A 57671-nucleotide genomic window follows, 5' to 3' on the forward strand; every position below is an offset into this window, starting at 1 on the left:
CCTACTAAAATTGCGTTAATAATAATTAGACCTATTATAATTCTTGTAAATAGCACATGATTAGCTATGTATGCACATCTTTTTTTTATGAAATTCAACTATTTATCCCTCCCCAAAATATAGTTTACTTTACGTAAAAGGTTCTGTCACTTTTCATAAATCTTTCATTTAAAAAACTGATTAGGAATAACCCAATCAGTTTTTGGATAAAAATATTAACCGCCAATAACCTTCGTTGCTACTTCAACTGTCCGCTTCGCTTGATGTTTAACAGCAGCTTCGACATCTTCTACCATGGACCCATCTTCTTGTGATTGTGTAACACTTGTACCATATGGATTTCCTCCTGCTCCAAATAATGCTTGATCTGTATAGCCTGGTGGGACGATGATTGCACCCCAATGCATCATGGATGTGTAAAGAGAAAGAATGGTTGCTTCTTGGCCTCCGTGTGGATTGGATGCAGAAGACATAGCACTAACTACTTTATTGACCGTTTTACCTGAACCCCACAGTCCACCTTGTAAATCTAAAAACTGTTTCATTTGTGACGCCACATTACCAAAGCGTGTTGGTGTACTGAAAATAATCGCATCTGCCCATTCAATATCATCAGAAGAGGCTTCTTGAATATCTTTTGCTTCGTTATAATGCGCTTGCCATGCTGGGTTGGAAGCAATAGCAGATTCCGGTGCTAATTCTGGCACCTTTCTTACACGAACTTCTGCACCAGCTTGGGAAGCCCCTTCTTCCGCCCATTTTGCCATTTGAAAGTTAGTACCGGTAGAACTGTAATAAATTATCACTAACTTCACTGTCATAATTTCTTTATCCTCCTTAATCAAATAACCAAAATTTGTTAACATGATTAATATCTGTAGAATTTTTATTTTTATTTATGAAAAAGGACTTTTGGTATGTTTTTAGTTACAGTTAATGGCAACCACGGGATTAGATCGTAACCTAAAAAGCAAGTGAGCAGTCTATTCTACTCACTTGCTTCATTATCACTCATACATATCAGGTCTCCGACTGCTAAAAATCGGAACATCTTTTCTAATTTGAGGAACCTTTTCTAAAGAAACAGCTTGCACGAGAGTTTCTTCTTCTGTTTCGCTTCCTTCTTGTAGTGTGTTGCCCCAAGGATCAATAACCATTGATGTACCAGCAAATTCTTCCCCGTCATACTGGCCAACACGGTTACACGATACAACATAATATTGATTTTCTATCGCTCGAGCAATTTGCAGTGCTTTCCAGTGTTCTTTTCTTGCTGTCGGCCATTCCGCAACAACATATAAAATCTGTGCGCCCTTAAGTGCGAGACTTCTTGCTAATTCCGGAAAACGGAGATCATAACAAATAATTAATCCCATCTTTATCCCATCTAATTCAAAGATTTCAGTTCTCTCTTCACCAGCAGCTAAGTATTTAGGCTCATCTAGCATTGGGACAAGATGGATTTTATCATATTTGTAGACGACTTCTCCCTCACGATTAATCACTAGACTTGAATTATAAAATTTTCCGTTCTTTTTATTAGCTATGGAACCTCCAACAACATTAATATGATAGGCCTTTGCTAGGTCTTTTAAAAAAGATGTTGTTGGTTCTCCATTTGTATCCGCGATTCCTTCCAACTGCGGCAAGGTATAAGCAGTCGTCCACATTTCTGGAAATACAACCATATCAGGATTTTCTTTCTCAACCATTTCCTTTACCCATACCTCCATCTTCTTCCGGTTTTGTTCCGGCTTTCCTGCAATTATATCCATTTGAAAAATAGCATGTTTCATTCACAAACAACCTCCCCCAAGATTTATTCATATGCTATTTAAACCATCCCTTCTCCCTAATTCGAGAGATAGCTTCAATACGATTGCTGACATTCAACTTATCCATGATCACAGAAACATAATTCCGAACGGTTCCATTTGTAAGAAAAAGCTGACTGGCTATTTCCTTGGTTGTTTTTCCATCTGCAATTAATTTGATCACTTGCTCTTCTCGATCAGTAAGTGGGTTATCCTCCTCGTATGCTAAATCTATTAATTCAGGGGCATACACTTTTCGACCATCCATAATTACTCGAATGGAATTGGCAAGTTCTTCACTAGGACCATCCTTTAGTAGATAACCGCTAATTCCTGCTTTCCTAGCACGTTCAAAATAACCTGACCGAGCAAACGTTGTTAGAATAATTACTCTACAAGATGTGTCTCTTAATTCTTCTGCTGCATCTAGCCCAGTCTTTATCGGCATTTCAATGTCCATAATGCAGATATCAGGCTGAAGTTGTTTTACGAGCATAATGGCTTCTTCCCCATTACTGGCTTTTCCAACAACCTCCATGTCATCTTCCAAATCAAGAAGCGCTCCTAGTGCTCCAAGTAACATTCCTTGGTCTTCTGCTATGACAATTCGAATCAAGACAACCCCTCCTATTTTGTTTGTCTGATTACTTCTGGAACTTGAATGGTGATAGTAGTACCTTCTTCGTGGTCGGATTCCACGTTCAAATTCCCATTTAAAAACTCTAATCTTTCTCTCATACCACGGAGTCCATTCCCTTTCAGATAATCCGATTCATTACATATTCCAATACCGTTGTCCTGAACCTTAATCACAACTTCACTGGACGACTGCATAATGGATATATGACATGCTGTTGCTTTACTATGTTTTACTATATTAGTTACCGCTTCTTTCAAGCACATACTAAGCACATTTTCCACTAGTAATGGGGCAGAAAACTTTTCAAAATCACCATTCCATGTTCCTTCTATTTGAGCAGCTTTTAATACTTGTTTAATATGTACGATTTCATCTTTTAATTTAATACTTTTCATCGTAGAGACAATTTCGCGAACTTCTTTTAGAGCGGTCCTTGCAGTTTGATGAATATCTTGTAACTCAAGTTTAGCTTTACTTGGTTCTTTCTCAACTAATTTCCCAGCTAAATCACTCTTTAAACCAATTAGAGAAAGCTTTTGACCTAACGTGTCATGTAAATCACGTGCAATTCGCTGACGCTCCTCAGCCACCAGTAACTCAGAAATCCGCTCATTTGCATCTTCTAATTTACTCTCTAACTTTTCCCGCTTATTCCGATTATACATATTAAATGGTAAAAGAATGACTCCGATAATAGTTATAAATACAAAAGGAAGCTGGGTAAGAAACACAGGATATTGATAGACAAATCCTAAACTTACAGCTGCAATTGTTGTAACAAGATGGACAACATAGAGAGTAATAAATCCAGCCTTATGTTGAATATTTCCAATAAAAAAGGCTAAAAAAAGCGAGAAATAAACATACCCGAAATACAGGGTCATTCCAATACTGATCGCTATCTCAATCCCTACGGAAACATAAACAGTCCATCCCTTTTTTATAAACGATAATCGATAAGTCACGAAAAAAAGCACTATCATTAAAAATCCTATTATAATTTCTAATACCGAAGAAGAACGAAAAATAAAATAAAAAGGAAGCAAGCAAAATGCAATCCAAGCAAATAAACTAAGTCCTGTATTCTTTGGAAAAAGATGATACCAATTCTGCATAAAGCACTCCTAAACGTAACGTTTTAAACTAGTATATCAGAAATTTAGAAAGAAAAACCCTCCAACAAAAAATTGAAGGGCCATACTAATTTATTCTTCTTGAAACTTTGCACTTGTCATTTTCAAGGATACGTTGGTTTTTTGATTTCTTTGTTTAATCAGTTGTTTGTACTCTTTAAAACTGACAAAAGAGCGTGTAGCTTGATCATATAAACGAAATCGAATGGATTCTATACTTGTCTTCAATGTAATGGTTGTCGCCTTTTGCAATGGCGGTGTGGATTCGTGTGCTTTTTCCAATTGATAATTCGGAACTCTTGGGCTTAAATGATGAACATGATGATACCCAATATTACCTGTTATCCATTGGAGTATTTTAGGTAATTGATAATAGGAACTGCCATCAACCGCAGCCTTCACATAATCCCACTCTTCTTCATTTTCAAAGTATGAATCTTCAAATGTATGTTGAACGTAAAATAGCCAAATACCTAATGAACCAGCTACGAACAAAATTGGAAGTTGCACGCTTAAGAATGCTTGCCAGCCAATTGCCCAAATTAATACAGCATAGATAGCTACAATAGAAACATTAATAAGATAGGTATTCCATCTTTCCTTTTTCTTCGCTCCTTTGCGATTGATGCGGTTTTCAAGTAAGAAAAGATAGATTGGCCCAAGCCCAAATAGTACGATTGGATTACGGTAAAGCCGATACCCTAATTTCCCCCAAAAAGATGCTTCTGTATATTCCTCTATTGTCATCACCCATATATCACCAGTTCCTCGTTTATCAAGGTTACTGCTAGTTGCATGGTGAATGGCATGATTTCGTTTCCACTTTTCAAAAGCGAAATGGGTAATGATTCCTGTTATAGTTCCTACAATTCGATTGGCTTTACTATTTTTAAAGAATGACATGTGCGTACAGTCATGAAAAATAATAAAGATACGAACGACGAATCCCGCTGCTATCACTGATAAAACAAGACTCAGCCATATAGAGATGGACAAGCTTTGATAAGCTAAAAACCAAAGCAGGAAAAATGGGACAAAGGAATTAATTATTTGCATAATACTTACCTTTAAATCTGACTTTGCAAATGGTGCAACGCTTTTACGTAATTGTGCTTGTTTTTGTTTACTCATATTTACCTCCTGATTTCTTAGCTTCGTTATTACCTAGTTTAAGAACAAAAACCACATATTATAAGTCATAAACGTCAGCAAAACCATATGACAAATGTCATATGGTGCCTGTCACTCCCCGGATTTTGTCGAATTGTTAGATGTACAAAAGGGTCCCAACCCTATATGGATTGGGACTTCTTCTTTTACTTAACTTATTTAACTGATGACGAATCTAAAAGCAGTTTCTCTAACTCTAATGGATGGATGTATTCTCCATCTTTATATACTCTCATGTTCCCGCCAGAGATTTCATCAATTAGTATTATTCGATGATCAGCATCTCTTCCGAATTCCAGTTTAATATCATATAGTTCCATGCCTTTTTTAGCTAGTTCTTCTTTAACAGTGTGTGAAATTTCTTTGGTCAGGCTCTTTAATTCTTCATACTCTTCTTGGGATAAGATTCCCAACATATCGAGTGCATCACGACTGATTGGCGGATCTCCTCGTTCATCATCTTTTAATGTTACTTCAACGAATGCATCCAGCTGCTGGCCTTCTTCCGCATATTTCCCATATCTACGTAAAAAGCTGCCAACTGCACGAAATCGGCAAATTACTTCCAGTCCTTCTCCAAAAACCGTTGCTGGCACGACGGTCATCTCTCGGCTGTCCACATTAGCATCAACATAGTGGGTTGGAATATTTTTTTCTTTGAACTTTTCAAAGAAAAACTGAGTTACCTTTAAGCCTGCTTTACCGGCACCTTCAATAGAAAGTCCAACGGTATTTGCACCTGGATCAAATACCCCATCTTCTCCTGTCACATCATCTTTGAATTTCAGTAAATAATGTCCATTTTCTAATTCATATACATCCTTCGTCTTGCCAGAGTATACTTGTTTCATCAATAAGGCACCTCTTTGGTTGGAATTTGTTAGAATTCTTTAAAATTATTATTTCATATAAAAGGTTACGTGTCACGGTGTTTTTGGACACTTCCCATGTTCTAATAAAAAATAGTGGCTTGTATCATGGGAGGAAACGATAAATTTTGGTTAGTCGACTATATGCACTTGCAATCTACTATAAAAAGAGCTTTTATAAATCCCATATAGTATTTTCCGCTTCTTTTATTCCACGACTTTGCATCCTATAGAACAAAGGGCTATTCTTTATTGTCACATTCTGTATAATAGATACTAAACACTAAATAACTGGAGGTGGCAAAAATGAATACAAACGATGTTATACAGAAATTTAAAAATCGGAAACCGTCCATTTTAGGTGAAGAAAATTATTTTAAATCTTCCGTGCTGCTTCCACTTATAGAGAAGGAGAACGAAACACACATTTTATTTGAAGTTCGATCCATGAATTTACGTCGACAACCAGGAGATATTTGTTTTCCAGGTGGAAGAATGGACAAAGAAGACCAGACTCCGCTGCACTGCGCAGTACGAGAAACTTCGGAAGAATTAGGCCTAGCAGAAGATGAGATAAATGATGTTATTCCACTCGATTATGTAGTTGCAGATATGGGACGAATTATTTACCCATTTATAGGACATATCACCAATCCGAATAATATTGTTCCAAATGAGGATGAGGTCGGGGAAATTTTTACGATACCGCTAAATTATTTACTTCAGACTGAACCGGAAGTGTATAAAATTAATGTGCAATTGAAGCCAGAGGATGATTTCCCATTTGATTTAATTATTGGCGGTGAAAATTACCAGTGGCAAATGCGGCATATTGATGAAATGTTTTATAAATATAACGGTAAAGTAGTATGGGGACTAACCGCAAAAATCTTAAACCACTTTATATCTCAATTGAAATAGGTGCCTGTCACTCCCCGGATTTTGTCGAATATAAAAACCCAAGCATCTTGGAATTTTGATGCTTGGGTTTTTTGTGTTATTTTATTTCCATTTCTACTGGCAGGTTATTAGCTATAATTTCTTTGTACTTTTCCTTTTCGTCTTCGCTCATCCATATATGAATGATTCCATGGTCTTCACTGGTTCGAATCAAACGTCCTACTCCTTGTCTTAGTCGAAGCAGCATATATGGAAGGTCCACTTCTTTTTCCGAATTCTGTGCATGCTTCCTCTTTGCTTTGAATACAGGGTCGTTGGGCGGAAATGGAAGAGATGAAATAATTACTTGGGTCAATGCCTCCCCTGGAACATCCAGTCCTTCCCATAAATGATAGGTACACAGAACTGCAGAATGATTCAATTGAAATTTCCGTACGGTTTCACTAATTTCCTGATCCCCTTCATAGAGGATTGTAAAATTCCATTCTTTACTATTTGCCCAACTTCGAAAATCTTCCATTTCTTCTTTGGATGAAAAGAGCAGTAAAGAATGACCTCTGTTTTCCTGAAGGGAATCCCCTATTTTACTCCACTTCTCACCATCATTTATGTGGCCAGATATCTTCATCTGCTCCTCATAATCAAATGGAGAGTTTACGGAGAAAGAATCATATTTTCCTATACCGAGACTTCTTGCTAAATAGGCAAAATCTCCACCCTGTGACAATGTTGCTGAGGAGAAGACAAAAGGAATTTTTTTGGAGAATACTTCCTTTTTCAAAACCTCTTCTACGAGTCTTGGCATAATTACTAAGCTCGTAGTCTCTCCGTTCTCCTCTAACCAATAGATCCCTTCATCATTTCTCAACAGAATTGATAAACCATTGGAGAAGAACTCTAAGTATTCTTCGATTATTTTTATATGATAATCATCCATTGTAAATAATTCCGAATCAAATACAAGTTCTTCCAGTAATTTATTTACTTTTCCATAAAGTTTTTCAACAACTTTCGTAATACTGGGTGTTAACAAAACTTCCTGCCGATTAGATCCTTCGACAGGATAAGCAACTTCAGCAAATAGGTCGAACAGTTCATCATTTTCCATTAAAATATCTTCTACTAATAATAGTGACTGCTCGCGAACATCTTGCCCCATATAACCTGTTAGTACTTTTGTAAGTGTATCAAGATTATAACGGTAGGTTAGGCCTTTTTGTGCAGCAAATTCCAATAGATGTCCCTCATCAAAAATAACAGAACTAGCTTCTGGAAGTAGCGGCATCTGTCCTTCTCGTTTCCGAGATTCTTTTGTCCAAATATGTTCCATGTAAAAGTCGTGCGAACATATAATAATATCTGTCGCATGTCGGTAATACTCCCTATTTAACGTTTGCCCACTTCGATGACGAAATTCACAGGTAGAGCATTGCTGAAGGGGATCCCATGCAATCTTTTCCCATGACTCATTGGATACCCATGGATACTCTTTACGGTCCCCATATCGCTCAAAGCTTTTCATGGAGGTTCCCGTATTAAATACAAATTCAGGTATCTCTTGATATACCTTGGAAATATCCTCATTATCTGTCTTGTTAACAAGTGCATCCAGTTTCCGGACACAAACATATTGCTCCCGGGACTTAGCTAAACGCACATCAATATCAAGTCCCAATGCTTTTTCAAGTTTTTCAATATCTCCGCCCTTTTTAACTAACTGTTCAATTAACGTTTCATCTGCACAAGAAATAATTGCCGGTCTTCCCTTATAACGTGCATAGCAAATGGCATATAGTAAGTAAACAAATGTTTTCCCAGTCCCTACTCCAGCTTCGGCAAAAATCGTTCGTTTATGTTTAAAGGCCTGTTCCAATTGAAATGCCATATAAATCTGTTCATCACGCAGTTCATATCCTTGTTCAGGTAATATATCGTAAAAAACATCGCCGACATAATCACCTAAGCGTTCGAAAAAGTTTTCTGTTTTGGAAACAGTAAATGGTAGTGAATGACTTCTATTCATGATAAACTCCTTCATCAACGTGCATACCACGTCATACATTACAAATTTAAAATATGTATTGCTTTCAGATTGCTTCAATCTATCCTAGTTTAGAAAAATACTAAAATCTTAAGTTGCAATACGTAACATTATACAAGAGATAGCAGAATATACATAAGGCAACAACTTATCATACAGAAAGAAGGATAGCGATGCAATACTTTTATATTGTTCAACCTGGGGATACGTTAGCTGCTATTTCTGAAAGATGGCGAGTTTCCTTAACGTCCCTTGTTGCTGCAAATCATTTAAATTCTCCAAACCTCATTTTCGTAGGTCAACAATTATCGATTCCTCCTGGCGTTTTTCGATACCGTGTCAAATCTGGAGATACAGTCTACAGCCTCTCCCAATATTTTCGTGTTCATCCGTCTATTATTATTCAAAACAATCAACTCAAACCGCCATATACAATTTATGTTGACCAGCTGCTATTTATACCACCAGGAATGCCTTATTATATCGTTCAACCTGGGGACACCTTGCATGATTTAGCTATACGATATCATGTAATAACAAACGGTAATAGAAATATAGAATTATTACAGCACGTTAATCAGCTGCCTTCCCCTTACATCTTTCCAGGAATGTGGTTGCAAATCCCCTACTCCCCTCCTGGGGGAAATGATAAGATTGCCTTTACCGCTAGTCAAAATGGGAATTATGATATTTGGCTTTATCATTCAAAAGACGGTACTATTATTCAGCTCACAAATGGGATAGCGGATGTTTTTTCTGTTCCGGTATTTTCCCCGGATGGTAAGAGTATTGCTTTTGTCGGAAGGGAACGTTTGCTGTATGTGATTGACTTGGAGAACGATCGTTTATCAACCATTGATCAGTTTCATATGAACGATGACCTCCATATAGCTTGGTCTCCAAATAGCTCGACACTCAGTTATACAACAAGAAACCAAATCATATTCTATCAACTTACTAGTCATGCTGCTCAGAGTATTAAACAAACGGGAGCAACCAATGTACAATGGTTTCCTAATGGGTCAGAAATTGTTTACCAAGCACCTGATGAGAATGGGATTAGTCAGGTATATCGAATTTTAGTGAATGGCACCGAGAGGCGACTTATTACCAATAATACAAATGGTCCCCTTCATGCTATTCAACTGTCCCCAGATGGTGACTTTTTGCTTTACACAACACCAGGAGCTAGCATTTCCCTTATACATACCATCGAACTTTCGACTGGAACTATTTTTGCACTAGAAGGAGGGCCTCTTGCCAAAAACTATTATCCTAGATGGAATCCCCATTCACAGACAATAGCTTTCAGTGCTACAGCATATGAGGAGTTAGGGTATTTTAATCAGATTAGAACAGCAGAAAAGAATGGGGAGCAAGAGACCATCCATGCCTTATCCAATTGTTTTGCAAGCCCAGTTACATGGTCAGTGGATGGGGATAAAATAGTCTATTTATCTGGATGTCAAGGTCAGGAATTTGCTAGCGAAATATGGATGATTGATTTAAACGACCCAGTTCCAATAAAGCTACTAGAAAGTGACCTTACAATAATTTCGTTAAATTGGAAACCATAACAACTTTTTTGATAGAAACCTTTATACTATCCTAAATATTAAAAAACCATTGATATTTATTCATTCAACTGTACAATAACAGTTATAGTATTTCATTGTGCTATGTATTTGGATTTGGACAGAAGGAAGGAATATCAATTGGAAAAGGCAATTAGAAAAGAAAAAAACACTCAACCGGAGAATCAAACTGTTTACTCTATCTTATTTATTATAGGAATATGCCACCTCCTAAATGATTCGCTGCAAGCTGTTATTCCTGCGATGTTTCCTATTTTGGAAAAATCACTCGGATTAACTTTTACTCAACTCGGACTCATTACTTTCACATTAAATATGGTTTCCTCCGTCATGCAACCTGTCATTGGAATGTATACCGATAAGAAACCAATGCCATATGCGTTACCAATCGGTCTATCATGCAGTATGATTGGCATGCTTGGTTTAGCTTTAGCACCTAATTTCTGGATGATTCTTGTTAGTGTTCTATTCATTGGTTTTGGATCAGCTATCTTTCATCCTGAGGGATCAAGGGTTGCTTATCTGGCTGCTGGCAATCGAAGGGGATTAGCCCAATCTATTTATCAGGTTGGCGGGAATTCAGGACAAGCATTAGCACCTATCATTACCGCATTAGTACTCGTTCCTTTGGGCCAATTTGGAGCCATTTGGTTTACATTAATTGCTGGATTAGCTGTCTTTTTTCTATCTTATATTGCAAAATGGTATGCGGTTCAGATTAAGGAATTCACAAGGTCAAAGGCTAGTCGTAAAAGTAACAAAACGAGCAAAAATATGTCTAAGGCCATAAAAGGAGCACTTATTGTTCTTGTCTTTATCGTTTTTGCACGTTCTTGGTATGCAGCTGCTATCTCTAATTTCTATGCGTTTTATGCTATAGACAGTTACGGAATTACCATTGCCAAGTCACAAATATACATATTCACCTTTTTAGCCATGGGAGCTGTCGGTACTTTCTTAGGCGGGCCATTAGCTGATCGATTTGGAAAAAGAAATATTATTCTATTCTCGCTTGTTGGTACTGCACCTCTAGCATTACTACTCCCATATGTTGGACCAATCAGTGCGATTGTTTTACTTGCAGTCATTGGGATTATTTTAATGTCAAGCTTCTCTGTCACCGTTGTCTATGCTCAGGAGCTAATTCCAGGAAAGATTGGCACCATGTCTGGACTAATCGTTGGATTAGCATTCGGAATGGGGGCAATTGGTTCTGTGGCACTGGGGTCTTTAATCGATTTGCTTGGACTAACACCTACCATGATTGCCATATCGTTGTTACCGTTGTTGGGCTTTTTAACCTATATGCTGCCAACAGACGAGAAAGTTAGCCAATGGTATGCATAAGGATAAATAGTAAATGCCGATATACCTTCATTTATGCGAGCGGTTCCCGGAAACGCCAAAATAAAAGCAGGTTTTCTCTCCCCCAAGAGAAAACCTGCTTTATATATATAAATAACCCCTTTTTTAAATCTGAAAGTGTTACGTTGAAAGCACTCTTTTCCAGAAAGGCTACCTCCAACGTTACACGTTCATATGCTGCCCCGCATATCCTTTCAAACAAACTTCGACAAAATTCGGAAAGTGACAGGCACCCTCGACTTTGAGTGCAGTCTACAACCCCCTTTGTTCTCTACTTTCAGACATTCGACAAATCTCGGGAAGTGCCTGGCACCATTTGGCGCATGGTTCCGTGTTCTTTAAAGTTGGTGTGCCAGGAGAATGCTTTTTCTAACACATGTGGAGTCTGCCCACCCCGTTCAAGTGCTTCATTGTAGTACTCCCATAGCTGTTCACGATACATTGGATGTGCACAGTTTTCTATTATTACTGGTACACGTTCTCTTGGCGCCAATCCCCTTAAATCTGCATACCCTTGCTCCGTGACAACAACATCCACATCATGTTCTGTATGGTCTACATGGGATACAAACGGCACGATACTTGAGATGTCGCCACCTTTTGCAATAGATTTCGTTACAAAAATACCTATTCTTGAGTTTCTAGCAAAGTCTCCAGAACCACCAATCCCGTTCATCATATTTGTTCCAGTAACGTGTGTAGAATTTACGTTTCCATAAATATCAAATTCTAATGCTGTATTAATGGCAATTAAACCGAGACGACGGATAAGTTCTGGATGGTTTGAAATTTCCTGTGGTCGTAACACTAACTTATCACGGTATTTATCGAAGTTACCAAATACTTGCTCCATCTTTTCTTCGGATAATGTTAATGAGCAAGCAGAAGCAAAATCAACCTTTTCAGCATCAATCAAGTCAAATACTGCATCTTGCAACACTTCTGAGTAAACTACTAAATTCTCAAATTCAGAATTAATCATTCCATGAAGTACGGCATTTGCAACCGATCCAATACCTGATTGTAAAGGCATTAAACTTTCAGTTAATCTCCCGGACTTCACTTCAGAACGCAAGAAATCCAATAAATGGTTTGCCATCATTTCTGTTTCTTCATCTGGTGGCACAATAGTAGATGCTGAATCTACTTGATGCGTAAATACAATCCCTTTTACTTTATCCAGATCAAGTGGAATACCTTTTGTTCCAATTCTCTCATCTGGTTTGGTTAATGGGATTGGTCCTCTTTCCCCCTGTTGCTTAGGACTATATAAATCATGTACCCCTTCTAATTCCTGCGGTTGAGCTGTATTGATTTCAATAATAATATTGTCTGCAAACTCAGCAAATGCTTGTGAATTTCCTACAGAAGTACTTGGAATAAGATACCCATCCTCCGTAACAGAAATCGCTTCCAAAATAGCATAATCTACCGTATCAATTACATCTGCCCTTAGTAATTCTGAAGTATGCGATAAATGCTGGTCTACAAATAGATGTCCACCTGTGTTAATTTCTTTTCTCATAATCGGTTCTGCTTGGAATGGTAATCGTTTATTTACAATTCCAGCTTCTGCAAACATTTTATCGATGTTAGAACCTAGTGATGCTCCCGTATATACGTTGACCTTAAACTGTTCGCCTGCTTCTGCCCTTTTCACAAGCGCAGTTGGCACCGCCTTCGCATCACCTGCACGAGTAAAACCACTTAACCCTAATGTCATACCATCTTCAATCCAAGATGCTGCCTCTTCAGCTGAAATAACACGATCTCGTAACTGAGGGGCTTTTAAAAGTTCTAATTTCTCCTGCATTTGTAAATCCCCCTTATACATAGGTTAATTTTATTATAATCTATAAGAGAGAATTATCGGAAAATTTAGGGTAAAACACAAAATTATTGTTTAACACTACGAAAATAGTGATTAAACCAGAAAATTTTTGTTAAAAAATGCAATTTAGAAACCTAAAAGCTTACGAAAATAACTGGAATAAGATTGACTAACTGGGATTCTAGCACCATTATTCATTTCTAAATAAAAGGTCGAATGGGTATCTGGGTAAATTTGTTTAATATGATTTACATTTACAATAAACGACCGATGACAGCGGATAAAATATTCACGCGGAAGAATATACTCAAATTCATGCAGGGTGTTGGAATGGGTACCAGCATATTCCTCTGCAAAAATATGCGTTTTTCGTTCCTTCGTTTCTAAGTACCTTACCACCTCAAAAGGAATAGGTTTCCATCCATCGCTCACCTTGATTGTAACAACTGATTTACCCTCCGTGTACGCCGGTGAGATAGCTAAGACACAGCCTTCTAACTTATCATTATGATGAAAGGGAACAGCCATACCATGATATGGAATCCCATAAATATCACGATTAATAAACTCTGAAACTTTTTGGCCAGATGTTATGGCTTTGTATGCGATAGTACCTTCTTTAATAGGGTCCCCTGGTTTAATCTTTAAATCAATTCGTTTACTTCGTCGATAGTAAATATATTCCTCTGTATTGGCTACTGCAATGGAAATTTCATCAGAAAAAAGTTCACCAATTACATCTAAAAGAGTCGGGAAAGATAGTTTCTGCAAACACATTTCCTCCTTTTTAGTGCCTGTTACCCCAAAGTTCCATCGTAGTCTGTCGATACATGTAAAAATGAATATATACTAGTTTGATAATAGAAACGACAGATTTCCCCCATTTACTTACTTCAAATCTCCCCCATTAGTATAGCATGAATCACAAATCCGAAGAACCAATAAAATCGACAAAATTCGGGAGGTGACAGGCACCAAAAACTCTGATAATCTATAGTTGGGATATAACGTAAGCGTTTCATCATTGGGGGGTAATTACATGAAGAGGCTTGTCATTTTAGGTGGGGGATACGGCGGTATAAAAGTGCTTACTGGTTTACTAGATTATCAATTACCAGAAGATGTTCAAATTTTTGTTGTTGATCGAAATCCATTTCGTTCTCTGAAAACAGAGTTTTATACGATTGCTGCTGGAACTTCCGCAGAAACCGAAGTTCGCGTACCATTTCCTGATGATCATCGTGTCACTTATCTTTATCGGGAAGTAGCAAAAATTGATACAGACAAACAACAAATCGTATTTGATGATGCTGAGGATAATCTTCCATTTGATTATCTAGTTATTGGATTAGGGTGTGAGGACAACTACCATGGGGTTCCTGGGGCAAAAGAATTTACAGAAAGTGTCCAAACCTTTGCCAAAACACGTCATACTGGTTTGGCCGTATCCAGTTTGAAAGCCTATGGAAAAGTTTCTATTATTGGGGCTGGGCTAAGTGGAATTGAAGTAGCTTCGGAGATAAGGGAAAGTAGACCTGACTTAAACATCAGACTCCTTGACCGAGGACCAACTGTTTTGAAAGCATTTGACTCTAGAATACAAGAGTATGTAGAAAAATGGTTTATTGAAAATAACGTCGAAGTAATTCATCATTCTAATGTAGAATATGTGGAGGAAGACGGGGTTTGTAACAATGGTGTCTGCTATCTTAACGATGTCACCATTTGGACTGCAGGAGTACGACCGAATTATTTGGTAAGAGAATTACCGTTTAATAAAGACAAACATGAAAAAATTATTACAAATGATTTCTATCAAGTACCGGAACAATCAAATATTTATGTGCTAGGAGATTGCGTGTCTTCTGAATACTCTCCAAGTGCTCAGTTAGCTGGACAGCATGGAGAGCAAATTGCTGAAATCTTACTATCCATCTTCCATCATAAGGAACCGAAAAAACCAAAAGAAATTAAGTTAAAAGGAACACTAGGTTCTTTAGGAAAAACGGATGGTTTTGGAAATATGATGAAGTATCCAATGATTGGATTTTTGCCTAGATTAGCTAAATCTGGTGTCCTTTGGTTAAGTAAACGACATTAATTATGGAAATTTAATAAATATTAAGGACCTTGCAATTTTGCCCAGGTCCTTTTTAAATTGCTAGAATCCTCTTCTTCGTCACCAATTAGTACCATTTCTCAAACCTCCATAACAAATGAATCAATTACTTTTTACAAAAACTTAAAACCAAACTTGCAGGGATTTCATACTCCTTTTGTATACTGTTACCTGAACGGAAGTGAAGCAGGAGGTGTATGCGATGCGTTTTATTACCAAGGTTTGCATCAGTTTGGCAGCTGCAATGCTTTGGTTCTTTTAAACCGTTTCTAAATAATCTCTTTCAAATATCTTTCAAACTTCTCCTTTGATAAAGGTTTGCTAAAGTAAAAACCCTGTCCCTGTGGGCAAGAAACTTCACGTAATATACAAAGTTGCTCGTTTGTTTCGATTCCTTCTGCAATCACATTTAATTTTAGTTTTCCAGCAATATCTACAATTCCATTTACAATTGCTTGACTTTCCGGATTCAGATTAATATCCCGTATGAAGATTGCATCTATTTTCAATGTATTTACTGGTAAATGTTTTAAGTATCCAAACGAACTATAACCTGTTCCAAAGTCATCAATAGATATAGCTACACCTAAATCTTTTATTTTTAGCAAAATCGTCTGAGCATTACTGATATTTGCAAAAGCACTTTCCGTTATTTCTAACTCCAGCCATTGTGCTTCCAACCCTGTTTCTTCCAAAATAGCTTCTATCTTATCACTCAGATTCTTCTGGTATAGCTGTTTCGTAGAGAGATTTACAGATAACTGCTGTTTTGGATATCCTTGGTTCTGCCATTGTTTATTCTGTTTACACCCTTTACGCAAAATTAACTCCCCTAATTCCAGAATAAGTCCAGTTTCTTCTGCAATCGGTATAAACTTCCCAGGCGAAATTCTTCCCAGTTCAGGATGCACCCAACGAACCAACGCTTCCATTCCTATTATTTTTCCAGACTTAATATCAATTTTAGGTTGATAATCTAATGTAAATTGATCCGATTCAATTGCCTTTTTCAATTCATTTTCTAACAGTATTCTCTCTAGCGAATTTTCCTCCATATTTTTATTAAAAAACAAATAATTATTTCTTCCCTTTGCTTTCACTTCATCTGAAGCAATATTCGCCCGTTTTAATAACTCTTCCGGGCTCTTTGCATGGAAAGGATACATTGATATCCCAATGCTAGCAGTAATTGTATGGATCTCCTTGGCTAATGTGATTGGCTTCTGTATCTCAACCATTACCTTATCAGCAATCATAATTGCCTGTTCTTTTGATGTATTAACCATAATGATAGCGAATTCATCTCCGCCAATTCTCGCAATAAAATCCTTTGGGTTTAGCATCATTTTTAAGCGATTAGCAATCTCTATTAATGCTATATCCCCATTTTCATGCCCTAAAGAATCATTTATATTTTTAAATTTGTCTATATCCATATAAAGGACAGCTATTTTAACTTCATTGACTTTAGCATGGTAGAATTCCTTGGTTACATGATTCATAAAATAGGATCGGTTAGGCAATTCGGTTAACGTATCGTGATGGGTTAAATGATAAATCATTTTCTCTGAATATTTTCTTTTCGTAATATCGCGAATTACAAGTACTAAATGGTCAATTTCATCTGATTGGCTAAAAATTGGACTAATATTTGCCTCGACATCTAAATAAGTTCCATCCTTCTTTTCCAATTGAAACTCCATCTCTCCGGAAGGCTTTTTTGTATTAAAAATCGAATTGACCATATATTGAACAGTCTCTTGATCTTCTTTATGTATCCAGGGAATAAATTTACTATGTTCTACTTCTTCTACCTGGTAATTCAATACATGGGAACATGAAGGTGTTACGTAAATGATATCTCCTTCCTTGTTAATGACTGTGATCACATCGGATGTATTTTCTGTTATCAGACGATAAGTTTCTTCACTTTTTCTGATCTGTTCTTCCATTTGTTTTCTTTTAGTTATGTCGTCTCGTATCGAAACAAACTGAAAGGGCTTACCATTTTCATCAAGAAAAGGTACAATGGTCGTATCAAGCCATAGAATGGTGCCATCTTTTGCTATGTTGCGCAATTCACCTCTCCATACATTGCCAGAATTAACAGTGTCCCACAAATTCTTATAGTAATCTCTCGAATGATGCCCTGAATTTAACATCCGATGATTTTGGCCAATTAACTCTTCCTTCGTATATTTCGAGATTTTGCAGAATTGACTATTAACATACAGAATATTCCCCTTATCATCTGTTATGGTAACAATTGCTGCTTGATCCAAAGCGTACCTTAAATCCGCAAGCTCTTGGATAACCTCTTCTAACTTAATTGTTTTATTTTCCTTTAATTCCTCTATATAGTGACTGCGTAATTCAATAAAATTTGTTGTTGTTTTTCTCACCTGTATCACCCAAATATAGCAGATTTTATCCCAAAAATAATTCAAAATTATATAGTACCATTTTACCATGAACATGTGAGAAACTATACTAATGTTATAGAATATCCTTTAGTTACTAGGAAATTGTCAAGTATTATTCACATTAAAAAGGCTCCCGAATAAATCCGAGAGTCTTAAACTAAATCATTAGCTATGAACTTTACTTGCATGAGTCTCTACCCAGTCTTCGCTAACTTTAATAAAATCTAGTGCTTTTTCTATTTGCTCTTCTACTCTATTTTTCGCCGTTCCACCAGCTACATCCCTTGCGTTAACAACCGTCTCTGGTGTGATTGCTTCAAAAATATCTTCTTCAATTAAGTCAGAGTAGGACTGGAATTCCTCTAGTGTTAAATCTAGTAAGTATTTATTATTATTTATGCAATGGAGTACTACTTGACCAACAACAGCATGAGATTCTCTAAATGGCATTCCTTTGCCAACTAGGTAGTCCGCTAAATCCGTCGCATTGGAAAAGTCTTCTCTTACTGCACTGTACATATTTTCTTTCTTTACCTGCATTGACTCAACCATTGGAGCGAATAATGCAAGCGCACCTTTTAGCGTTTCGACCGTATCAAACATGCCTTCTTTATCTTCCTGCATATCTTTATTATAGGCTAGTGGCAAACCTTTTAGCGTAGTAAGCATTCCCATTAAATGGCCATATACACGGCCAGTCTTTCCACGAACTAGCTCTGCTACATCTGGGTTTTTCTTCTGTGGCATCATGCTACTTCCTGTCGAAAAAGCATCATCTAGTTCCACAAAATTAAACTCGGCACTAGACCATTGGACAATTTCTTCACAAAGTCGGGATAGATGTGTTGATATAAGTGAAGCGTTAGCTAAAAACTCCACGACAAAATCACGATCACTAACAGCGTCTAGGCTGTTCTCACAAATCCCATCAAATCCTAATTGTTCTGCCACAAAATCACGATCAATTGGGAAAGTTGTTCCAGCTAGCGCACCAGCTCCTAGTGGGGATTTATTCACTCGTTTCCAACTGTCTGTAATACGTTCCACATCTCGTTGGAACATAAATACATATGCCATCATATGATGTCCAAAAAGTACTGGTTGTGCCCGCTGCAAATGAGTGTATCCAGGCATCACCGTATCCAAGTTTAATTTTGCTTGATTCAATAGGGACTGTTGCACCTTTACCAGAAGCTCCGTGAGATCCAACAGAGCTTCTCGCAAGTATAGTCGCATATCCAATGCCACTTGATCATTTCTACTCCTGCCAGTATGCAGTTTCCCACCTACTGGTCCAACTTCTTCAATTAAAAGTTTCTCGACATTCATATGAATATCTTCATTTTCAGCAGATAACTCTGCTTCTCCACTTTCAATTTTAGCAGCGACTATCTTTAAACCTTCTGCGATCTTATCCGCATCCTCTGCTGGAATAATCCCGCAAACCTTCAGCATTTCTACATGGGCAAGACTACCTTGGATATCATATTTTGCTAATTTCTTATCAAAATAGATGGATGCAGTATACTCATCTACTAGTTCATTTGTTGGCTTCGTAAATCGCCCACCCCATAGTTTCACGGCTTAACAGCTTCCTTTACTTCTAGTTTTACTTTCTCAGTTGACTTGTCTTTAACATGTGTTTTATTCACGGATGCATGTACCTTTGTAGGCAATCCCCATAGTTTAATAAATCCTAATGCAGCTTCATGGTCAAACGCATCATCTTTATTATAAGTAGCCAAGTCAAAATCGTATAAAGAATTGGCAGATTCACGACCTATTACTTGAGCATGACCTTTATAAAGTTTTAATTTCACCGTACCATTCACATGTTCTTGTGTCTCCTTAATAAATGCCTGCAGCGCAGAAGTTAATGGTGAGTACCATTGACCATAATAAACGGCTTGTGCGAATTTTTGTTCTACCGTTGGCTTAAATTCTGCCACTTCTCTAGGTAATGTTAAAGCTTCTAATTCTTGGTGTGCTGCAATTAACGTCATAGCAGCTGGTGCTTCATAAATTTCACGTGATTTTATTCCTACTAGACGGTTTTCCACATGATCAATTCGCCCAACACCATGTTTCCCGGCAATTTCATTTAATTGTAAAATTAACTGATCTAATGGAAGTGCCTTTCCGTCCAGTGATACTGGTTTTCCTTTTTCAAATGTAATCTGAACCACTTGTGGTGCATCTGGTGCATCTATAGGATCTTGCGTTAGATCAAAGGCTTCTTTTGGTGCTTCCGCCCATGGGTCTTCCAAAACACCACATTCATTACTACGCCCCCATAGATTTTGGTCAATACTAAACGGATTATCTAAATCGATTGGAATCGGGATACCATTGGCTTTTGCATATTCGATTTCTTCTTCACGAGACATTGCCCATTCACGAACTGGAGCAACAATTTTCAAATCAGGATTTAATGCGGTGAAAGAAACATCAAAACGAACTTGGTCATTTCCTTTTCCTGTACACCCGTGTGCAACAGCAACCGCACCTTCTTCTTCCGCAATATCCACTAAAATCTTAGAAATCAACGGACGTGATAAGGCTGAAATTAATGGATATTTTCCTTCATATAATAAATTAGCTTGTAAAGCAGGCAATACAAAATCATCTGCATATAGTTGTTTTGCGTCTACAACGTAAGACTTAATGGCGCCTACATCAATAGCCTTTTTCTTTACAAAATCTAAATCTTTTCCTTCACCGACATCAAGTGCCACTGCGATAACATCGTAATTGTATTTATCTTGTAACCATTTAATTGCTACCGAAGTATCCAGTCCCCCAGAATATGCTAAAACAATTTTATCCTTCATCAAAAAATACCCCTCTCAAATATGTGCTGTTAATGAATTATTATGCATCATTATGCATAATAATTCAAGTGGTTTTTTAAATTTTTTATTTATTTTTTGTTTTTGGATAAAACAGGGGATTATTAACTAAACTTTCTTTATATACAAACTACCAAATGTCCATTCAAAAAGGAATAAAAAAAGCATGGATTCTTTATAGTCCATGCTTTTTAACAAATACATTAAATATTATATACTCTTCAATGCCTCTTCTACCGAGTTCTCTCCTGATATTAAATCGAAGGAACGTTTATAGGTATTTTCTTTATTTAATGCCGATACAACAACTCTTGCTACATCTTCACGTGGGATGGTTCCTGCTTCTAAGTTTTCTGCGGCTTTTACTTGGCCTGTTCCAGGTTCATTTAATAATCCTCCTGGGCGAACGATGGTGTAATTTAATTCACTAGCAACAAGCAGACGGTCTGCATAGTGCTTGGCTACCATGTATGGCTTGATTGGACTATCTTTCCAACTTTCTCTATCATGAGCTTGGAAGGCACTTACCATGACAAAGCGTTTAGCACCGGCCTTTTCAGCAGCCTCTACAGATTTCACAGCACCATCTAAGTCCACAAGTAATGTTTTGTCTGGACCAGTTTTTCCACCAGAACCTGCAGAAAATATAACTGCATCACAACCATTCATCGCTTCAGCAATTTCGGCTACACTTCCTTCTAAATTCGCCACTACCGCTTCTACACCAGATTTTTTTAGCTCCTGTGCTTGTTCTTCACTTCGAACCATAGCCCTTAATGTATGTTCTTTACTGTCTTTTAGTAATTGCACGACATGTTTTCCAATTTGTCCATTGGCACCAATTAATAATACCTTCATCTTGCAAAACGGCCCCCTTCTTACCCTTGATATAAAGTTATTGTTTCAAAAAGGTGAGCAAGTATCAAAATACTTGCTCACTAATATTATTTGTCAAAACGTTTGGAAATGACTTTTATAATCTCCATTAAGACAACGGAAGCTACAGCTATTCCCGTCGCAATCAGCCATTCATTAAATCCAAAGTCGGCTGGTATAGAGAATACATCACGTGCAAATGGAAGAATTGTCAATCCATACAGTAAGAAGCCAACCGCGACTGCACCTAATACATATTTATTTCGGAAAAACCCAGCACCAATGACTGTCTGTGAGTTCGAACGTGCAGCAAAGGTTTGCAATGTCCTTGATAAAATAAGTGTAGTAAAGGCCATTGCAACACCCATTTCGGTAGAATATCCAAAACCAATGTACATGGAAATAATAACCGCAATTCCGATTAATAATCCACGTGTGATAATGGCTCTCATCGTTCCACCGGCAAACAAGCCTTCATCAATTTTACGTGGTTTACGGGACATAATGTCTGGTTCCCGCTTTTCCATTCCTAGTGCTATAGCCGGAAGAGAATCATTCACCAAGTTAATAAAAAGCAGCTGCAAGGCTGTAAAAGGATTAGGCAAGCCAAAAATCACGGCATATAGAATGGCTATAATCGCCCCTAAATTCCCAGCAAACAAGTAGCTTATTGCTTTTTTAATATTATCGTATACCGTTCTCCCAACACCCACTGCATTAACAATAGAAACAAAATTATCATCGGTTAGAATCATCGCGGATGCATCTTTTGCCACATCTGTACCGCTACCCATAGCAACACCAATATCTGCTTGTTTTAAGGCTGGTGCATCATTGACTCCATCACCAGTCATAGAAGTTACTTTATCTTTTCGTTGCCATGCTCGGACGATGCGTATTTTATTCTCTGGTGATACACGTGCATAAACGGAGATGTGCTCTAATTTTTCAGTAAGTTCCTCGTCACTTAAATCATCCAATTCTTGACCAGTTAGTGCAATATCGCCTTCTTCCATTAATCCGATATCACGACCAATAGCTTGGGCAGTTGTTTTATGATCTCCTGTAATCATTACCGTCTTAATCCCAGCTTTTTTCGCTTCTTCAATCGATGCATACACTTCTTCGCGAGGAGGATCTATCATTGCAGTTAGTCCCACTAGTACAAGGTCTCGTTCATCTTTTTCATCAATCGTCTTTTTTTCATTAGCTAAGCGCTTATAACCGTATGCTAATACTCGTAATGCCTGTTTAGAAAACTCTTCATTGGCAGATTCAAATTTGTTTCGTAATTCATCAGTAATTGGTACTTCTTTTCCATACTGAAATACGTAACCAGCTCGATTAAACATTACATCTGGTCCACCTTTGGTAAGCATGACTCGTTCCTTATCAATGGTATGAACTGTTGACATTAGCTTACGATCGGAGTCAAATGGCAGTTCCGCTTCTCTAGGGTACATATCACGAATCTCATCGTAGTCTTTATTATTTTTATTTGCAAAATTAATTAAAGCAACCTCAGTTGGATCACCAACTTCTTTCTGTTCATTGTTAATATACGAATCATTACAAAGCACCATAATATTAACAAGCATCTTTTCGACCTTGTCCCAATCTTCCGGATTATCTGGTAATGCTTCATGATCGTCACCTGGAACGAAATAATCAGTAACCGTCATTTTATTTTGCGTTAAGGTTCCTGTTTTATCTGTACAGATGACACTTGCCGAGCCTAATGTCTCCACTGCAGGTAATTTTCGAATAATAGCATGTTCTTTAGCCATTTTATTCGTACCAACAGAAAGAACGATCGTCACAATTGCCGATAAAGCTTCCGGAATAGCTGCCACAGCTACCGCTACGGCAAACATTAATGCTTCTAATATGGCAGATGTAGTATCTACCGTTTCGTCTCCTAACCAAATACGAGCCGCTTGAATAGCAAAAATCAGTATACTAAGAATTAAGATAGCTACTCCAAGCTTTTTACTAAAGGCTTCCAATTTACGTTGGAGTGGTGTTTGTTTTTCTTCAGCAGTGGAAATAAGGTTTGCTATTTTCCCTATTTCTGTATCTTCGGCGGTTCCAGTAACGACAAATGTACCTCGTCCATAAACAACTAATGAACTACTGAAAACCATGTTAACTCGATCACCTAAAGCTTCTTCATTCTTTATGGTTTCTATGTTTTTTTCTACTGCTTCCGATTCACCGGTCAACATACCTTCATTTACTTTTAAAGAGCCACTTTCCAGCACACGACCGTCAGCCGGAATATAATCTCCCGCCTCGAGTAAAACAATATCACCTTTTACTAGTTCCCGCGCCTCTATAGTCTGGTTAGTTCCATCACGAATTACTTTTGCTTCTGGTGCAGACATATCTCGTAGCGCATCTAGAGAACTTTCTGCTTTTTTCGTTTGAACAACACTAATAACGGAATTTAATATAAGTACGATGAAGATAATAATTGACTCGACTACTTCACCTAAAATTAACTGGACACCTGCAGCAACTAATAATACGACCACCATCGGGTCTTTAAACGTTTCTAGGAAAAGCTTCCATGTAGGAACCTTCTCTTTATCTGCAATTTCGTTGTATCCATCTCTTTCCAGACGTTTTTTAGCTTCCTCTTTTGTTAATCCATTTTTTTCAGTAGATTCAACAGATTTCAGTACATCATCGGTACTTTGGCGATAGTACTCCATTAAACCACTCCTTCCATTCTGAATTTAAGGGAGATTAGACCCTTCGTTGTTGCACGAGATTGCCTTCTGGTTCTGCGATATTGTTTGCTCGATTCCCACGGTTTGTTGATCGAATTGAAGACTATCTCACTCGATTTTTGAGCTACTTCGATCGAATTAGTCATTACCTCGCTCGATATTGAGATTATTCGATCGAATTGGTAGCTATCTCGCTCGATTTTTGAGACTATGTCATGAAAAAAGCGAGACCTCTACCGCATGGGCAAAGGTCTCGCTTAACAATTTCTTGTCAATAAAGCCGATGATTTTCATCATGTAATGACGACTTTATTTTGGAGCAATTAATTCACTCCAACGCTACTCCCCTTTGACATTAGTCAAAGTTATCTTCTACATGTAGTTTATCACACCTCACCCAAACTATTCAATTTTAAATTCCATATTTTGGTACTTATTGTTCCATTCTCTACCTACTAACATTTAATTAGTATTCACACTTTTTCTCACATTATTTCTTTATATTTAAGATACTTTGTTCACTTTATTTTTTTGTTGATACTCCTACAATCATCTTGGTTACAAATGTTATTTATGATAAAGTTAAGTTAGGAATTTTCTGTCATAGGTTATATAGAATAGATGTTTGTGTATTTATTTTTTCCCTAACTCTGGATAACATAACCGTAAAGAACGATGGTAAGTTCTTTCTTGTCATAAAACAAAACATGAATTCAGGTGTTATTATTATGTCACTTGTGTTTAAAAACCGTGAAGTAGTTATTCAAGTCCTTCAATTCAGTCTTATCGGAGGATTGAATGCGTTAATTGATATTGGTTCTTTAAATTTGCTTTTGCTCTTTTGGCCAACTGAAAACAGCTTATTTTTACTTCTTTTTAATACAATTGCATATCTTTTAGCAATTACCAACAGTTATATTTGGAATTCAAATTGGACCTTTCGTAAAACATCTTCCAAAAACAGAAAGGAAGCAGTTTATTTTCTGATTCAAGCACTTGCTAGCTTGATTATTAGTAATATTGTCTTTGTAGGAGGTGCCTTCTTACTAGCAATTTTAGCAATACCTACAATTGCCGAACAAAATATTGCTAAAGGCTCCGCGATGATTATCTCATCTGCAGCCAGTTTTATATTTATGAGGTACTTTGTATTTAAAAAGCATCGAAAACCAGTAAAAATTAAAAAGGTTAGCATAAACCGGTATCACCCTGCTATTCTTCAAGTAAAAAAAGGAAAATTAGACACCTACAGAAGATAAATATTAGATAAAACAACTAGCACATTTGCTTTTCTTTGGAGCAAATGTGCTAGTTTTCCTTTCAACGTACATTAACATTTCGGCTACGTCCGAACTCCTATATGATAAACTTAATACGTCACAAGACGACAAAAAAGTTTGAGGATATCCTCAAACTTTTTGATTTTAACCAAATCTCCCTGAAATGTAGTCTTCGGTGCGACTGTCAGATGGATTGGTAAAGATAGTATCCGTTTCGTCATATTCTACCACTTCACCATTTAAGAAAAAGGCCGTTCTATCGGAAATTCGTGCAGCTTGCTGCATATTGTGTGTCACAATAATAATCGAATAATCTTTCTTTAATTCTTGAACCAATTCCTCAATTTTAAGTGTTGATTTAGGATCCAGTGCCGAAGTCGGCTCATCCATTAAGATAACATCTGGTTGTACAGCAAGAGCACGTGCAATACAAAGGCGTTGTTGCTGCCCACCTGAAAGGCCATATGCATTCTCATTTAATCGGTCCTTCACCTCATCCCAAATATAAGCACCCCGTAAACTCGTCTCCACAATTTCATCTAAGACCTTTTTATTTCGGATACCATGAATCTTTGGACCATATACGATATTTTCATAAATAGACTTAGGAAAAGGATTAGGTTTTTGAAATACCATCCCAACTTGAGTTCGTAAATCTTCTACTTTAAATGACTTATCTAAAATATTTTTATTTTTGTATGAAATGGTACCTGTCGTCTGAACTCCTGGTACCAACTCAACCATTCGATTTAGCGTTTTAATATAAGTTGACTTCCCACATCCAGAAGGGCCAATAATTGCTGTTACTTCTTTTTCATGAATAGATAAATTAATATCTTTTAAAGCATGTGTTTCTGAATACCATAAGTTTAAATCTTTTGTATCATAAACAATGCCGCTTGTTTCTACATTTGAATTTGAAGTTTCCATTTGTTCATTCGCGGTTGATTCTTTCGACTGAAGCTGTACGCTCATTTTACTATTAGCTAGAGTACTCATTTCTCCACTCCTTAATAATTTGGCTAAGGCACCTTTTCAAATTCCTTAATATCTTTGCTGAAATTTATTCCGAATAAAGATGGCTACTGAATTTAAAACAAACAATAAGACTAGCAAAACAATAATTGTCGCTGCAGCCAAGTTAGCATATTCAGCAACTAACGATGAATCCAGTGTCCAATAATAGATTTGCATTGGTAGTGCAGTGAATGTGTCAAACAAGCCTTCTGGGAAAGGAATTAGTAGAGCCGGAATACCTAGTACCGTCAATGGAGCTGTTTCTCCAATAGCACGGGATAAGGCTAAAATAGATCCCGTTAAAATACTAGGCAACGCAGCAGGAAGTACAACTCTTCTAATCGTTTGCCATTTTGTCGCTCCCATACCGTAAGACGCTTCTGATAAATGAGCTGGAACTGCTCTTATTGCCTCTTGTGCTGAAACAATTAGAATCGGTAATACAAGCAAAGCTAACGTCAGGCCACCAGCTAAGACAACATTACCTAAATCAGCTAAACGTACGAACACAGTCAGACCTAATAAACCATAGACAATCGAGGGAACACCGGCTAAATTAGAGATATTTGTTTCAATAAAGGACTGAAACTTTCCCTTTTTTGCATATAGTTCTAAATAAATAGCTGTACCTACACCAATGATTAAAGTAACAGGAATAACTACGAACATCACCCATACCGTTCCTAGCAATGCTCCCATAATCCCAGCCCGCTCTGCGTCCGTAGATAGTCTTCCAGTCAGAAAATCCATATCAATCCAGCTAGCGCCTTGTGATACAACCCTAATTATTAAAATGGCGAGGACAAATAAACCAAATAAGGTCGCTAAGAGGAAAATAGTCTTCCATACTGTATTTGCTCTGACTCTTCTATTCATTCTGCTTCTTAATTGGGAAGCGTCCATTTGTTTAATCATTAGTATTCCTCCCTAAACTTACGAGAGACATATCGTGCTAGTAAATTCATGATAAGTGTGAACACGAATAGGGTTAACGCTACAGCATATAAACTGTAATATATCGTCGATCCAGCAGGGGCTTCCCCGCCAGAGACTTCAACAATGTATGCAGTCATTGTCTGCATAGATTGTGTAATGTCAAAGGTAAAGTTTTTGGAACTTCCGCTTGCAATGGTTACAATCATCGTTTCACCAATTGCTCGAGAAATACCAAGAACGAAAGATGCAATAATTCCTGAAAATGCTGCTGGAATTACTACCTTAAAAGTTGTTTCTAATTTTGTTGCTCCCATTGCCAAAGAACCTTCCCTCATGGCATTAGGAACTGAAGTCATGGCATCCTCAGATAAAGATGCAATCATCGGGATTATCATGACCCCCATCACAAGGCCAGGACTAAGAATGTTAGTTGCACCTACATCTGGCCATATTTCACGGATTAAAGGTGTAACAAACGTAAAGGCGAAAAACCCATAAACTATTGTCGGAATACCAGCTAAAATTTCTAACATTGGTTTTAATACTCTTCTAACATTATCAGATGCATACTCACTTAAATACACAGCGGACATCAACCCTATCGGCCCAGCAACAAGCATGGCAATAAAAGTTGAAATTAATGTTCCGCTTATTAGAGGCAAGATACCAAATTCAGGATTTTGACTTAATGGCTTTAAGACCGTCCCTGTGAAAAACTCCCAAATTGGAACTTGTTTAAAAAATTCAATAGCCTGACTCAATAGCGTATATAAAATCCCTAAGGTAGTTAAGACAGTTATGAGTGCAAGGAGAAATAAGAAGGTAGGAATAAGTTTCTCTACTAAGTTGGAGATACTCTTTTTATTTTTATTTTGTGCAATCATTTCACTGACATTTAAAGATTCTCCATGCCTTACCTCGCTGTTTTTTTGCATTTCACCTGTGACTCCTTCCAGCATTTGAACCCAACATAAGATGAGAGCATACACCCGGGCCCTCATCTTATGAAAGTTTCAAAGATTCATTAGTTCCTTGTTTTTATTGAAGTGCTTGAACCTCTTCTAATTGGGCAGTTGCTTCTTCCTCAGGAATTGGAGCAAATCCTGTTTCCCCTGCAAAATCATTCATGCTTTCTAAGACATACGTTGCATAATCAAAAACTTGAGCTTTTTCTTTCGCATTATTCACGTTTAAATATGTGAATACTGGACGTGTGAAGTTTGCATATGGTCCTTCTTCGCCGATTGTGTCAAGAGATGGAATGACTGCATCCTCACCAAAATCAATTCCAACCGCCTGTACTTTTTCTTTATTGCTGTCATAGTAACCAAATCCAAAGAATCCAATGGCATTCTTATCTTCTGATACCAATTTTACAAGTGTTGAATATTCTTGTTGTAAATTAATATCACCTACTAAGTCTTGTTCTTCTAAAATAGTTTCATAGAAGAATTCGTATGTTCCATGGTTTTCGTTTGGACCATATGTTTGGATCTTTTCTTCTGGCCATTCTGGATTAATATCAGACCAGTTCGTATATTCACCTAAGAAAATATCTACTACTTGTTCTTCGGTTAATTCTGTAGCCCAGTCATTATCTGGATTAACAACGATTGTTAGCCCATCTAACGCTACTTTTAATTCCATTACATCAATTCCAAGTTCATCTGCTTTTGCTTGTTCTTCTTCTTTTATTTGACGAGATGCATCGTTAAAATCTGTGCCATCTTCTGCAAGGAATTTTTCAAAACCAGCACTTGTTCCAGCACGACTAACTTCAACAGATACATTTGGTTGCTCATTAATCATATATTCTTCAGCTAATCTGGACATTAATGGATAAACCGTACCAGATCCATCAATTAGAACTTTTCCTTCTAACTCATCTGAAGCTTCATCCGTCTCTTCTTCAGCACCTTCACCTGAAGTATTTTCTTCTGCTGACTCCTCTGTGTTCTCTTCTCCTTCTGCTCCTCCACCACAAGCTACTAAAAAGAATGCTAATGCTGCTACAATAAGGAACATGAGATACTTCTTGAAATTCATAATAAATTGTCCTCCCCGAATATGAACTTTAAATTGTTTAACGAGTTCCCCCGTCCACAATTTATAGTATAGAGGTCGAATGTAAAGAAGGTATGATGTGAGTGTAAATGTTTTGTAAATTTACAAGTTTTGTCGTAGGTATTTAGATACAACATGTCAGAAGTCTATTAAAATTGTCGAAAAGCGGTATTTCTATCGTTTCTTTTAAGATAGCAAAATTGCTATACTAATAGGTAAGGCTTTTTCTAATTATGTTGCATTTTGTATAGATTGTTGATTACTTTAATTCAGAGCAGTGTAGCTCTCGCTCACACTTTTGTTTGATATGTGCGATCATTCGCTCCGGCAGAATACTTCGCTTTCCGTGGGCACGGCCTCAGCCTCCTCGGAAGAAAACCACTTCCTGCGGGGTCTTCAGACACGTGCTATTCCCACAGGAGTCTCCGTATTCTGCCTCCGCTAGATAGGTGCTCAGATTTTTTTGAGTTTATAGCTCATAAATTACGTCTAATACCCTTATTATTCATAAAAAACAGCATATATCTTGTTTATACAAGAAGAGCAGATAACACAGCACGAAATACACGGAGACTCCTTGAAAAAAGAAAATCACTTTTTCTGCGTGCGATGTAACCCTGCCGAAGCGCTCCTTTTCCTGCGGGAAGATGAGCATCGGTGAGACTACGTAGTGAGGGAACTACTTGAATGATCTCCCTTGTTCCCTTGCACCGAGAAAGCCAACTTCGAAGCATTCATCACTGGAAGACGCAGGCGCACACGCTTTTCAGCACGGAGGAGGCTCACCAGCTCCCCGCGGAAAGCGTAGTGTATTTCCGCAGCGAGAGTTGAGCACATTACTTTGAATTCAGATTATCAAGAGTTTCTATCAACTTCGACATTGCTTAAAAACAACGAGAAAAGTGCCATAGTTCATAACGATTCAGGAGAGTAATACTATGTTAAAGATCATTAAAATTATTACACATATTATCATCTTATATAGCATCTTCTTAGTGGGGAATTGGATTCAGCAGAAATTGGATTTACTCATTCCTGGCAGTGTTATTGGTATGATTATTCTATTTCTATTGCTTTTATCTAACCTTATTAAAGTTTCATGGATAGAAGAAGGAACGAAATTTATGATTCGCCACTTAACCCTGTTTTTTATTCCAGTAACTGTAGGTGTTATCAGCTATTTTGAATTATTTCGAGGTCGAGGATTTTTATTAGTTGTTATCGTTATTTTAAGTACGTTACTGGTAATGGTTAGTTCAGGTTGGATAAGCCAATGGATTGTAACTAGAAAGGAAATCAATCATGACTGAATTTTTCATCGGTATTATCACTATATTGATTACCATACTCATTTATCATTTCTCTGTTAAGATTCATAAAAAGTGGGATTATCCTTTCACCTTACCAATCCTAATCTCCACTTTCGTTATTATTATCGGATTGCTATTTTTTGATATTCCGTATGATACCTATTTGATTGGGGGAGATTGGATTAGTCAGCTATTAGGACCAGCAGTTGTCGCATTAGCCTATCCCCTTTATAATAATCGTCATCTCCTTAAAAAATTGATGATACCTGTAATAAGTGGAACCTTTTTAGGTGCTATTGTTGGAATTACTACTGGGATTGCCCTTGCTAAATGGGCGGGTTTTGAGAATGAAATCATTTATACAATTAGTTCCAAGTCAGTAACTACACCCGTTTCAATGGCTATTACAGACTCTATAGGAGGTATTACACCACTTGCTGCTGTATTTGTCATGATTGCGGGAATTAGTGGAGCTGTTTTGAGCCAATATATATTTAAGTACGCGAAAATTAATCATTATTTAGGTAAAGGCATTGCGCTAGGAAGTGCATCTCATGCTATCGGAACAGCAACTGCTCTGGAAAACAGTGAGATAGAAGGCTCGATTAGTTCCATTGCCATGATTATTAGTGCCATTGTCGTATCCATATTGACACCATGGCTGTTACATTTATTTTTATAATAGTTGTTTGGTATAATAAAAAAGATATACACGATATCTAACTTAGAAATATAGACAACTTTTTGGAAGGATTGATTGACCAGCGTGAATATAGTAGGTGCTTTTTTATTTCTAATCTCCGTTATGCTTATCATAGGTGTTTTAGCTACGAAGTTCTCCTCTCGATTAGGTTTGCCTGCACTAGTACTTTTCTTAATAGCAGGGATGCTCCTGAATAACTTTTTATTCTTTGAGGATGTACAATTTACACAATTCATTGGTACTTTGGCTCTTATCATTATATTATTTGATGGTGGTACACAAACAAAGTGGGATAATATTCGACCTGTATTAGGACCAGCTGGCTCATTAGCAACACTTGGCGTCCTCATAACCACACTATTAACAGGATTAGCAGCCATGTATATACTTGATTTCTCTTTATTAGAAGGGATGTTACTTGGAGCCATTATTGGTTCGACAGATGCTGCAGCCGTATTTTCTGTATTAGGCAATAAAAACTTCAAGAAACGATTAACCGCAACGTTAGAAGCAGAATCTGGCTCGAATGACCCTATGGCTGTATTCTTAACGATTACCTTGATTGCCATGATTCAAATCCCCGAAATGTCTATCTGGTCTGCAATTGGAAGTTTTTTCATTCAAATGGGACTTGGGCTTTTATTAGGTCTGGCACTTGGAAAATTGACCGTACTTGTTATCAACCATATTAAACTTGATATTTCTGGTCTTTATCCAGTACTCGCATTAGGTTCAGCTGTTTTCACCTATGCTGTAACTGACTTTTTCGGTGGTAGTGGATTACTGGCTGTATACGTAATGGCCGTATTTGTTGGAAATAGCGATCTAACCTATCGTTTTTCTATTCTTCGATTTAACGAAGGGTTTGCCTGGATGATGCAAATCGTTATGTTTACACTATTAGGACTCTTAGTATTTCCAGTACAACTAATTGAAGTATTTTGGGAAGGAATTCTAATCGCTATCATATTAGTATTTGTTGCTCGTCCTGTTGCGGTATTCATCAGTACCGTGTTCTTGAAGTATTCCTTGAACGAAAAAATATTTATCTCTTGGGCAGGATTAAAGGGTGCAGTACCTATCGTACTAGCAACATATCCTATTTTGGCCGGTATAGAACATGCCCATTTAATATTTAATACGGTCTTTTTCGTTGTATTAATCTCTGCTTTGGTTCAGGGGAGTACATTATCATGGTTAGCTGAAAAGCTAAAATTAACGAGTGATGAAGATGATAGACAAGCTAGCATCGAACTCATTAACCTTGGAACGACTGATTCTGAAATCATGCGCGTTACCATGCACAAAAAATCTCCAGCAGTTGGGTGTTCCCTTATTGATTTAGAATTACCACCGGAAACATTGATTATTGGTATCAATCGAGATAAAAAATTACTCACACCAACTGGTACCACTATAATCGAGAAAGATGATACTCTTTTTGTTTTAAGTGATAAGGAAAATAGACAGCGGGCAAAAATTGCTTTAATAGGAGATATTCGTAAGAAAGAGAAAAAACAAAGGAATGTGTAATCAAACTAAAAACCAGCGCAAATCTTTAAATAGATTTACACTGGTTTTTTTGCTTAGTCGTCCTGACTAGTATATTGATTGGGGATATCTCCACCATGCGGATTGGAATTTTTATATTGACTCTTTCTGCCATTTCTCGTTTCCCCATGATTTTTATTTTCTTTGAATTGATTGTTCTTTCCTGCTTTATTAGCCATAGATACCCTCCTATTCTTTTCACATTTTAGTTTTTGGAATAAGAGGTTTTTTATACAAATATAAGGAGATACTTGCAGAAGAGAAAAATATTCTAAACCTTAGAATATAGGATCTAATCAGTCGTTTTATTTTCCTTTAATTCCTTCACGCGCACTAGCCTTTCCAGTTTGTCTAGTTCATTAAACACTTCAATTATACTGTTTGCTACTGGGAATACGTAGGACCATTTTTCAAATTCTGCTCCTTGTAAATCATCAATTATGTTATTAATGGTTAGGCGCATGGCTGCTTTGGCTTCCTTTTGCAAATCTGTATCCAGCCTAATTTTATCTTCAAACATTAGAAAAACATTTTCACTATAAGCATTTATTTCGTTTACTAACTTTTTGATCAAGAATTTTGCGCTGGATGAATGTTCGATTTCCTTTAAATTTTTCTCTAGATGAATAATGAGGGTATACTGTTTCTCTAATACTTGAATCATATGTTTATAAACAATAATACTTCTCAAGAAATTCGCTCTTTTTCTAATAAATAATCGATTTCTTTCATCAGAGATTATTTCATAATAATCTTTTGCTTTTGTAATTAGTTTTTCAATTTCCCGGTCTTCTTCCTTTTGCTTTGGAATACTCATTGCTTTACTAGGTATCACTCGCAATAAGAAGTTAATTCTATCACTGGTGTTTTTTATCATGTTATACAATATTTTTTTATGATCTGGAGGAAATACAACAACATTAATAACAAATGCCGAAGCTACACCAATTGCAATAAGGGATATTCTTTCTATAATATAAATGAAATTAATTCCATTATCACTGGCTAACATCATGGCCATAATGGTGAGAACAGTTAAGCTGACTGTTTTATTAAGTCCAAGTCGAATATTAATTGCTATGGATATAATAACGACAGCTCCTACAGATAATGGGTGACCGCCAAGTAAAAAGGTTCCTAAGAGTGCAAATATCACAGCAACTCCATTAGAAAGCAACACTTCTTTAATATATGCGAATGAGCGCATGATGGAAGGTTGCATGGCCAACACGGAAGCGATAGCTGCAACTATCTCCAATTTTAAATCAAGCATTCCTGTAATTAACAAAGTAAGAGCTACTGCAAGCCCTGTTTTGACCATTCTAGGGCCAATATTAAATTCCATAATTACTATCTACACCTCGGATATAATTATTTGCATAAGCACGCATCTTATTATATTCGTTTTGATGATGGAAGTCACCTTTATTTTTGACGGATATTTTACATTATTGATTAGCAACATTCTATTAGAAAAGAGCCTTGATAAAAAAAAGATGCTACTGGAGTACAAGATCCAACAGCATCGATTGACATGGGTAATTTCTCTATTCCCTTATAACTTAGTCTTTAAACTTGTTCCTTCTCTGCCTTTTGCAGTCGATACTCTTTTATTACCAAATACAGAGAAGTTAAAGCTGTAAGTAGTGCCATAAAGGCAAAAAAGCTTTTAAATCCTGTCATTACGTGGGAAATCTCTCTTTCTTTTCCTGTCATCATCCATTCTGTCATGGATCCATCTACAAAGCCATTCATAAAGGTCACACCAATTGCGGTCCCTATCGCCATTCCAAAATTCCTCAACAAAGCAATAGTACTAGTAATGATACCTAAATATCGAATAGAAACATAATCAATTATTAAGTTATAATTCGGGGAAGTAAGGACTCCCATTGCTATCCCTAAGAAACAAAGAAATATCGCTACTGTCGCCAATGAACTGCTTGCAGATAATAAACTTAAGCATATAAGCGCACCTAACATAAACATTAATCCAACCATAACAACGAGATAACTCCCTAATCTATCCGATAGCATGCCACTTATTGGTCCAAAAATAGCTAGTAGTAATGGGTATGACATTAGAAGGAATCCCGATACAGACGGCGACACACCTAAAATTCCTTGCAAATAAAATGGGACAACAACCATTGCAGCAAAGGTGGCCATATAGCTAACAACAATAATAACCGATCCTGCTTTCACCATAGGAGGAGAGAATAATTTTCTATTAATAAATGGATTTTCTCTTTTCTTGGTCCAAACCATAAACAGAATGAAACTAACAACACCAATTACACCAATATATAGGAGGGTATTATTCATTTGACCTTCACCTATTTGATTTAACACAAAGATAATCGATGGTACAGTTATTCCAAACAGTGCGGCACCTACATAATCTAGAGAACTGGTTTGCTTTTCCTTTTTATCATTTGGAATAAATTTAATAGCCATTAAGACGGAAACGATTATGATTGGGACTTGAATATAAAAAAGCATTTGCCATGAAAACCAATTAATAATTAATCCACCTGCAGAAGGTCCGAGCATGGCTCCTACACCAACCGCTGTGCTAATAATCCCTAAGGCTCTTCCACGTTTTTCCTCCGAGTAATTCTCCGTAATAATTGCCATATTTGTAGCTTGTAACATAGCTGCACCTATTCCTTGCAGTAATCTAGAGGCAATTAAAAATCCTAATGAAGTGGATAATGCCGAAAGCACAATGCCACAACCAAAAATAAGGTAGCCAAGGTTATGTATGTGTTTTTTTCCAAGTTTGTCTGCTAAATTACCCATTATGGGCAGAAATAGCATAACCATTAATAAGTAGCCTGTAACAATCCATTGAACGGCTCCGACCGATGCTTCGAAATAAATGGAAAGGTTAGGAAGTGCAATATTAACTAATCCAGCTGAAAAGTGGGAAAGAAAAGTACCTGGTAGCACAGATAATAAGATAAAAACCGGAGCAATTTTCTTTCTTTCTGAGTTATTAAGCGTCTCTTTCATGTCTTGTCACCCTATTACCTCAATGTTCTAATGTAACTAATGACTTATATTCTTCCCTATTATTTATTGCTATACTCTGGTTATATTACTAGAATTATGTCACTGTCTAATCATACATTGTACTATACAAAATGCAGATTAAAGTCATTCTTCCCCAAAAGTTATCATGTTCAAAATAGTCTTTATTTAAGATTTCGTCTCCTTGTCCCACCTTCTGTGCATATTATTCGATTATATATATGAACAAGTAAGAGAAAGCGGGGTGACAGATATGGAAATTTGAGTTTTTCAGGTTGTTTGTACAAGTGAAAAAGGATCTATTACCATAATTTACTTATATAAAACTATTTGGAGGTGAAGTATATGAAGCTTTATCTAGACCCAGGACATGGTGGTTCGGATCCTGGTGCACAAGGTAATGGTTTAAATGAAAAGGATGTGACTTTAGATATTGCTCTTCGAATCCGCTCTATTCTCAACAACCAATATGAAAATGTAACCATAAGAATGAGTAGAACAAGTGATGTCAGTAAAAGTTTGAGTCAACGGACTAATGATGCTAATTCGTGGGGGGCAGATTATTTTGTGTCCATTCACTGTAATGCGTTTAACGGGAGCGCAAGAGGTTACGAGGACTATATTTACAGTGGATTAAGTAATTCCTCTCAAACTGCTAGATATCGTGATATTATGCATAGAGAAATCACCCAAATAAATGAATTACCAAACCGAGGAAAAAAGAAAGCCAACTTTCATGTACTTAGAGAAACAGCCATGCCCGCATTTTTATCAGAAAATGGTTTTATTGATCATAACAGTGATGCTGCACGGATGAAACAATCGTCTTGGAAACAAAAAGTCGCACAAGGTCATGCCAATGGAATCGCAGAAGCGTTCAAACTAAAAAGAAAGCCTGACACAGGAGATACCTTATATAAAGTAATAGCTGGTTCATTTCAATCAAAGAAAAATGCGGATGACCAAGTTAATTTCCTTCAATCAAAAGGAATCGATTCCTATGTAGAAACGGTCACCATATCAGGTGAACGCTGGTACAGGGTTCAAGCTGGTGCTTTTTCCAGTCGAGATAATGCAGAAGCACATTTAGAGACAGTGAAACGTACTGGAGTTAACGGATTTATTCTCGCTGTATAAGAATAATTTTGGATAAAGAGTTGAAAAGAACAGCTCCTATCTCCATAAAAGGCTCCATTGAGAGATATAAAATATTAACAAACATAATAAAAATTAACCTATCTCTATAGTTTTAATAATACAAATATCAACTCATTTGGCATAAGAAGCCGCAAAGGATTTTTTCACCTTTGCGGCTTTGCTTTTAATTTAAATTTTGTATAGACTGTTGATATCTTTAATTCAGAATAGTGTAGATCTCGCTCACACTTATTTTTGATAGGTGCGATCATTCGCTCCGGCAGAATACTTCGCTTTCCGCAGGCACGGCCTCAGCCTCCTCGCGGAAAGCGTAGTGTATTTCCGTAGCGGCTGTAAAGCAGAGCACTATTTTTAATTAAATATATCCGAAGTTTCTATCAACTATTCACTATATTAGAGAACGAGAACACTTCTATAATCGATTAAGTTACGCCACATTTCAGTTCAACTGCGATCTTTAAAAAGCAATAAGTCATACAATAAGAGTCTTCATTAAACAAATGATGCTCGCTCACTGCGATAAAACAATGCTCTCTCTGGAAAATCAGTAATAATTGAATCGACATTCAAATCTATAAGCTGTTTTATTTCATCTATGTCATTTACCATCCATACTCGTAAATTCCTAGATAACTCCTTAAATTGATATACGTTTGATAATAAAATGTCTTTAGATAAGTGAATCGCATCTAGAGTGAATGTTTCCAAGTAATCATGAGGCTGCGAGATAATTTGATGTAACAGCCACGCAATCTTTGCAGTTGGATCGATTCTTTTTATCCTTAACAAGCTAGGTAAATGAAAGGATGAAAAAATCACTTTTCGATTATTGCCATATTGATTAACTAGGGAAACTACCTTTTCTTCTATTCCTTCATATTCAATTAGATATGTTTTTAACTCAATATTCAGTTCGACGTCATAAGGAGTAAGAAATTCTAACACTTCATGTAAAGTTGGTACGGTTTCTTTTGCCCACACTACCTCATTGTAAAACTGGAAATTAGAATAATTCACACCAGCACTATATCGCTTAACCTCTTCCAAAGTAAGATCTGTGATGTAGCCTGTGCCATCTGTGGTTCTATCCAACATTTCATCGTGAATAACAACAATTTCCCCATCCTTTGTCATTTGAACATCTAGTTCGATTCCGTCCACACCTTGCTCAATCGCCTTTTCAAAACCAAGTAGTGTATTCTCAGGATACGTACCCATGCACCCACGATGGCCATAAATTTTTGTCGCCACCATTCAAAATCCCCTCCTTCTATCTGATATAAGACTATTACAACATATTCGGAAGAAGAGTAGTTTAGATTTACAGATAACTTATACTAAATTTACGTCTTTTTAAAAAATGGCTAGCATCAACATATGCTAGCCATTTCCTTTACATTTCTAATTCTTTTGGTGGCTCCCCTTTTTTGTTCATTAAACGAATACCCACTGGTTCTATTTCCAAAAGTATATAGTTGGGATCTTCTGGACCATCAAAATACATTTTCATGTCATCATTCCATAATTCCTGTTTCATATCCGAGGATGTATTAAAAGATACTTTGCCTTGATACTCTACATACTCATCACCAAAGCCTTTTCCATCATACCCGATGATAATATGTGTATAAGGATTTGATTCCAATTCTTCCGTTTTATCCGTATCCTTATCGGTAGGTGTATAAAGCTTTAAATCTCTATGAAAAAAAGTCATATAACGGGAATGTGGTTTATTATTTTTCACTGTTGCCATTGTACCAGTATGGCTTTCACTTAAAATCTTTTCAATCGTTGTTCTAAGTTCTTTTTGACTCAAAAGTATGCACTCCTTTACTAAGATGATGTCCTTAGTATTTTCTGTAATGAATAAATTAAACATCGGAGTGCACAGAAAAAAATCACTCACACTTTAATCAACTGCGAGAATAAAAAACATCAAACAAAATCATTCACCATTTACTTGCTTCACAAATTCTTTCATTAATCCTGGCAAGTCAGGCCATGCATGTCCGGAGATTAGATTCCCATCGGTATGCAAAGGATCATGAATGTACTTAGATCCAACTGCTTCTACTTCTGGTTTACAAGCAATGTATGCCGTAAGCTCTCTGCCTTTCATGTATTCTTTCACCGTAGTCAAGACGAGGCTTGCATGACAAACTGCTGCAATAGGCTTGTTTGCTTCGAAAAAGTGACTTACGATTGCTGGGACATTTTCATTTAGGCGAATATGTTCTGGTGCACGACCTCCTGGTATAATTAATCCATCGTATTCCTCTGGATCAACTTCATCAAATGATGCAGTCGCCTCAATTAAATATCCTTCCTTCTCTGTATACGTCTCCCAGCCAATAAAATCATGAACAACTGTGTGCAATTTTTTTGGAGAACCTGCAGCAATAGTTGTTTCATATCCTTCTTCTAAACAGCGGAAATATGGATAATAGATTTCCAATGCTTCCACAGCATCTCCAGCAAGAATCAAAACCTTTTTAGTCATTTTAACCCCTCCATAAAGTTGATTTAATCATACTACATATATATTCACTTTTCTGAAGGGCTAGTCCTTTTTTCATTTATTACGAATTTATGTATTATTCATTTACAAATTCATATAATGTGATAAAATGATTTTCAGTTGAATAATAAATCTACTAATCGTAGGAGAGGTTCTAGCGATACCCTCTATAAAAAACTAGGGATAGCTATATCTTTAGGGATATAGTTTTTTTCTTTTTATAGGATGTTCAAAGTTTCGACTCTTTTGAACAAATGACTAGACCTCCCGATTAGAAATTCGAAGGGGAGTTATCGAAAATGAGAGTCTTGCTTTATCTGAGTGTCATTATTTTGGCCAATGTAATAACAGCTAAATTTGCTCCATTAGTTTTAGGAATCTTTATTATTCCTTATGGATCCTTTTTAATTGGAGTTACTTTTATTCTACGTGACTTTGTTCAGAATCAATATGGAAAAAGAAATACGTACATATTCATTGCTACAGCACTCGTTCTATCCGCTATTTCTAGTTATCTTTTAGGCGATACGCTATGGATTGTGTTTGCCAGTGCTATTAGTTTCCTAGTCTCAGAAACATTTGATACAGAAATATATTCTCGTCTGAAAAGGTCTTTAAATACGCGTATTCTTTATAGCGGAATTGTTGGAGGTATTTTAGACTCTACCATTTTTGTTATTGTTGGCCTTTCTCCTTTAGGTGCGGGAATGGTGCCATGGGAAGGTGTTTGGATGGCCATTCTTGGGCAAATTTTTATTAAGGTAGTTATGCAGTTCCTTGGCGTTGGAGTGTTGCAACTTACCAATATAACCAAAAGAGAATTTGCTAATTAAACGAGTAAGGAGCAATCAGAAATGAAAAATGAAAAAGCAATGGTTGTATTTAGTGGTGGTCAAGATAGCACAACGTGTTTGTTCTGGGCTTTAGAAAGATTTGCAGAAGTAGAAGCAGTGACATTCGATTATAACCAGAGACATGACGCTGAAATTGAATGTGCCAAAGAAATAGCTAATGACTTTGCAATAAAACATCATATTCTTAATATGGACTTACTAAATCAGCTAGCACCGAACGCACTAACTCGCGATAATATGGAAGTGAAGGCTGGGGAAAATGGAGAACTTCCTTCCACATTTGTACCTGGAAGGAACCTCCTATTCTTTTCATTCGCTGGAATTCTAGCTAATCAAGTAGATGCCAAGCACATGATAACGGGGGTTTGTGAAACAGACTTCAGCGGGTATCCTGATTGCAGAGATGATTTCGTTAAATCATTAAACGTTACCTTAAACTTAGCTATGGATGAAAATTTAGTCATTCATACTCCGTTAATGTGGCTAAACAAAGCAGAAACATGGAAATTAGCTGACGACATGGGTAAGCTAGATTATATCCGTTCGAAAACATTAACTTGCTACAATGGTATTAAAGGAGACGGATGTGGAACATGTCCTGCCTGCAAACTGCGATTACAGGGATATGAGAAATATATAAAAATGAAATAACTATTTTCTCCATTTCCTTTCATTCGTCGTGTAGAGAGAATATGTTCCGGGTATCCTTTTTTGTTAATTAGTCATGTAGAAGCTCTCTACATGATTAATTTCTTTTGCAGCGTAGAATAATGAAACGTATTATTCACGAATTAAAGGGTCCCTTATTCTAAACCCTCGCTGTCATGTTCCTTCACTACCCATTCGGCAAAAGAAAATAGATTCGAAAAACACATATCTGCTGCTACTTGCTCTTCGTTACGTTCGCCAACTAATACTGTTTTCGTTCCTGCCTTCTTCCCCGCTTCAATATCTGGTGCTCTGTCACCTACCATGTAGCTATTTTCTCTATCAACATGGTATTTTTTCGCTAATTCCAAAATCATCTGTGGCTCAGGCTTTCTGCATGCACAATTTGCATGAGGCTTGTGTGGGCAGTAGGCAATGTCATCCACACCAGCGCCAAACTCTGCTAGGTCCTTTCTCATTTTCTGATGAACTTTTTGCAGCATGGATTCCTGCATATAGCCCAGGCCAATACCACCTTGATTAGTAACCACGAAAACCTTAAAACCAGCCTTATTAAGCAGTCGAATTCCTTCTCCTGCACCCTCTAGAAGATAAAAGTCATTTGGCTTATTAACAAATTTCACCCTTTTACTCAGAACCTCATTAATAACCCCATCACGATCTAAAAATATCCCAATATCCATTCATTTCACATTCCTCTAACAAGATTTAAAAAACAATTCAAAATAAAAAAGCAACCACAATTGCAGTTACTTTCAGTATGGATATGAAATGATAGAATATACACTTCTTAAGCTTCTTCTACTAATCTTGATACTTCTTTTCCACATTTACTGCACGAACCATCTAGAATAATTCCAAATTCATCATCATTTAGTGAGTAGTCTGTAATTTTTGTTACTCCACACTTCGGACAAAACACATTTTGAAGCAATTTCTCTTGTAAGTTCTTTGGTATTTTTGACCACTTCTTTGCAGCCTGAAAATCAATGACTGTCATATTATCAATCCCTTTTCCGTTCAGATTTGTGAAATTATTATTAATATGAATATAACATACTCTAAAAAAAACTTTAAGTATATTTTATAGCACAAATAAAGGAAATTAGTGATTCAACTTGGAATAGTAATATAAAGGTCATTATAAATTAGGAGGTTTTCAATATGGAAGAAGCAATCTTTACGACGATGGAAAGGGTAAGGGAGATTACAGAGAGCACTATTCAGCGAATCCCAGAGGAGTATGCGGACATAGTCCCAGAGAGTTCTAACAATAATATTCGATGGAACTTCGGGCATATTGCATTGGTACAGGAGAATCTTGCCTTTGGGCTAATTGAGAAAAAGATGAATATACCGAAGGAGTTTGCAGAGTATTTTCGCCCTGGAACAAAGCCAGCTGATTTGGAAGGTACACCCCCATCTTTAATGCAAATATCTGAGATATTAAGCAACCAAAAAGCACGTATAAGAGAAGAACTAAGCGGCAAATTAGATATGAAGCTAGTAAAACCGTTTAAAAATGGTGCTGGTTCCTTTGATACTGTTGGAGAAACATTAATATTTAGCTACTTCCACGAAGGTTTGCATTTGGAGGCAATTAAAAGGATCTATCGTCTTGTGAAATAATAACTAGACATTATAAAACAACTTTGCATACAAAAATGGTACGAAAGCTTTTGAATTAAAGATTTCGCACCAAATTCGTTACTAATTTAATTCCTAACCATACCTACCTTTTCTTGGAGAGGTGGGTTTTTGTTATTTTTAAATCGCACCATTTATCCTTATTATACAAACTTTTTGCCAATTAATAGCCTATTTTACTATGGAAGTGGTTAGCGCTGAATTTTGTAGAAGGATAGATGGTTCTTGCCTCTATAATAGAATTATCTCTAGAGATGAGTAACTATTCGTTACTTCTCTTTCTTTCTACAATACTGGAAATCCCCATGCCGCCACCGATACAGAGAGTGGCCAATCCATAGCGAGAATTTTGCTTCTCCATTTCATAAAGTAAAGTTACTAAAATCCTCGCTCCACTAGCACCAATTGGGTGGCCTAATGCAACGGCACCACCATTAACGTTTAATTTTTCATCCGGAATATCTAAATCCTTACCGACAGCTAATGATTGTGCTGCAAAAGCTTCATTTGCTTCTACCAAGTCCATCTCATTAATAGAAAGACCTGCTTGTTTTAATGCTTTTCTTGTTGCTGGTACAGGGCCGATTCCCATTATTTTAGGATCAACACCGGCAGTTCCATTTCCACGTAATACAGCCATTGGTTTGATTCCAAATTCTTCTGCTTTTTCCCTGCTCATAAGTAATAATGCTGCTGCACCATCATTTATGCCAGATGCGTTTCCCGCTGTAACCGTTCCGTCTGCTTTGAACGCTGGCTTTAATTTACCAAGCTTCTCAGCAGTAACACCAGCTCGTGGAAATTCATCCGTATCGAATATAATGGAATCTCCTTTGCGTTGAGGGATACGAACAGGGACAATTTCATCATTAAATTTACCTAGTTTTATCGCATCTTCCGCTTTTTGCTGACTCCATGCAGCGAATACATCTTGTTCCTCACGAGTTAAGCTATACTTTTCAGCAATATTCTCTGCTGTTACTCCCATATGGTAGTCATTTATTGCGCATTGTAATCCATCTTGTATCATACTGTCTACGATTTTCCCATCTCCCATACGGTAACCGGTTCTCCCTTTTGGTAATAGATAGGGTGCTAGACTCATATTTTCCATACCCCCAGCTACTACTATATCTGCATCACCTAACTGTATAGCCTGTGATGCTAGATGTACGGCTTTTAACCCGGATCCACAAAGTTTATTGATAGTGGTTGCCGGCACTTCTGCTGGAACACCTGCTTCTAGCGCGGCCTGGCGTGCCGGCCCCTGCCCTAAGCCAGCCTGAAGTACATTTCCCATAATGACTTCATCGACTTGACTTGCTTTTACTCCAGCACGTTTAACTACTTCTTTAATGACGATAGACCCTAATTCAGTTGCAGGTGTATTACTTAAAGTTCCCATAAAATTACCTATTGCCGTTCGCACAGCGCTTACAATAACTACCTCTTTCATGAGCCAAACCTCCAATTTTTCTTTATATATTATTTATTGAATTTTTTACAGGATTTGTATCATTCATGCCATATCCTCTACCTAACTACACTAAAACTCGCATTCACACAAAATCATTTCCTCTTAAAATCATTTTAACAGGAACCTTAATATATGCCCACTTCCAATTCATTACTATCTTGGTATCAAAAAAGAAATTCCCATTATATATATGATGAAAATAGAAGAATGAAGGAAATGTCAAAATTAATTAAAAATTATGTTCAGTAAATAGTGATATAATTAAATTGTAGGAAAAATACAAGGAGGAGATGTAAATGTTGTTTGACATAATGCCTTTCCGCAAAAGAAATGAAGATTCATTTGACAACATGGTAAGAACTTTCAATGATGCATTAGAAAGTAATTGGCTTTCTCCTTTTCATGAGCATTTTAATTCTTTTCGAGCGGATATTGTTGAAAAAGAAAATGCCTATTACATTGAAGCCGAATTTCCAGGGGTTTCAAAAGAAGATATTTCCATTAGCCTAGAAGACAATCGCTTAGTTATTGAAGCCAAAAATGACCAAAAACAAGAATTTAAAGATAAAGATAATCATGTTATTCGACAAGAAAGACGGTATGGTGAATTTAAACGCAGTTTCTATTTGGACAACTTTAATGAAAACGATATTACAGCTAAATTAGAGGATGGCGTTTTAAAAATGGAAATACCAAAACTGAATCCCGAAAAAACAAAACATAAAGAAATTGAAATACATTAACTGAAAATCAAGAACCCAGCCCCCTGCTTCTATCAACCGCGCGGAGGCTTCTATCAACCGCGCGTGGCCTTCTATCAACCGCGCGGAGGCTTCTATCAACCGCGCGAGACGTCCTATCAACCGCGCGAGACCTTCTATCAACCGCGCGAAGCTTTCTATCAACCGCGCGAGGACGTCTATCAACCGCGCGAAGCTGTCTATCAACCGCGCGAAGCTGTCTATCAACCGCGTGAGACCCTCTATCAACCGCGTGAGGCTGTCTATCAACCGCGCGAGACGTGCTATCAACCGCGCGTGACACTCTATCAACCGCGCGTGACACTCTATCAACCGCGCGTGACACTCTATCAACCGCGCGTGACACTCTATCAACCGCGCGTGACACTCTATCAACCGCGCGAGACACTCTATCAACCGCGCGAAGCTTTCTATCAACCGCGCGTGACACTCTATCAACCGCGCGTGACACTCTATCAACCGCGCGAGACGTGCTATCAAACGCGCAAACTACTATATCGCCCATTCGCAACACCCCACCAACAAAACTTGCAAATAGCCTAAAAACAAAAGGAAAATTGATACATCACCTAGAAGTTATATAAAAAGGGGGCAATCAGATGATTCTCTACCGTTCTCCAATTCTAATACTTATTCTTTCTCTTTTTTACATATTTATTATTCCTAAGGAGCCACTGGCTTTTCAATTATTTTTTAAGGTTCTTCCAATGGCTCTTATTATCGGATATGCCCTCAATCAGTTTCCAAAAGGAAAGTCTAAAACGCATTGGTTCATATTAACTGGTCTTTCCTTTAGCATAATTGGGGATGCAACGATTCACTGGTTCGTAATTGGACTGTCAGCTTTTTTAGTGGGACATTTTTTCTATATTTTAGGGTTTATTAAGCAGTTCCGTTTTTCTAAGATTGGATTATTACTAAGTATCCCCATTGCAATATATAGTGTTTGGATGATGTTTCAATTAACTGAAGCATTAAATAAACAAGGGAATCAGGTTCTAATTATACCTGTCATCATTTATATTATCGCTATTTCCATCATGTTTTGGACAGCAATTATGACTAGCAATAAATGGGCATATTTAGGAAGCTTATTGTTTATTATTTCCGACTCGATTCTTGCTTGGAATATGTTCGTATCACCAATTAGCAATGCACACCAATATATTATGTTAACTTACTATGCTGCCCAATTTTTCATTGCACATAGCCTCTCTACATTCAATGAAAGTAGAAAACCAACCGTTTGGTGAGCATGTTGGGCTTATATCCTTGAATTAATCATAGAAAGCTATACAATATATCTAATGAGAAAAGTTAACTATATTTTTTAGGGGGATTATGCCTTGAAATTCACAGCTAGGGAAGTATTTACAATCCCTAATATTTTATCCATTATTCGACTCATTCTCATCCCTATTTTTATTTACACGTACGTAACAGCTACAGGGACCAATGATTACTATATTGCTGCAATTATTATCTTATTATCAGGACTAACGGATTTCTTGGATGGATTTGTTGCTAGGAAGTTTAACCAAATTACGGAGTTAGGAAAAACACTGGATCCTATCGCAGATAAACTAACACAGGCAGCTGTTGCCATCATTCTTATGTTCCGTTATCCATATATGTGGATCTTGGTCATATTATTTGTCTTAAAGGAACTTTTTATGGGGATTAATGGGCTAATATTATTAAAACGTGGAAAGAAATTAGATGGAGCAAAATGGTTTGGTAAAGTATCTACAACCGTATTCTACATTGCAATGGGGCTACTGATAGCCTTTCCGGAATTAGAATTACAATCCGTCTACCTATTGATAATTACAACAGGTATTTTCCTTAGCTTATCGTTTGTAATGTATGTACCAGAATACATAAAGTTATATCGTAACTCCGTTTAAAACAGATTGTGTTAAGCAATCTGTTTTTATTTGTCTACATCATTTTTTTAAATGAGGATAAGCTACCAATATAGTGATTATTAAAGGAGGTAGAAGTAACCTTGGAAAACACCGAAGAGTTTGTAAAGAAAATCGAGGAAAAACAGAAGAAAGATTTAAAAAATAAAAAGCGTCAGGGCAATGGTCATCCTGAACAAAGACTGCCAAATAAAAGACATTAACTGTGGAGGCTTGAAATGAACAAACATAGAGCTCAGGAAATAGCCCAATCAGCTGATACGATTCAAGTTATGTATGAGGATAAACCTATCTATATTCAACACGTAGATGAAAACACTGATACTGCTCGAGTATTTCCATTAAATGAACCGGAACATGAATTTGAGGTTAATTTGAGTGATTTAGTAGAGCAAAAATAATTTCACTTATTACTTTAGGGACGAATGGCGTGATAAAAATTACGCCATTCCTTTAGAATAAGGAGGTTGTTAAATGGACAAACAAAGAGCAAAAGAAATTGCTCAATCAGATAAGATCATCCCCGTCACATACAGAGGAAGAAATGTTTATTTAAAAAATATTGATGAACAAACAGAAATAGCAAAAGTTTTACCATTAGATAATTTAAATAGTGAGTTTAGTGTAGAGCTTTCCAACTTAGAAGAGATGCAATAAATGGCTTAAAAAACGCCACAAAGGGAAAAGGTTGTCAATCATTCCTTGACAACCTTCTTAAAAGCTATTAATCTCTTAATGTTTTAAATGCTCTACCCCAAGAAACTACTTGATCAAGCATGCCATTCGCATTTGCTTCATGATGATCTGCTGGTTTGAATTCGCTCATATTTTCAAAATCGGTCATAAGTGAAAACGTCACTGCGGTACGCACATCAGCCACTTGAAGCTCACCTAGGATTAGACGTAGATTTTCATGAGCACGGACGCCACCTAGACTTCCATATCCTACGAATCCTGCCACTTTATTAGCTACTTCTGCTTTTAGATAATCAAGTGCATTTTTTAACGCTCCACCTACCGCATGATTGTACTCAGGTGCTACAAAAATGTATCCATCATATGTAGCCATTTTTTCTGACCAATCCTTAATTGCCTGTTCTCCTTCAGCTTGCGCAGCCTCTGAAAGCGGAGCACCTAGCAGCGGTAAGTGATAATCTGCTAAATCTACTATCTCATATTCTACATTTTCATCATTACGTTTGTTTGCAAAGTCTAATGTCCAATTTGCTACGGCTTCTGCATTACGTCCCCCGCGTACACTTCCTATTACAATACCAACTTTTAATGTGTCTGCCACTTTTTGTTCCTCCTCGGTTGATTTACCAAATAATTTACTGAAAAATCCCATCGTTGCACCACTTTCTAGATAGATTATATAGATTTAACGTACTGTTTTTAATACACGGCTCCAAGCAATAACTTGATCCAACATTTCATTCGCATTTGCTTCATGATAATCAGCTGGTTTGAATACACTCATATTTTCAAAATCGGTCATAAGTGAGAACGTCACTGCCGTACGAACGTCTGCCACTTGAAGTTCACCCAAAATCAGACGTAAGTTTTCGTGTGCACGTACTCCACCTAGACTTCCGTATCCTACGAAACCAGCTGCTTTATTATTAACCTCTGGATTTAAATAATCTAATGCATTTTTTAATGCTCCGCCTACCGCATGATTGTATTCTGGAGCTACAAAAATATATCCATCATAGGAAGCCATTTTTTCTGACCAACCCTTAATTGCTTTTTCTGCTTCTGCTTGCTGTGCTTCTGGTACAGCTGCACCTAAAAATGGAAGATTATAGTTTGCTAGATCAACAATTTCATATTCCACATCTGCATCGTTGCGCTTTTTAGCAAAATCTAATGTCCAATTTGCAACAGCCTCCGCATTACGCCCTTGTCGAACACTTCCTAACACAATACCTATTTTTAACATAATATATGTTCCTCCTATTGTTGTTGAGTTTATCAAGTATATCCTATGTTTTTAATTCAATATACTTTAATTAAGAATAAATATATCACCTTTTTCCACTTATTGCAATACATTTAATTCCCTTTCATTATATACTTACTAAAAGTAACAAACAAATGAAAAATTCCTTATTTTTTCGTAAAATTACAAACATGAAAATATACATCGCTTTCAATTTATATTAATATTATAGTGAGAGACTTTTTACAAAAATTTTAAATAATATTTAGCGAATCTTTTTTTACATCATTAAGGAGGGTGCTATGGAAAATATTAAAGAAACGATTATTGAGGTTATAAAATCAATTTTGCCTATAGCAATAGTCATTACCATCCTGCAATTCACCATTATCTGGTTACCTCTAGAAACATTTATGCAATTTCTTATTGGTGTCCTTTTTGTTGGAGTTGGGTTGATCCTGTTTCTGCTTGGCGTTAATGTTGGGCTGCTTCCAGTTGGGGAGATGATTGGTTCGGCATTGCCAAAGACAAAAAAACTCTGGCTCATCATCCTTTTTGGCTTTTTACTTGGACTTGTTGTTACCATTGCAGAACCTGATGTACGTGTTCTCTCATCTCAGGTGGAGCAAGTGTCAGATGGTGCTATTCCACAAAGTGTCTTAATTCTCTCAGTTGCTCTCGGTGTAGCAATCTTCGTAGCCATCGCGATGATACGAATTGTCTTTAATATCAGTATTGTTTATATCTTAGCAGTTGGCTATGGACTTATATTTCTTTTAGCTGCTTTCACCCCTCCTGCTTACGTTCCTATTTCCTTTGATTCTGGTGGTGTTACCACTGGTCCACTTACTGTTCCATTTATCATGGCATTAGGTGTTGGCGTAGCTAGTGTTATTCGAGGAAAAACTGCTTCAAGAGATGGTTTTGGACTAATCGCCCTTGCTTCTATTGGACCCATTCTATCGGTATTATTATTGGGAGTGATTTACGGATGAACCTGCACATATTCGAGGGGTTCGGGGGAACGATGATGGAAGTTGTTTCCGCCCTTATACCTCTGCTTGTCTTATTTATAATCTGCCAATTCTTCCTTCTAAAGCTACCCTTAAATAAAGTAAAGAATATTTTGGTTGGCTTTTTACTCGCCTTTCTGGGTCTATCCTTTTTCCTTCAAGGAGTACATATTGGTTTTATGCCAATTGGAGAACTTATGGGAGAGATTCTCGGTCAACGAAGTCTATGGTTATTAATTATTATTGGTTTTATTCTAGGATTCTTTGCTATCTTTGCTGAACCAGCTGTCAGTGTACTATTACACCAAGTTGATGAGGCTTCTGGTGGTTATATCCCGCAAAAGGTTTTACTGTATACCTTATCGATTGGAGTAGGTCTGGCTATCGCTTTATCTATGGTTCGAATTATTTTGGGCATTTCCCTATGGTATTTTATCCTCCCAGGTTATATAATCGCATTAGTTATGGTAAAGTATACATCAAAAACATTTACAGCCATTGCTTTTGACTCTGGTGGGGTGGCAACAGGTCCAATGACGGCAACCTTTATCCTGGCCATGTTTGTTGGTATTGCCTCTGTAACAGAAGGGAGAGATCCGCTACTTGACGGGTTTGGAATGGTCGCTCTTGTAGCACTAGCTCCAATATTATCCGTACTTACCCTGGGAGTCCTATATAGCAGAAAGGAGAAGGCTCAGGATGACAAAGAAGCGAACTCAACAGAAATTAATCGTGACAATTGTGAAGAAAGAAAAAGCCAAAAAAGTAATTCAAGCATCTAGAAATGCCGGAGCAAGAGGTGGAACCACACTTCGTGGAAAAGGATTTCGCCTAAATGACAAACCGAGTTTTCTAGGTATTCCCATAGAACGCGAAAGAGAAATTATCTTAACATTAGTGCCTACAAACATTTTCCCTGACGTAATGAACGCAATTGTCGATTCGGTTAATTTAAACAAACCTAAGCAAGGTATTGGATTTGTAATAGACACCAAACATATTAGTGGAGTATCACATATGTTAGGAATACCAATAGAGCATGATGAAAACAGTGATGAGGGTGGGTATGACATTATGAAAGACCAAGAAATATTATATGACCTAATCCTGACAATTGTAAACAAAGGAGAATCTGATAAGGTTGTTGATGCTTCTAAAAGAGCGGGGGCTGAAGGAGGTACCATTCTTCATGGGCGTGGAACCGGAATCCACGAAAAAGCAAAGCTTTTTAATATCTTAATTGAACCGGAGAAAGAATTAGTATTAACTTTAATCAGTCGTGACAAAACAACCGATGTACTGCATGCTATTGAAGAAGATGCTCATTTAAACAAACCAGGAAAAGGAATTGCCTTTGTACTTGAGGTAGAGAAAACAGTCGGAATTAACCATGTGTTAAATCGTATGGTTAACGAAAAATGGGAAAGTCAAATAGAGAATTAAAAAGAGGAGGCTAGGACATAAAATTCATTTGTCTTAGTCTCTTTTAGTTTGGCTCTTTTCTAAAAGTTTGTTGCTTTTTACATGACATTTTATATAGAATGTTGATATTTGTAATTCAGAATACTGCTCTGTCTTCGCTACGGAAATATACACTACGCTTTCCGCGGGGAGGCTGAGGCCGTGCCCGCGAACCGCAAGTATTCTGACGGAGCGAATCCTAGCACAAAACTTTCATTAGTGTAAGCGAGAGCAAACTATTCTGAATTAAATATATCAAGAGTTTCTATCAACTGTACAACTTCAAAAAAAACAAACTATACGAAAAGAGCCTTTAGTTTTTTATTTTCAAACATTTTTAATTTCAAAGGTTTCAACTACATGGATACTGTCTTGAACGGATTGTATCATGGAACAATTTTTCCTCGTTAAATTCATCGCTTTTTCAACCTTATCTTCAGATATGTCATTTCCTATGATAGTAAAGTGAAGTTTTATTTCTTCTACACGATTGGCAATATCCGGATTTCTTTTTACATCCGCACTTATTTTTATATCGTCAAATGAAATACGCTTTTTTTCTAATATTTTTCTCAATACTCCACCACTGCATACCGCTACAGAAGATACAAGTAGAGCATATGGTCTAAAACCAAACTGATCGTTACTGGAGACTTTTAATGTTCCAAATTCAAAGTCTGACTGAAACCCCTCTTCGTTCATTATAAATTCCATTTTATCACTTTCCTTTATACCTTTTTTTACTATTATACATAATATATATGAAAATTTGGTGAATAAAGATAGTTTTTAGCATACCAATCATGCTTGTCCCCGTAAGCTAACTGGTTTAGAGCTTGAGAAGGGTAAGTAACCAATTTTCTACAATTTCCTATGATTGTCTACTCGATATGAAGATTAATTCATATATTATATTAGATCGATTAAAGGAGGGATTCTAATGGCTAGATGCAGAAGACGCAAACAGCGTAATAATGATGTTGCTGGGGTATCCGACAGAATAGATGAAGTAAGAATCAATGCAGATGAAATTACTATCTATGCGGATGAAGTTAATGTGATAGAAAGGGACCGAAAGCATCGAAAACGTCACCGTGATGATATTGCAGGCGATTTTGATGAACGTGATCATAGAAAACATGATCATCGTTTTGATGATGACATTGCTGGTGTGTCCGATGAACGCGGTCGAAATAAACATCATGATCGTTACGACGATGATGTTGCTGGTGATTTCGATGAACGAAAACACCGCCGCAGAAGAAATCCATGGTTCTAAATCATAGGTAATAAACAACCTCTGGGCTACTGCTTATCCCAGAGGTTCTATTTCCACAATAAACTGGTATTGTTTTCATCGAATAGTTACATACGCAATTACAAAAAATAAAAATGCCATTGCAAAGGAGGATCATATGGATAGCAAACGCGCCAAAGAAATTATCGATTCCGTTACAATGATTAATGTAAACTATCACGGAATTCCAGTTTATATTCAAGATGTTCATGACAAGGAGGAAACAGCAACTGTTTTTCCACTTGATGAAATGAATCATGAGCAAAAGGTTGATTTAAATGGGCTAACCGAACATAATTTGCCCTTACAGTAAAACCTCTACTTAGAGGTTTTACTGTAAGTATATAGTATTTATTACTTACCAACTATTTTTCCATTCTTTATATAGACTCTTGGTACTCTACTTCCAATTAAACAAACAATCTCATAATGAATCGTCCCTAATTGATCTGCTACTTCTGCTAAAGAAATAAAGCCATCATTAGGTTCACCAAAGATAGTAAACACCTCTTGTTCATTTACATTCTGGATACCTGAAACATCAATCATGGATTGATCCATGCAAATACGTCCAACAATTGGTGCTTTTTTCCCTTTTACCGTGACATTTCCTTTATTGGACAAAGCACGAGTGAATCCATCGGCGTAACCAACAGGTATGGTAGCAATGATGGACGTTTCTTTTGGTTTAAAGGTGCAACCGTAACTTATTGGCTCCTCCGCTTCCACCTTTTTTATCATAACAGGCTTTGTTTTAAAGCTCATTGCTTGCTTTAATGCAATTTTTTCTCGTAAATGTTCACTCGGATATAACCCATAAAGGCTGATTCCCACCCGTACCATGTCCATATGCATGTCTGGGTATGCAATTGTACCTGCACTATTACAGCAATGCTTAAGAGGAATTGTAAATCCATTTTCTTCCAAGTAATTACATACTGTTGTAAAATGGCTAAATTGTTTCTTCGTATAGGATGAGTCTGTATTATCTGCATCAGCAAAGTGTGTAAATACCCCCTCTAAATCAACATAGTTTGATTCAAGGGATTGCGCTAATTCCAATACTTTTTCCTTTTCTTTAATCCCAATACGATTCATTCCACTATCTATTTTTATATGTACATGTACTGTTTGCTTTAAATTTTCAGCAATACTCCTAATTTGTCCTGCACTATCATCCGTATAGACTGTTAACGTTATATTATTTTGTATGGCATCTTCAAAAGCTTTAGTTGAACCTGTATACCCCAAAACCAAAATAGGAGCCTGTATTCCAGATTGTCGAAGTCGTATCGCTTCATCGAGCAGAGCTACTGCAAGATAATCAGCTCCCGCTTCCAGTGCTGCTTCCCCAATCTCTTTGGCGCCGTGTCCATAACCGTCCGCTTTGATTACTGCCATGAATTTACTGCCAGGATTTAAATGCTTCTTAAAAGCTTTTACATTTCCCTGTATGGAATCCAGTGATACCTCCACCCATGTATCCCGATAACTATCAGTTACCATAATTAACTTCCTCCTAATGACAAACTACCTTTCATTCTTATTTTATACTGTCACTAATTAAAGTTGGCTCTTTTCATATAAGTTTATTGCTTTTTTAAACGTCATAATTAAACTGAAATGTGGTGTAACTTAATCGATTATAGAAGTGTTATCGTTCACTACTATAGTGCATAGTTGATAGAAACTCCTGATAATCTGAATTCAAAGTAATGTGCTCAACTCTCGCTGCGGAAATACACTACGCTTTCCGCGGGGAGCTGGTGAGCCTCCTCCGTGCTGACACACTACGTAGTCTCACCGATGCTCTTCTTCCGGCAGGAGTCTCCGTGTATTTCCTTCGCTAATTTGGTGCTTTATTACTTCCAAGTATTTTATAAAGACTCTATAGATATAGGTAAGGCTACCACTATTAAGCAGGTTGATTGGAGCGGAGGGCAGTCGACTCCTGCGGGAAGATAGGCCTAGATGAGACCCCGCAGTGCGGTAGCACGAGGAGGCTCATCAGCCGCCCGCGGAAAGCGACTGCCCGGAGCGGAAATCAACAAGGCACTACATTTATCTTTAATTAAAGTAACTCGCATTCTATATAAAATGCGAAATAAACTTATGTTGAAAAATCAACAATATTTTTAGAAAAGAGCCAAAGTAAAATAGCTATAAATATTTTATATTGCTATTATTTCACTTTTCCCCATTAAAAAAAAGCAACAAATATTATACAATAAAGATTAGGTGAGTCTACTAAGTGCGATAATGCGTAGTAGGCTCACCCGTTCTCCATGAAAAGCGAAGGCCCAGAGCGAGTTTACCCTCGAATAAAGTTCGCAATTTATTACATTCCATTTCTTATGTCCCAACATCTTGCTGCTATTATTTATGAGTATTCTCTTTCATCAAGATTGTTGTCTGCAACGGATCTTTTGATACGAGCTTCATGACGTAGGCAGAAACATCATCAATCTTATCTGACAGATGACTGGTTCTCTCATATAGGATAGAACGAAAATGTTCAAGCTGTCTTGTAATCTTCTGGGTTAGTGCTTCTTGATTTTCGAGACGCCTCATCATACCTTCCTGGCTTTGTTCTTGTGCTTTCATTTGCTCGGAGATTTGGTATTGAAATTCTGTTTGCTGCTGGATATTTAATTGCAATTCCTCCTTTATTTCTCCGTAGACATCTATTTGCTTCTCCATCCCTTTTTGCGATACCGCTAATTGATTCATTTCCTCTAATAATTCCTGCTCGAATGAATGATTCTTAGAAACCATTTCTTGTAATCTTCTGTTACCCTCTTCAAGTCTTTCTAACTTCTTAATAACTTGGGTCTCTAATGTTTCTTGTTTTACGTTCATATCTTTCAAATCACGTAATTGCTCTCTAAATTCATTCCACTTGTTCGATTGTTTCAATTCTTGCTCATCATATCGTTTTCTTAATTCATGAAAAGAATGATTTAAGGAATTATTAATTTTCTTTTGTTCCTCTATCATTTCTGCTGTATGGTTTTTTATAAAGAAATGTTGATTTGGATCTGGTAAGCCATTATCATTTTTATAAATATGCTTATCATAATTAGGATTTATATATAATCCCATTATTTTCACCCCTTATCCGCATTACTGTAATATCCTATGCAGTAAAGGGGTTAGCTGTACATTTACCATACATGTCTACTAAAAGACTATGGATAAATTTTACTGCATGAAATAATTTTTTCTTTAAAGAAATTGTCATTTTATATGATAGAATAATACTGGTCTTTTTTTCTTTTTCCAAGAAAATAATTGGGTACTTTTGCATTAGATAAAGCAAAGATCAGTATATGATTAGGAAGTGAGACTCGTGAGCATCGAAAAGAAACCAAATAAATTATTGGTAAATATAATCAAATTCTCCATTAGAAAGTTCATAAATACACGTACCAAGATAATCATCGAACAAGATGACACGGTTGATTTGAAGGGTCCATATTTGATTTTGTCCAATCACGTAAATAACTGGGACCCATTATTTATTAACCTTATCGTAAAAGAACCTATTTGCTTTATCGCAGGTGATTCGTTATTCCGTATTCCAATACTCAAAAGTATCTTATATTATTTTGGTGCTATCCCAAAAATGAAATCAACCAATGATACACGTACGATTAGAAGTATGATTAAAGCAAAAAAACATAATCGAATCATTGGTATATTTCCAGAAGGCAACAGAAATTGGGATGGTGTTACAGAACCTATCCATCTAGCAACAGCAAAACTAGCAAAACTACTAGATATTCCTGTTGTAATTGGAACGATAAAAGGCGGACATCTAAACCAGCCAAGGTGGGGACTTGGACATCGTAAAGGTCCAATTTATATATCTCTAACTAAAAAATTTGATAAAGGCGAATTTAGACAAGATAAGCCTGAAGAGATTCTTAAAAAGTTAACAGATGCTTTTGTCTATAGTGAGATGGATTGGCAAAGTGAAAAGAATATACCATATAAAGGAAAAAATCTTGCTAATTATTTAGAGAGACTACTCTTTGTATGTCCTAACTGTAAAACACCTGAAAACCTGCATTCTCACCATGACATGTTCCAATGTGAGCATTGTAATTATACCGTTCGCTATACAGAGTATGGTAATTTTGAAAAAGTGAACTTTCCATTAATATACTCTACTACCCATGAATGGAACCAGTGGCAACTTAAGTTTATGAAAAAGTCACTGGTTGATAAGCAAATGAGTGAAGTTTGGAAAGCTGTTATGGATGATCATGTGAATTTGAAAGCATCGAAAAAAGGAGAGAAGTTCCGTCTTGTATCTTCTGGAAATCTTACTCTCGACCGTGAGAATGAAGTACTTGCATTTGCTTCAGAAAAAGGAGAACTTTTCCTATTTCCGCTTCATCAAATAGATGGCCTCAATATTCATTTACATCATATGCTTGACTTTTTTATTCATGATACAATGTATCGACTTGAATTCTATCAACCACGGACATCTGCATATAAATGGCTTAAAGTTATTCAAACTTTGCTACAAAATAAAGACAGCAAGGAGGGGATTTCATGAGTGAATCTTGGCTCTTCATTATAGATTTCTTACTTTTATCATTACTGGTTGTGACTGCAGCCGTTTTAAAAGCTAGAATTCCCTTCTTAACTAGATGGATTATTCCAACTTCCATGATTGCCGGATTCCTT

At 36.8% G+C, this 57671-nt stretch carries 59 protein-coding genes and 2 riboswitches (2 of these 61 running past the window's edge); of the genes, 25 read left to right on the top strand and 34 right to left on the bottom strand.

What is annotated here, in order from left to right; translation table 11 throughout:
• From D8M06_RS09875 to D8M06_RS09905, 7 genes are all read right to left on the bottom strand, one after another.
• A protein-coding gene (locus D8M06_RS09875; RefSeq protein WP_121204240.1) for an ion transporter crosses the window boundary here: on the bottom strand, positions 1 to 98 show its beginning. The gene continues 694 nt to the left of window position 1, outside the view; the window shows 98 of its 792 coding nt (coding positions 1–98); its start codon is at positions 96 to 98; its stop codon lies off the left edge, out of view.
• 117 nt (positions 99 to 215) lie between these two features.
• Positions 216 to 824: an NAD(P)H:quinone oxidoreductase gene (gene wrbA / locus D8M06_RS09880; RefSeq protein WP_121204310.1), complete on the bottom strand. Its 609-nt coding sequence runs from the start codon at positions 822 to 824 to the stop codon at positions 216 to 218.
• Positions 825 to 1007: 183 nt separating this feature from the next.
• Positions 1008 to 1796: a carbon-nitrogen family hydrolase gene (locus tag D8M06_RS09885; protein ID WP_121204241.1), complete on the bottom strand. Its 789-nt coding sequence runs from the start codon at positions 1794 to 1796 to the stop codon at positions 1008 to 1010.
• A 34-nt stretch (positions 1797 to 1830) separates the two neighbouring features.
• The gene (locus D8M06_RS09890; protein ID WP_121204242.1) at positions 1831 to 2430 is read right to left on the bottom strand and encodes a response regulator transcription factor; all 600 of its coding nucleotides are present in this window, start codon (positions 2428 to 2430) and stop codon (positions 1831 to 1833) included.
• Between the two features lie 11 nt (positions 2431 to 2441).
• Positions 2442 to 3569 (bottom strand): sensor histidine kinase, encoded by a 1128-nt coding sequence (locus D8M06_RS09895; RefSeq protein WP_121204243.1) that lies wholly within the window; start codon positions 3567 to 3569, stop codon positions 2442 to 2444.
• A gap of 90 nt (positions 3570 to 3659) precedes the next feature.
• Positions 3660 to 4718, bottom strand: coding sequence for a Delta(5) desaturase DesA (desA, locus tag D8M06_RS09900; protein ID WP_121204244.1), 1059 nt, complete (start codon positions 4716 to 4718; stop codon positions 3660 to 3662).
• Positions 4719 to 4912: 194 nt separating this feature from the next.
• The gene (locus tag D8M06_RS09905) at positions 4913 to 5608 is read right to left on the bottom strand and encodes a phosphoribosylaminoimidazolesuccinocarboxamide synthase (RefSeq protein ID WP_121204245.1); all 696 of its coding nucleotides are present in this window, start codon (positions 5606 to 5608) and stop codon (positions 4913 to 4915) included.
• A gap of 324 nt (positions 5609 to 5932) precedes the next feature.
• Here D8M06_RS09905 and D8M06_RS09910 point away from each other — a divergent pair, with 324 nt between their 5' ends.
• Positions 5933 to 6547 (top strand): NUDIX hydrolase, encoded by a 615-nt coding sequence (locus D8M06_RS09910; protein WP_121204246.1) that lies wholly within the window; start codon positions 5933 to 5935, stop codon positions 6545 to 6547.
• A 76-nt stretch (positions 6548 to 6623) separates the two neighbouring features.
• On the opposite strand, the gene D8M06_RS09915 is transcribed toward D8M06_RS09910, so the two are convergent.
• Positions 6624 to 8549 carry an ATP-dependent DNA helicase gene (locus D8M06_RS09915; protein ID WP_121204247.1) on the bottom strand — a complete coding sequence of 642 codons (1926 nt, stop codon included), beginning with the start codon at positions 8547 to 8549 and terminating at the stop codon, positions 6624 to 6626.
• 191 nt (positions 8550 to 8740) lie between these two features.
• Here D8M06_RS09915 and D8M06_RS09920 point away from each other — a divergent pair, with 191 nt between their 5' ends.
• Both D8M06_RS09920 and D8M06_RS09925 read left to right on the top strand, forming a co-directional pair.
• Entirely contained in the window at positions 8741 to 10144 is a 1404-nt protein-coding gene (locus tag D8M06_RS09920; RefSeq protein WP_121204248.1) for a LysM peptidoglycan-binding domain-containing protein, read from the top strand.
• A gap of 138 nt (positions 10145 to 10282) precedes the next feature.
• Complete coding sequence (locus D8M06_RS09925; protein WP_241558923.1) at positions 10283 to 11509, top strand: MFS transporter; 1227 nt, start codon at positions 10283 to 10285, stop codon at positions 11507 to 11509.
• A 295-nt stretch (positions 11510 to 11804) separates the two neighbouring features.
• Here D8M06_RS09925 and D8M06_RS09930 read toward each other — a convergent pair whose 3' ends face one another.
• Together D8M06_RS09930 and D8M06_RS09935 are read right to left on the bottom strand one after the other, a co-directional pair.
• Positions 11805 to 13340 (bottom strand): acetyl-CoA hydrolase/transferase family protein, encoded by a 1536-nt coding sequence (locus D8M06_RS09930; protein WP_121204250.1) that lies wholly within the window; start codon positions 13338 to 13340, stop codon positions 11805 to 11807.
• A gap of 144 nt (positions 13341 to 13484) precedes the next feature.
• A complete protein-coding gene (locus D8M06_RS09935) occupies positions 13485 to 14129 on the bottom strand; it encodes a LytTR family DNA-binding domain-containing protein (RefSeq protein ID WP_241558924.1) in 645 nt (214 codons plus the stop codon).
• A 268-nt stretch (positions 14130 to 14397) separates the two neighbouring features.
• On the opposite strand from D8M06_RS09935, the gene D8M06_RS09940 reads away from it, so the two are divergent.
• Entirely contained in the window at positions 14398 to 15459 is a 1062-nt protein-coding gene (locus D8M06_RS09940; RefSeq protein WP_121204252.1) for an NAD(P)/FAD-dependent oxidoreductase, read from the top strand.
• A 287-nt stretch (positions 15460 to 15746) separates the two neighbouring features.
• On the opposite strand, the gene D8M06_RS09945 is transcribed toward D8M06_RS09940, so the two are convergent.
• The 5 genes from D8M06_RS09945 to D8M06_RS09965 all read right to left on the bottom strand — a co-directional run bounded on the left by D8M06_RS09945 (position 15747) and on the right by D8M06_RS09965 (position 24339).
• Positions 15747 to 17879, bottom strand: a complete 2133-nt coding sequence (locus D8M06_RS09945) for a sensor domain-containing protein (protein WP_241558925.1) — start codon at positions 17877 to 17879, stop codon at positions 15747 to 15749.
• Between the two features lie 186 nt (positions 17880 to 18065).
• Entirely contained in the window at positions 18066 to 19481 is a 1416-nt protein-coding gene (argH, locus tag D8M06_RS09950) for an argininosuccinate lyase (RefSeq protein ID WP_121204253.1), read from the bottom strand.
• Positions 19478 to 20734 (bottom strand): argininosuccinate synthase, encoded by a 1257-nt coding sequence (locus tag D8M06_RS09955; protein WP_121204254.1) that lies wholly within the window; start codon positions 20732 to 20734, stop codon positions 19478 to 19480. Before D8M06_RS09955 ends, argH begins: the two co-directional genes overlap by 4 nt.
• A 225-nt stretch (positions 20735 to 20959) precedes the next feature.
• Entirely contained in the window at positions 20960 to 21607 is a 648-nt protein-coding gene (locus D8M06_RS09960; RefSeq protein ID WP_121204255.1) for an SDR family oxidoreductase, read from the bottom strand.
• Between the two features lie 86 nt (positions 21608 to 21693).
• Positions 21694 to 24339 (bottom strand): cation-translocating P-type ATPase, encoded by a 2646-nt coding sequence (locus tag D8M06_RS09965; RefSeq protein ID WP_121204256.1) that lies wholly within the window; start codon positions 24337 to 24339, stop codon positions 21694 to 21696.
• Positions 24340 to 24579: 240 nt separating this feature from the next.
• A riboswitch (yybP-ykoY riboswitch) is annotated at positions 24580 to 24717 on the bottom strand.
• A 368-nt stretch (positions 24718 to 25085) separates the two neighbouring features.
• Here D8M06_RS09965 and D8M06_RS09970 point away from each other — a divergent pair.
• Positions 25086 to 25616, top strand: a complete 531-nt coding sequence (locus D8M06_RS09970; protein ID WP_121204257.1) for a GtrA family protein — start codon at positions 25086 to 25088, stop codon at positions 25614 to 25616.
• A gap of 165 nt (positions 25617 to 25781) precedes the next feature.
• Here D8M06_RS09970 and pstB read toward each other — a convergent pair whose 3' ends face one another.
• From pstB to D8M06_RS09990, 4 genes are all read right to left on the bottom strand, one after another.
• The gene (gene pstB / locus D8M06_RS09975) at positions 25782 to 26567 is read right to left on the bottom strand and encodes a phosphate ABC transporter ATP-binding protein PstB (protein ID WP_277749476.1); all 786 of its coding nucleotides are present in this window, start codon (positions 26565 to 26567) and stop codon (positions 25782 to 25784) included.
• Positions 26568 to 26681: 114 nt separating this feature from the next.
• Positions 26682 to 27569, bottom strand: a complete 888-nt coding sequence (gene pstA, locus D8M06_RS09980; RefSeq protein ID WP_121204259.1) for a phosphate ABC transporter permease PstA — start codon at positions 27567 to 27569, stop codon at positions 26682 to 26684.
• Positions 27569 to 28525 (bottom strand): phosphate ABC transporter permease subunit PstC, encoded by a 957-nt coding sequence (gene pstC / locus D8M06_RS09985; RefSeq protein ID WP_121204312.1) that lies wholly within the window; start codon positions 28523 to 28525, stop codon positions 27569 to 27571. The genes pstA and pstC overlap by 1 nt, the downstream gene beginning before the upstream one ends.
• A gap of 103 nt (positions 28526 to 28628) precedes the next feature.
• A complete protein-coding gene (locus D8M06_RS09990) occupies positions 28629 to 29636 on the bottom strand; it encodes a PstS family phosphate ABC transporter substrate-binding protein (RefSeq protein ID WP_121204260.1) in 1008 nt (335 codons plus the stop codon).
• A gap of 956 nt (positions 29637 to 30592) precedes the next feature.
• On the opposite strand from D8M06_RS09990, the gene D8M06_RS09995 reads away from it, so the two are divergent.
• From D8M06_RS09995 to D8M06_RS10005, 3 genes are all read left to right on the top strand, one after another.
• Positions 30593 to 30964, top strand: coding sequence for a CidA/LrgA family protein (locus tag D8M06_RS09995; RefSeq protein WP_121204261.1), 372 nt, complete (start codon positions 30593 to 30595; stop codon positions 30962 to 30964).
• Positions 30957 to 31646, top strand: a complete 690-nt coding sequence (locus D8M06_RS10000) for an LrgB family protein (protein ID WP_121204262.1) — start codon at positions 30957 to 30959, stop codon at positions 31644 to 31646. The genes D8M06_RS09995 and D8M06_RS10000 overlap by 8 nt, the downstream gene beginning before the upstream one ends.
• An 84-nt stretch (positions 31647 to 31730) precedes the next feature.
• Positions 31731 to 33200, top strand: a complete 1470-nt coding sequence (locus tag D8M06_RS10005) for a potassium/proton antiporter (RefSeq protein WP_121204313.1) — start codon at positions 31731 to 31733, stop codon at positions 33198 to 33200.
• A gap of 53 nt (positions 33201 to 33253) precedes the next feature.
• Here the strand turns inward: D8M06_RS10005 and D8M06_RS19990 are convergent, their stop codons facing one another.
• The 3 genes from D8M06_RS19990 to D8M06_RS10015 form a co-directional block, all read right to left on the bottom strand.
• Positions 33254 to 33397 carry a hypothetical protein gene (locus tag D8M06_RS19990; protein ID WP_170150269.1) on the bottom strand — a complete coding sequence of 48 codons (144 nt, stop codon included), beginning with the start codon at positions 33395 to 33397 and terminating at the stop codon, positions 33254 to 33256.
• 113 nt (positions 33398 to 33510) lie between these two features.
• Positions 33511 to 34563 (bottom strand): FUSC family protein, encoded by a 1053-nt coding sequence (locus D8M06_RS10010; RefSeq protein WP_121204263.1) that lies wholly within the window; start codon positions 34561 to 34563, stop codon positions 33511 to 33513.
• A 224-nt stretch (positions 34564 to 34787) separates the two neighbouring features.
• Entirely contained in the window at positions 34788 to 36233 is a 1446-nt protein-coding gene (locus tag D8M06_RS10015) for an MFS transporter (RefSeq protein WP_121204264.1), read from the bottom strand.
• Between the two features lie 363 nt (positions 36234 to 36596).
• Between D8M06_RS10015 and D8M06_RS10020 the strand changes: the two genes are divergently transcribed.
• A complete protein-coding gene (locus D8M06_RS10020; protein ID WP_121204265.1) occupies positions 36597 to 37388 on the top strand; it encodes an N-acetylmuramoyl-L-alanine amidase in 792 nt (263 codons plus the stop codon).
• Between the two features lie 513 nt (positions 37389 to 37901).
• On the opposite strand, the gene D8M06_RS10025 is transcribed toward D8M06_RS10020, so the two are convergent.
• From D8M06_RS10025 to D8M06_RS10035, 3 genes are all read right to left on the bottom strand, one after another.
• Complete coding sequence (locus tag D8M06_RS10025; RefSeq protein WP_121204266.1) at positions 37902 to 38663, bottom strand: glycerophosphodiester phosphodiesterase; 762 nt, start codon at positions 38661 to 38663, stop codon at positions 37902 to 37904.
• A gap of 139 nt (positions 38664 to 38802) precedes the next feature.
• On the bottom strand, positions 38803 to 39225 hold the full coding sequence (locus tag D8M06_RS10030) for a pyridoxamine 5'-phosphate oxidase family protein (protein ID WP_121204267.1): 423 nt from the start codon (positions 39223 to 39225) through the stop codon (positions 38803 to 38805).
• A 129-nt stretch (positions 39226 to 39354) separates the two neighbouring features.
• Entirely contained in the window at positions 39355 to 39909 is a 555-nt protein-coding gene (locus D8M06_RS10035; RefSeq protein WP_121204268.1) for a DJ-1/PfpI family protein, read from the bottom strand.
• A gap of 160 nt (positions 39910 to 40069) precedes the next feature.
• Positions 40070 to 40114: riboswitch (PreQ1 riboswitch) on the top strand.
• Positions 40115 to 40226: 112 nt separating this feature from the next.
• On the opposite strand from D8M06_RS10035, the gene D8M06_RS10040 reads away from it, so the two are divergent.
• Positions 40227 to 40760 carry a VUT family protein gene (locus D8M06_RS10040; RefSeq protein WP_121204269.1) on the top strand — a complete coding sequence of 178 codons (534 nt, stop codon included), beginning with the start codon at positions 40227 to 40229 and terminating at the stop codon, positions 40758 to 40760.
• Positions 40761 to 40781: 21 nt separating this feature from the next.
• Positions 40782 to 41432, top strand: a complete 651-nt coding sequence (gene queC / locus D8M06_RS10045) for a 7-cyano-7-deazaguanine synthase QueC (protein ID WP_121204270.1) — start codon at positions 40782 to 40784, stop codon at positions 41430 to 41432.
• Between the two features lie 152 nt (positions 41433 to 41584).
• Here the strand turns inward: queC and D8M06_RS10050 are convergent, their stop codons facing one another.
• Both D8M06_RS10050 and D8M06_RS10055 read right to left on the bottom strand, forming a co-directional pair.
• Positions 41585 to 42133 carry a D-glycero-alpha-D-manno-heptose-1,7-bisphosphate 7-phosphatase gene (locus tag D8M06_RS10050; protein ID WP_121204271.1) on the bottom strand — a complete coding sequence of 183 codons (549 nt, stop codon included), beginning with the start codon at positions 42131 to 42133 and terminating at the stop codon, positions 41585 to 41587.
• Positions 42134 to 42240: 107 nt separating this feature from the next.
• Positions 42241 to 42450 carry a hypothetical protein gene (locus D8M06_RS10055; protein WP_121204272.1) on the bottom strand — a complete coding sequence of 70 codons (210 nt, stop codon included), beginning with the start codon at positions 42448 to 42450 and terminating at the stop codon, positions 42241 to 42243.
• 164 nt (positions 42451 to 42614) lie between these two features.
• On the opposite strand from D8M06_RS10055, the gene D8M06_RS10060 reads away from it, so the two are divergent.
• Entirely contained in the window at positions 42615 to 43079 is a 465-nt protein-coding gene (locus D8M06_RS10060) for a DinB family protein (RefSeq protein WP_121204273.1), read from the top strand.
• Positions 43080 to 43359: 280 nt separating this feature from the next.
• On the opposite strand, the gene D8M06_RS10065 is transcribed toward D8M06_RS10060, so the two are convergent.
• Complete coding sequence (locus D8M06_RS10065) at positions 43360 to 44553, bottom strand: acetyl-CoA C-acetyltransferase (RefSeq protein ID WP_121204274.1); 1194 nt, start codon at positions 44551 to 44553, stop codon at positions 43360 to 43362.
• A 317-nt stretch (positions 44554 to 44870) separates the two neighbouring features.
• Between D8M06_RS10065 and D8M06_RS10070 the strand changes: the two genes are divergently transcribed.
• Positions 44871 to 45317 (top strand): Hsp20/alpha crystallin family protein, encoded by a 447-nt coding sequence (locus D8M06_RS10070; RefSeq protein WP_338322970.1) that lies wholly within the window; start codon positions 44871 to 44873, stop codon positions 45315 to 45317.
• On the opposite strand, the gene D8M06_RS10075 is transcribed toward D8M06_RS10070, so the two are convergent.
• The gene (locus tag D8M06_RS10075; protein ID WP_147404967.1) at positions 45252 to 45815 is read right to left on the bottom strand and encodes an Mce/MlaD family protein; all 564 of its coding nucleotides are present in this window, start codon (positions 45813 to 45815) and stop codon (positions 45252 to 45254) included. The genes D8M06_RS10070 and D8M06_RS10075 overlap by 66 nt on opposite strands.
• A 119-nt stretch (positions 45816 to 45934) precedes the next feature.
• Here D8M06_RS10075 and D8M06_RS10080 point away from each other — a divergent pair, with 119 nt between their 5' ends.
• From D8M06_RS10080 to D8M06_RS10100, 5 genes are all read left to right on the top strand, one after another.
• Entirely contained in the window at positions 45935 to 46588 is a 654-nt protein-coding gene (locus D8M06_RS10080) for a lysoplasmalogenase (RefSeq protein WP_121204276.1), read from the top strand.
• 93 nt (positions 46589 to 46681) lie between these two features.
• Positions 46682 to 47242, top strand: coding sequence for a CDP-alcohol phosphatidyltransferase family protein (locus D8M06_RS10085; RefSeq protein WP_121204277.1), 561 nt, complete (start codon positions 46682 to 46684; stop codon positions 47240 to 47242).
• 101 nt (positions 47243 to 47343) lie between these two features.
• The gene (locus D8M06_RS10090; RefSeq protein ID WP_121204278.1) at positions 47344 to 47463 is read left to right on the top strand and encodes a DUF4023 family protein; all 120 of its coding nucleotides are present in this window, start codon (positions 47344 to 47346) and stop codon (positions 47461 to 47463) included.
• 15 nt (positions 47464 to 47478) lie between these two features.
• Entirely contained in the window at positions 47479 to 47661 is a 183-nt protein-coding gene (locus D8M06_RS10095; RefSeq protein WP_121204279.1) for an H-type small acid-soluble spore protein, read from the top strand.
• 73 nt (positions 47662 to 47734) lie between these two features.
• On the top strand, positions 47735 to 47917 hold the full coding sequence (locus D8M06_RS10100) for an H-type small acid-soluble spore protein (RefSeq protein WP_121204280.1): 183 nt from the start codon (positions 47735 to 47737) through the stop codon (positions 47915 to 47917).
• Between the two features lie 67 nt (positions 47918 to 47984).
• Here D8M06_RS10100 and D8M06_RS10105 read toward each other — a convergent pair whose 3' ends face one another.
• Together D8M06_RS10105 and D8M06_RS10110 are read right to left on the bottom strand one after the other, a co-directional pair.
• Positions 47985 to 48608 carry an NADPH-dependent FMN reductase gene (locus D8M06_RS10105; RefSeq protein ID WP_121204281.1) on the bottom strand — a complete coding sequence of 208 codons (624 nt, stop codon included), beginning with the start codon at positions 48606 to 48608 and terminating at the stop codon, positions 47985 to 47987.
• A gap of 33 nt (positions 48609 to 48641) precedes the next feature.
• Positions 48642 to 49202 carry an NADPH-dependent FMN reductase gene (locus D8M06_RS10110; RefSeq protein WP_121204282.1) on the bottom strand — a complete coding sequence of 187 codons (561 nt, stop codon included), beginning with the start codon at positions 49200 to 49202 and terminating at the stop codon, positions 48642 to 48644.
• A gap of 302 nt (positions 49203 to 49504) precedes the next feature.
• Here D8M06_RS10110 and D8M06_RS10115 point away from each other — a divergent pair, with 302 nt between their 5' ends.
• From D8M06_RS10115 to D8M06_RS10125, 3 genes are read left to right on the top strand one after another with little or no spacing between them, the layout of a single operon-like run.
• Positions 49505 to 50197 (top strand): DUF1538 domain-containing protein, encoded by a 693-nt coding sequence (locus D8M06_RS10115; RefSeq protein WP_121204283.1) that lies wholly within the window; start codon positions 49505 to 49507, stop codon positions 50195 to 50197.
• On the top strand, positions 50194 to 50997 hold the full coding sequence (locus tag D8M06_RS10120) for a DUF1538 domain-containing protein (RefSeq protein WP_121204284.1): 804 nt from the start codon (positions 50194 to 50196) through the stop codon (positions 50995 to 50997). Before D8M06_RS10115 ends, D8M06_RS10120 begins: the two co-directional genes overlap by 4 nt.
• Positions 50915 to 51658, top strand: coding sequence for a P-II family nitrogen regulator (locus D8M06_RS10125; protein ID WP_121204285.1), 744 nt, complete (start codon positions 50915 to 50917; stop codon positions 51656 to 51658). Before D8M06_RS10120 ends, D8M06_RS10125 begins: the two co-directional genes overlap by 83 nt.
• A 345-nt stretch (positions 51659 to 52003) precedes the next feature.
• On the opposite strand, the gene D8M06_RS10130 is transcribed toward D8M06_RS10125, so the two are convergent.
• Positions 52004 to 52390, bottom strand: coding sequence for an OsmC family protein (locus tag D8M06_RS10130; protein ID WP_121204286.1), 387 nt, complete (start codon positions 52388 to 52390; stop codon positions 52004 to 52006).
• Positions 52391 to 52616: 226 nt separating this feature from the next.
• On the opposite strand from D8M06_RS10130, the gene D8M06_RS10135 reads away from it, so the two are divergent.
• Both D8M06_RS10135 and D8M06_RS10140 read left to right on the top strand, forming a co-directional pair.
• On the top strand, positions 52617 to 52955 hold the full coding sequence (locus tag D8M06_RS10135) for a hypothetical protein (protein WP_241558926.1): 339 nt from the start codon (positions 52617 to 52619) through the stop codon (positions 52953 to 52955).
• Between the two features lie 136 nt (positions 52956 to 53091).
• Positions 53092 to 53286, top strand: coding sequence for an H-type small acid-soluble spore protein (locus tag D8M06_RS10140; RefSeq protein ID WP_121204287.1), 195 nt, complete (start codon positions 53092 to 53094; stop codon positions 53284 to 53286).
• Positions 53287 to 53327: 41 nt separating this feature from the next.
• On the opposite strand, the gene alr is transcribed toward D8M06_RS10140, so the two are convergent.
• On the bottom strand, positions 53328 to 54479 hold the full coding sequence (gene alr, locus D8M06_RS10145; RefSeq protein WP_121204288.1) for an alanine racemase: 1152 nt from the start codon (positions 54477 to 54479) through the stop codon (positions 53328 to 53330).
• 870 nt (positions 54480 to 55349) lie between these two features.
• The gene (locus D8M06_RS10150) at positions 55350 to 56075 is read right to left on the bottom strand and encodes a hypothetical protein (protein WP_121204289.1); all 726 of its coding nucleotides are present in this window, start codon (positions 56073 to 56075) and stop codon (positions 55350 to 55352) included.
• Between the two features lie 247 nt (positions 56076 to 56322).
• Between D8M06_RS10150 and D8M06_RS10155 the strand changes: the two genes are divergently transcribed.
• Positions 56323 to 57540 carry a lysophospholipid acyltransferase family protein gene (locus D8M06_RS10155; RefSeq protein WP_158591778.1) on the top strand — a complete coding sequence of 406 codons (1218 nt, stop codon included), beginning with the start codon at positions 56323 to 56325 and terminating at the stop codon, positions 57538 to 57540.
• A protein-coding gene (locus D8M06_RS10160) for a sodium/glutamate symporter family protein (RefSeq protein WP_121204291.1) crosses the window boundary here: on the top strand, positions 57537 to 57671 show its 5' portion. Its footprint extends 1230 nt past the window's final position; 135 of the gene's 1365 nt are visible here — the first part of the coding sequence; it begins with the start codon at positions 57537 to 57539; the stop codon falls past the right edge of the window. Before D8M06_RS10155 ends, D8M06_RS10160 begins: the two co-directional genes overlap by 4 nt.

The sequence above is a fragment of the Oceanobacillus halophilus genome, assembly GCF_003628505.1.
In the GTDB taxonomy this organism is placed as follows: domain Bacteria; phylum Bacillota; class Bacilli; order Bacillales; family Amphibacillaceae; genus Oceanobacillus; species Oceanobacillus halophilus.

Coding starts and splice junctions, on each gene's coding strand:
- D8M06_RS10150 (WP_121204289.1), bottom strand. CDS start 56,075: ATGGGATTATATATAAATCCTAATTATGATAAGCATATTTATAAAAAT.
- desA (WP_121204244.1), bottom strand. CDS start 4,718: ATGAGTAAACAAAAACAAGCACAATTACGTAAAAGCGTTGCACCATTT.
- D8M06_RS09960 (WP_121204255.1), bottom strand. CDS start 21,607: ATGAAGGTATTATTAATTGGTGCCAATGGACAAATTGGAAAACATGTC.
- D8M06_RS10065 (WP_121204274.1), bottom strand. CDS start 44,553: ATGAAAGAGGTAGTTATTGTAAGCGCTGTGCGAACGGCAATAGGTAAT.
- D8M06_RS09895 (WP_121204243.1), bottom strand. CDS start 3,569: ATGCAGAATTGGTATCATCTTTTTCCAAAGAATACAGGACTTAGTTTA.
- pstC (WP_121204312.1), bottom strand. CDS start 28,525: ATGCAAAAAAACAGCGAGGTAAGGCATGGAGAATCTTTAAATGTCAGT.
- D8M06_RS10010 (WP_121204263.1), bottom strand. CDS start 34,563: ATGGAATTTAATATTGGCCCTAGAATGGTCAAAACAGGGCTTGCAGTA.
- D8M06_RS10135 (WP_241558926.1), top strand. CDS start 52,617: ATGGCTAGATGCAGAAGACGCAAACAGCGTAATAATGATGTTGCTGGG.
- pstA (WP_121204259.1), bottom strand. CDS start 27,569: ATGATTAAACAAATGGACGCTTCCCAATTAAGAAGCAGAATGAATAGA.
- D8M06_RS10105 (WP_121204281.1), bottom strand. CDS start 48,608: ATGGGATTTTTCAGTAAATTATTTGGTAAATCAACCGAGGAGGAACAA.
- D8M06_RS10000 (WP_121204262.1), top strand. CDS start 30,957: ATGACTGAATTTTTCATCGGTATTATCACTATATTGATTACCATACTC.
- D8M06_RS10115 (WP_121204283.1), top strand. CDS start 49,505: ATGGAAAATATTAAAGAAACGATTATTGAGGTTATAAAATCAATTTTG.
- D8M06_RS09995 (WP_121204261.1), top strand. CDS start 30,593: ATGTTAAAGATCATTAAAATTATTACACATATTATCATCTTATATAGC.
- D8M06_RS10035 (WP_121204268.1), bottom strand. CDS start 39,909: ATGACTAAAAAGGTTTTGATTCTTGCTGGAGATGCTGTGGAAGCATTG.
- D8M06_RS10015 (WP_121204264.1), bottom strand. CDS start 36,233: ATGAAAGAGACGCTTAATAACTCAGAAAGAAAGAAAATTGCTCCGGTT.
- D8M06_RS10020 (WP_121204265.1), top strand. CDS start 36,597: ATGAAGCTTTATCTAGACCCAGGACATGGTGGTTCGGATCCTGGTGCA.
- D8M06_RS10140 (WP_121204287.1), top strand. CDS start 53,092: ATGGATAGCAAACGCGCCAAAGAAATTATCGATTCCGTTACAATGATT.
- queC (WP_121204270.1), top strand. CDS start 40,782: ATGAAAAATGAAAAAGCAATGGTTGTATTTAGTGGTGGTCAAGATAGC.
- D8M06_RS09965 (WP_121204256.1), bottom strand. CDS start 24,339: ATGGAGTACTATCGCCAAAGTACCGATGATGTACTGAAATCTGTTGAA.
- D8M06_RS10070 (WP_338322970.1), top strand. CDS start 44,871: ATGTTGTTTGACATAATGCCTTTCCGCAAAAGAAATGAAGATTCATTT.
- D8M06_RS10125 (WP_121204285.1), top strand. CDS start 50,915: ATGACAAAGAAGCGAACTCAACAGAAATTAATCGTGACAATTGTGAAG.
- D8M06_RS10095 (WP_121204279.1), top strand. CDS start 47,479: ATGAACAAACATAGAGCTCAGGAAATAGCCCAATCAGCTGATACGATT.
- D8M06_RS19990 (WP_170150269.1), bottom strand. CDS start 33,397: ATGGCTAATAAAGCAGGAAAGAACAATCAATTCAAAGAAAATAAAAAT.
- D8M06_RS10050 (WP_121204271.1), bottom strand. CDS start 42,133: ATGGATATTGGGATATTTTTAGATCGTGATGGGGTTATTAATGAGGTT.
- D8M06_RS09885 (WP_121204241.1), bottom strand. CDS start 1,796: ATGAAACATGCTATTTTTCAAATGGATATAATTGCAGGAAAGCCGGAA.
- D8M06_RS09905 (WP_121204245.1), bottom strand. CDS start 5,608: ATGAAACAAGTATACTCTGGCAAGACGAAGGATGTATATGAATTAGAA.
- D8M06_RS10110 (WP_121204282.1), bottom strand. CDS start 49,202: ATGTTAAAAATAGGTATTGTGTTAGGAAGTGTTCGACAAGGGCGTAAT.
- D8M06_RS10055 (WP_121204272.1), bottom strand. CDS start 42,450: ATGACAGTCATTGATTTTCAGGCTGCAAAGAAGTGGTCAAAAATACCA.
- D8M06_RS10060 (WP_121204273.1), top strand. CDS start 42,615: ATGGAAGAAGCAATCTTTACGACGATGGAAAGGGTAAGGGAGATTACA.
- D8M06_RS09920 (WP_121204248.1), top strand. CDS start 8,741: ATGCAATACTTTTATATTGTTCAACCTGGGGATACGTTAGCTGCTATT.
- D8M06_RS09915 (WP_121204247.1), bottom strand. CDS start 8,549: ATGAATAGAAGTCATTCACTACCATTTACTGTTTCCAAAACAGAAAAC.
- D8M06_RS10080 (WP_121204276.1), top strand. CDS start 45,935: ATGATTCTCTACCGTTCTCCAATTCTAATACTTATTCTTTCTCTTTTT.
- D8M06_RS10025 (WP_121204266.1), bottom strand. CDS start 38,663: ATGGTGGCGACAAAAATTTATGGCCATCGTGGGTGCATGGGTACGTAT.
- alr (WP_121204288.1), bottom strand. CDS start 54,479: ATGGTAACTGATAGTTATCGGGATACATGGGTGGAGGTATCACTGGAT.
- D8M06_RS09970 (WP_121204257.1), top strand. CDS start 25,086: ATGTCACTTGTGTTTAAAAACCGTGAAGTAGTTATTCAAGTCCTTCAA.
- D8M06_RS09940 (WP_121204252.1), top strand. CDS start 14,398: ATGAAGAGGCTTGTCATTTTAGGTGGGGGATACGGCGGTATAAAAGTG.
- D8M06_RS10120 (WP_121204284.1), top strand. CDS start 50,194: ATGAACCTGCACATATTCGAGGGGTTCGGGGGAACGATGATGGAAGTT.
- D8M06_RS09930 (WP_121204250.1), bottom strand. CDS start 13,340: ATGCAGGAGAAATTAGAACTTTTAAAAGCCCCTCAGTTACGAGATCGT.
- D8M06_RS10130 (WP_121204286.1), bottom strand. CDS start 52,390: ATGGAATTTATAATGAACGAAGAGGGGTTTCAGTCAGACTTTGAATTT.
- pstB (WP_277749476.1), bottom strand. CDS start 26,567: ATGGAAACTTCAAATTCAAATGTAGAAACAAGCGGCATTGTTTATGAT.
- D8M06_RS10100 (WP_121204280.1), top strand. CDS start 47,735: ATGGACAAACAAAGAGCAAAAGAAATTGCTCAATCAGATAAGATCATC.
- D8M06_RS09910 (WP_121204246.1), top strand. CDS start 5,933: ATGAATACAAACGATGTTATACAGAAATTTAAAAATCGGAAACCGTCC.
- D8M06_RS10040 (WP_121204269.1), top strand. CDS start 40,227: ATGAGAGTCTTGCTTTATCTGAGTGTCATTATTTTGGCCAATGTAATA.
- D8M06_RS09990 (WP_121204260.1), bottom strand. CDS start 29,636: ATGAATTTCAAGAAGTATCTCATGTTCCTTATTGTAGCAGCATTAGCA.